The sequence below is a fragment of the Methylomonas sp. BW4-1 genome (assembly GCF_052474385.1).
In genome coordinates, this window is record NZ_CP184125.1 from 4311388 (window position 1) to 4369058 (window position 57671).

Consider the following 57671-nt stretch of genomic DNA (forward strand, 5'->3'; position numbering starts at 1 on the left):
ATGTCTTCCACCGATTCGCGTTTGCGCGCGATTAAATTCAACCAAAACAACACAGCCCACAAGCCGTCTTTTTCACGGACATGATTGGAGCCGGAGCCGAAGCTTTCTTCGCCGCAGATAGTAATTTTGTCGGCATCGAGCAGGTTGCCGAAAAATTTCCAGCCGGTTGGGGTTTCGTAGCAAGGCAGGCTTAGCTTATCGGCGACGCGGTCTACCGCCTGACTGGTCGGCATCGAACGCGCCACGCCGCTGATGCCTTTGGCATAGGCCGGGATCAGCTTGGCGTTGGCGGCCATAATCGCCAAGCTGTCACTGGGAGTAACAAATATGTTCGCGCCCATCACCATATTGCGGTCGCCATCGCCGTCTGACGCAGCACCGAAAGTAGGCGCATCGGCGCCGAACATGATTTCGCAGAGTTCGTGGGCATGGGCCATATTTGGATCGGGGTGGCCACCACCGAAGTCTTCCAGCGGTACCGCGTTAAATACCGAGCCGGGCGCCGCGCCCAGGGTGTCTTCCAGAATATGCTTGGCGTATGGCCCGGTGATGGCGTGCATCGCATCGAAACGCAAGGTGATAAAGCCGTTATGGATGCTTTGTTTGAGCAGGTCGAAATCGAATATCTTGGCCATTAATTCAGCGTAATCGGCTACCGAATCGATAATTCGAATTTTCACGCCACCTTTCTCGACTTCACCGATAAGGTCTAAATCTATATCGCCGAAACGGGCTTTTTTGTAACCGGTGATGGTTTTGGTATTCTCGTACAGTTTGTCGGTAAACTTTTCCGGAGCCGGGCCGCCGTTGCCGACGTTGTACTTGATCCCAAAATCTTCTTCAGGGCCGCCGGGATTGTGACTAGCTGATAGAACAATACCTCCGAAAGCATTGTATTTCCTAATAATATTTGATGCGGCAGGAGTGGACAACAAGCCGCCTTGGCCTATAATGAGCTCACCGAAACCGTTGGCTGCCGCCATTTTTATAATGATCTGGATAGCCTTACGGTTAAAGTAGCGGCCATCGCCGCCAATCACCAAGGTTTTGCCCTGAAAATCCTCCAGACTGTCGAAGATGGATTGGACGAAATTCTCTAGATATTTGGGTTGTTGGAAGACTTTGACTTTTTTGCGTAAGCCCGATGTACCGGGTTTTTGATCATCGTAGGGAGTCGTTTTGGTGATTGTTGTTGTCATATGCTACCCTTTGTAATACCTCGTTTCGAAAGGGTTAAATTACACCAAAACTTTGATTATTTACAGATTGCCATGATAAAGAAAAAATTATTAGGTGTTTTGATTGTGGTGGGCTGCACCGTATCGGCGCGCAGTTTCGCTGACCAGGATGTTTGGTTGCTGGTGGATACACAGACACAAAGCATGGAAGTCAGGAAGGGCGACAAGACAGTTGCCGTGCTGGAAAATATCGCTATTGGCCGCAATGGCGCCGGCGAAAAGAATCATCGCGGCGATGACATCACGCCGCTCGGTAACTATCGGATCGGCTGGATCAACGAAAGAAGCGCTTTCCGTAAATTCTTCGGTCTAACCTACCCCAATGTAGACAATGCCGATAATGCCTTGAAAAAAGGCAAAATCGATCTCGACACTTACGAAGCTATTGCCAGAGCGCATTCTGCCGGACAAATTCCGCCGCAAAATACCGATCTCGGTGGGCAAATCGGTATTCATGGTTTGGGCAGCGGTAGTCTGTCCATCCACAGATCCATGAATTGGACACACGGATGTATCGCGTTGACTAATGATCAAATTGATCAGTTAAGTCAATGGGTAGAAAAAGGGACACTCGTAACGGTGAAATAATGTTGGTAAAATCCAAAAAAATGTTGGACAATTACCACCGTTTTTCATTTATTATTTTTTGAAACCACAATCAAGGGGAAAACCATGATGAGAGCTATTACATTATCAGCAGTTGTTGCAATTGCAGCTTTGGCAACCGGTTGCGCAAGCACATCAGACCTGGAAGCTTTGGACGCAAGAGTTGGCACTTTGGAAGGCAAAGTTGCTACTGCATCTGCTGACGCTGCTTCTGCTAAAGCCGCTGCTGCTGAAGCTGCTGCAAAAGCTGCTGCTGCTGAAGCTGCTGCTAACCGTGCTGCTCAATATGCTCAAGACACCAACAGCAAATTGGACCGTATGTTCAAAAAATCACAACACAAATAAGCATTATTGCTGTTGTTGATTTTAAAAAGCCCGTGAGCCGCAAGGCCACGGGCTTTTTTGTTGCCTCTATTTTGCTGCCGGAGCAGCTTGGCCTTGCACGACAGGAGGCGTCTGGGTAGGACGCTCATAAATAGCCACCGGAATACCCGTCGCTTTTTCTACTGCCGCTTTTAAAACAGAACCTTTGATTACCGGCATTTGCCCACCGTTGGCTTGCTCTATCAAATTCAATGCCGTATGCAAGCGCTGTTCATAAGTAGCCGGCGTTTCTTCCATTTCCGGATAGACCTCCATATACAACGTGTCGTGATACCAGCCCACCTTAATGGATTGATTAACAATATTGACCTGAGTACCAACCTTGACCATCGGAAAAAACTGCTCGATGTCGGCCGGATACATTCGAATGCAGCCGTGACTTACCCGCATGCCGACACCGTTGGTTTTGTTGGTGCTGTGAATCAGATAGCCTGGTATGCCAAGTTTAAACGCAAACAGACCCAGCGGGTTATCGGGGCCGGGTGGATAATAAGGCTCCAACACATCGCCATCAGCCAAATGCTCGGCAATGATCGATTTTGGCGGAGTCCAAGAAGGATTTTCGGTTTTACCGGCTATATGGGTTTTACCTAGCGGTGTTTTCCAGTTGTCTTCCCGGCCGATGCCGATCGCATAGGTTACGACCCTGCTAGAATCCGGAAAATAATAAATACGCATTTCCGGCAGATTGATCACGATCCCTTGGCGCGGCGCATTGGGCAGTATAAAGCTACTGGGAATCCGCACCTGCGTGCCTTCGCGCGGCAACCAACGGTCAACATGGGGATTGGCCAGCACGATTTCGTCCTGACCCAGTCGGAAGTTGACGGCGATGTCAATCAGCGTGTCTTCCTGCTTGGCCGCGACATATTTGACCTCATGCGGCGGATTGCCTATCAAACTGTCACCCGGCCTATCCGGTGCCGGCAGCGTCAGTGCCGACGCCGCCGTACTGGCTGTCAGCAGCAAACTGAATAACAAACGGGTTTTCATTAGGCGTTACCTTCAGCAGTAAATAAGTCAAGCAGACGCGGCAAAAACTGAGCAAGTTCCGCCGTCATAATAGAAAAATCGGCATCAAACTGCTCGACTTCGTCGAATGCCTCAATATCCGCGGCTTGCTCCTGGATAAGATCAAGAAACTTTAGCCGCTTGACCGCCAAGTTCTCATCCAACACAAACGAAATGCGTTCGGCCCAGCTTATTGCCAGCTTAATCACTTGCTTGCCGCTATCCAGATGATTCTTGATTTCCGGCAAGGCCAAGTCGTGACGCTTGCAACGAATAATCGAGCCTTCTTCTTCCGGCGAACGCAGCTCGCATTCGTCTTCGATCAAAATATCTTTAGGCGAGATGTTGTCGATCAACCATTGCGTCATCACGCTAGCCGGCTTGGCGGTAGCGGTGAGCGGTACGATAGGCAAGGAACCCAGACATTTACGCAATTGGCTGAGCATATCTTCGGCTTTTTTAGCCGATGCCGCATCCACGACCAGCCAGCCACCTTGACTATCAATATAAGCATAGGTTTTGCGGGAAAACGAAAACGCCCGCGGCAACAATTCGAATATCAATTCGTCCTTAATACGGCTGCGTTCTTTCGCCGGCAATTTGCGGGCTTCGCGCTCTTCGATTTCGTTGATTCGCTCTTGCAGCATTTCGTTGATCACCGATGCCGGCACGACCTTTTCTTCCTTCTTGCCGCATAGCATCAAGAAACCGTTATTGGCATGCACCAGCGCGTCTGAGGCCCTGCCGAGCGGCGCAGTCCAACCAAAACTGAACTCATCGTGGCTACCGCAAGATCGAAACGGCTGTTGCTGCAACTTTTGCTCCAAAGCAACAGCATCCAAAGTAAATGGCTCGGTAAAACGGTAGACTGCAAGATTTTTAAACCACATGAAATGACTCTTTTTTAAAAACCGGTCATTATCGCAAATTTACGCACACCATATAAGCCAGCCCATTTAAAGACTCGCCAAAAAACACATTTTGGCCGCAAATTTGCTTGGCGTGTAAACAAGTTATGCACATTTAATTGCTTACGACGAGATCATAAAACGCTTGACAAAATAACTCGTTGAAATACAAAGCATCATTTGTAAATCATTGATTATTATTAACTAATGATAGTGACCTAATACTGTACAATTTGACCGCAGCCCAGAGCTACCGGGGACCAGCAAAGGCTTTCGACATTTAATACACAGAGTTATCCACAGCTTCTGTGAATAACTGAATTTCCCCAACTGCAATAATCGCTTAGCGACAAATCCAGACAAACGACTTTTAATGTGTCGCAGCAAGCAATGTCTTATTGCGTGGCAAGGTTTGCTAGAATGCCGCATAGCAAAGTCCCTCACTCACAACAACGCGGTCACATCATGCTGTCAACCTGGGAAAACCTGATACTCGGCGCCCTGGCGCTGCTGCTTTTGTTCTGGATGCAGCCTGGCATCAAAGCCGCAATGGCGCGCAGCAAACAAACACCGTCCAATTGGCCCAGCGTTATTGTGCCTCTGCTGATGGTGGTGATGTTCGTGCTTTTCTTAATAGCAATGGTTTGACATGAACGACGAAGATTACCAAGAAGAATTCGAAGAAGATTATTACGACGAACGCCATGACGAGGACGACGGCGAAAGCGACGAAGAAGAACAAGAGGTCGAATATTACGCGATACGCCCCAACAAGACTCGCATCAAAAAAGAAATAGCCGAAGTGTTTGCGATGGCTGAGGAAATTTGCGCACTATCCCCTGCACATATTGCCGAATTCGAATTACCCGAGAGCATAGAACAAGCCCTGCGCGACGCCGGCAAAATGGGGCAAAACTCCGCCAGAAAGCGCTTGCTGAAATACATCACCGCGCAGCTCAGAAAGCTGGATACCGCCACGATTCATGAAAAATTGGCGCGGATGAAAAATCGCAGCGCCCATGCGGTCAGAGAACATCATCAGGCCGAACGCTGGCGCGATTTGTTGCTGGCAGCCAATGGCAATCAGCAACTGACCCAATTTATGGAAGAATTTCCGGGCGCGGATAGCCAACATTTGCGCCAATTGCAGCGTAACGCGCAAAAAGAAGCCAAGGAAGCCAAACCGCCTAAGTCGGCGCGCTTGTTATACAAATACCTGAAAGAACTGATTGCCGATGCATCCGGCCTGCCGCTCTCTGACGAGGAAGCGCAGGATAATCAGGATGCCGAGGATTAACACGCGATCAATTCCCCAATACCCGCATCTGGCCCAAGATCCAGCTTTGGCGTTTATGTACATAAGCGCTGGGCTGATCGGCTTTTAGCAATATTGGGTTCGGCAATGTCGCCGCCAACAGCGCAGCCTGATTGGCAGATAACTGCTGGGCGGAAATACCGAAATAACGGCGACTGGCCGCTTCTATGCCAAATAAATGATCGCCGAACTCGGCAATATTCAAATACATTTCCAGAATCCGCTGTTTGTCCCAAATAGCCTCTATTAATAACGTAAACCAGATCTCCAGCGCCTTACGCCCGAAGTTTTTAGCCGGGCTTAAAAACAAATTCTTCGCGACTTGCTGACTGATCGTACTGGCCCCACGCAGTTTACCGCCGCGCAAATATTGGTTAAAAGCCTTGGTGATGGCGTCAACATCAAAGCCGTTATGCTGATAAAACAATTGATCTTCGGACGCGACCACCGCAGCAAAGGCGTGCGGCGAAATATGCCGGCGACTGACCCAGCGCTGATCAATGCCTCTATAGTGTCGGCCTTCGACCAGGTCCTCAACATGCTGATGTAGCATGAATGCCGACGTCGGCGCGGGCAGGTACCGCAATACGCCTACCAGCAGCAGCGAACTGATTACAAAAAACAACGCCGCATAAACCAGTCCGCGCTTGCAACGTTGCGGTAGAGAAAGCGCCGTTTTGGGTTGACGCCAAAATTGGCGATAGCGGGCCGGATGACGGAAATGCTTCACGGGCGATTCGAGCGTTGTGACTGGGATGTTTATTATCCATGATTGAACGCGGAATTGACTAACTGCGGCTTTTGCGGGAAATGCCGCAAAGCAAAGCCTTTATTGCGGCAAATAACATAGAAATTAACAGAATGGCCGTCGATTTTAGCGAAAAATCCTGGATCACGTAGCCTCTAGGGTTTGGCATGGATATTGTTATATAAAGACCGGTGTCAAGGATGTTTAAGTTCTCTCCCCCGTGAACATGGAAAACAAGACGCCAAGGATACCTGGATAAAAGCGCGGAAAACCGCTTTTATCCGGGCAGGGATGACGCCAAGCCCTCTATACCTCCTGCCTGCTCCAAATAATCAGTAAAAATTCAAATCGAGTTGGCGATGAGCCGCAAGGCTGAGTTGTCCATATGCCCACCCTCTATCCCTAATAAAGCTTTCGCACGAGGATATTCAAAAGGGGCTAATGGCACCGCTCTATCAGCAATACCATCAACCCGGATTGAATTAATATTCCAATTTCAATGATCCCATGGCGGAAATAGGGGCACCAACGTTGGCGGTAGGCAACCAAGAAGTTGAACCAGTGTAGTATTCCTTATCCAGCAGATTATAGACATTGACTTGCGCGGTCAGACGGGTTTTACCTATAGGTTGCACATACGCCATCATCGCGTCCAGCCGGGTATAGCCTGGCAATTGATAGGTATTGGTATTGTCGCCTTCGCGTTTGCCGACGACTACACCGCCGAGACCGGCCTTGAAGTGCTCAGTGAATTGATAAGTACCCCACAGACTGGCTTGATGCTCAGGCACATTCAACAACCGATTGCCCTGCAAGCCGCTGTAATCCTTGGTATACCTTGCATCGGTGTAAGCGTAGGTTGTCACCAGGCTGAATTCATCGGTAATCTGGCCTTTAATATCCACTTCAATGCCCTGACTACGCGCCTCGCCGATAGTTTTTTGATCGGTGGGGTCCGGCGTGCTCAAGTCGAAAGTCATCAGATTGTTTTTAGTTAAATGATAATACGCCACTGTTGACGATAGGCGTTTATCGAAAAACTCGGTCTTGAAACCGATTTCATACTGCTCGGCCGCTTGCGGTGCAAAATTGCCGCCGGTAGCGGAACGGCCGTTATTCGTACCGAATGATTCAACGTAATTGCCATATACAGACAACCAATCCCAAGGCTGGTAAACGATACCTACCCGCGGACTGAATTTATCTTCGTGTTGCATGCTGAATCCAGCCTTGGTTTCATCCCAGGAGGTACCGCCGTAGCCGCCGTAACCTGCCATATCGTAACGCCCGCCGCCCATGATGTGCAGCTTATCCCACAAGGTAATTTGGTCTTGAAAATACACCCCGTACCAATCGTCGCGCGAGCGCCAAAACCAATTGGCGGGCTCGGCGCGCAGAGCCGCCATGTCGAAATTGCCGTATTGGGGATTGTTGATATCGAATGTGGGTATGGTGCCGTAACTAAAGTTATTGTCCGGCGCATCCTGATTAAAAAAGAACCAATCGCCCCCCACTAAAACATTATGTTTTAGGCCGAAAGTTTGAAACTTTCCGGTGAGATCCAGGCTGGTTGAGTAAGAGCGGCGGTTACTGGTGCCGAGGATGCCAAATCGATCCAGAGTATGCCCATCCGCGTTAATTTTACTGTTAGGCGCAACGCCGCCGAATACGATGTCGGTCTCGTCCCACTGAAATTTATGCCTTAGCCCCCAGTCATCATTAAATTTGAAGCTCCAATCCGCATAAATCAGCGTAGTGTCTTGGCTGGGTTTGATGGCCGGATCACCGGTAAATAAGGATCTGCGGTTTGTAATAGGCCGATTGCCCGATACCGGCACACCATAATCTTCCGTGTAATTTTCATGGCGTTTCTCTATTTCGACATTGGCTTCGAAGCGGTCGTTGGGCCGCCAAGTCAATTTCGGCGCAATAAATACCCGCTCGTGATCAACAAAATCTCTGAAAGAATTACCTTCATCGTAAGCGGCATTAAACCGGTACAACAGGGTTTTATCCTTATCCAGCGGCCCGGTTGCATCCACCGTGGTACGAAATTCACTGAAGGAGCCAAATTGCTGCTGCAAGGAATAGTAAGGCACATCCAACGCCTTTTTGGTCACGTAATTAACCATACCACCGGGTTGCAACCTTCCATAAAGCACGGATGCCGGGCCTTTCAACACCTCGAGCTGTTCGATATTCGCCGGATCGAACTTGCCCATCGAGCGCCTGAAACCATTGCGGTACATTTGATCGTCGGAAGCAAAGCCGCGAATAATGAAGCTTTCGTACATATCCGCCGTACCGTAAGCCCGTTGCACCCCACTGACGTTTTGCGTCAAGGCGTCTTCGATGCGGATCGCTTGCTGATCGTTCATGATCGATTTGGGCACAACCTGGATAGATACCGGGGTGTCCATAATCGCAATATCGGTTTTGGTCGCTGTTGATGCATTCGGCACCGCATAGAACTGGCTGAATGGGTCGTTAGGGTCATATACCTTTTTACCCACCACATTCACCGCCGGCAAGGCCGTAGGGTCCTGTTTGTAATTCAGAGACTGCCTTTCGATCACTATATTGCCGTTCTCAGCCATGCGGTAACTCAATCCGCTGTCTGCCAGCAAACGTTGCAACGCGGCTTCCGGGGTGTAATGGCCGCTAAGGCCCTTGCTTTGCAGACCCTCGGTGATTGCCGTGTCGTAGACCAGTTGCAAGCCGCCGGATTCCGCCAAGCGATTCAGCGCGGTAGACAGAGAGCCCGCGGGGATACTGAAAGCCCGACTGACACTATCTGCCGCCGCGGTACCGGAAACCGCCAACACAGCCCCCAATACCAGTGCCGAAGCATGTCCAAACAGGCCGCCGCTAAATGTTTGTTTCAACGCCATGAATTTCCCTCGCTGTTGTTAAATAATGACTATCGTTGTTTTGACGCACGACAGGCATAAAACAGGAGGTGAGGCACAAAAATTCATGGCATCTAAGGGGCTGCTGCTGACATTGCAGGCCCCGACACATCGAACGCTTTTCTCGGCATTTCGCTAAGCCGCTAATCAGTCCCCCTATTTTGCTTTCCGGTATCGTACCGGCCACCATCAAAAAATAGGTTATATGCCGCGCCAGATGCGCCATATAACCTATTCAACACCGGTTAAATGTGTGCGGGTAGCGCGAATGCGAACCGCCGATTTTGGCTCCAAGCCAGCAATATCAGGATATTCGGCGCCTTGGCCGGCATTTGAATCATTACTGGCACGAATCAGGCATGGGACGGAGCTCCTGAAACCACTGAAACCCAGCCCCACCTCATGACCCCGGACATCAGCTCGCTGTATCGACTGCATTGCAAGGAGCTGCTGCACCACTTGCTGCGAATAGTCAAATGCCCGGAAACCGCGGAAGATTTGCTGCAAGAAAGCTATCTGATCTTGGCCCGCACCGCCAACGATACCTCCATAGACCACCCGCGCGGATTTTTATACCGCACCGCCAGCAATCTGGCGATGGATCACCTGCGCCACCATAAAGTCGTCGAGCGTCATCAGGAAGCGGCGCGGCATCTGGACGAGCCGCAACTGGCCGGAGTAGAAGCCGAATTAGCCGATCAGCAATGGCGCACCCTGTTGCACCAAACTATCTACGAATTGCCGCCGCGCTGCCGAGATGCGTTTATCCTGCATAAAATTCATGGCTTGAGTTATCGGGAAGTGGCTAATTTTCTGGATATTTCCGAGAGCGCCGTGGAGAAACACATTATCAAAGGCTTGATGTATTGCCGCAAACAGCTAGGCAGTCATTTCGGCCGCCCCTATCGGACCGACTGAGGTTTTTGCCGCCTTAACCGTCGTACCGATATTACCCAGGCATACGCCTAGCCCAGCGCCTTATAATGCAGCCATGACCGAAAACCAACCGCCCGCAGACTCTGATAAGCTCGATGCCATTAGCGAGCAGGCGATAATGTGGTTTGTGCGGCTGCGTGCCGAGTCGGTAACGGTAGACGAACGCCGGCTATTTCAAATCTGGCACCAAGCCAACCCCGCTCACCGCGAGGCCTATGCCGAAATCGCTGCATTTTGGGAGGATGCCGATTTCCACGCCACGCTGGACGCCGCCACGCTGTCGCCACAGATTTCGCTGAATAGTAAACCAGCCAACAGCCCAAGGCGGCGTTTAGGCATCGCCCCCGGCGCCAAACCGTTGTTAGCCGCAGCCGCCTGTCTAGTCATCGCCGCGCTTATTTATCAGCCGGCATTAAGCTGCTGGCAGGCCGACTACTGCACCGCCGTCGGCGAAATAAAAACCGTACAGCTCAGCGACGGCAGCCAAGTCACTTTAAACTCCGGTACCGCGCTTAACGTTAACATGCGCAATGGCCGGCGCCATGTCCAGCTAGCCCGGGGCGAGGCATTTTTTGAGGTGCAACACGACGCTCAACATCCTTTTCAAGTGGATGGCCGCTACAGCAACACACGGGTACTGGGTACACGTTTCGTGGTTAAGGAAGACGCCGACAGCGACACGGTCAGCGTGGTGAATGGGGTAGTGGAAGTCAGCCGGGATCGGCAAAATCCGGCCACCTTGAACGCCAATAACAGCGTGGAGGTCGGCGCTCGCCACCAAGGCGAAATCCGCCACCAGACCGCCGACAACGCCACGGCATGGTTAAAAGGCAGCGTCTCATTCGATAATGTGCCGCTCAAGAAGGTGATTGCGGAAATTGGCCGCTATCGGCGCGGTAGCCTGATAATCCGCAATCAGGTATTGCAAGACATGAAAGTCAGCGGCCGCTTTGATATTCGCGACACCGATAAAACCCTGGAGTCGTTACAACAAACCCTGCCAATCCGGATTTACCGATTTACACCGTGGCTGGTGGTGATCGCTTGAGCATCACAAAGCTTATTACCTAGCCAAATCGCCCGACAAAGCTCGCCGCCATTCAGCCATATCTTCTTAGCTTCAAAAAATAGTTTTACCGTCAAGCTGAGGGAAAACGCATTTCGCCCGTCTCCATTGCAACCCCAATCTTTCGGGGGATCAATTCATTCGCTAAGGGAGAATCTAATGGCATCTTATCCGTTCCGCAAAGCCCACCGCAAAAGCAAGCCGACCCAATATAATCGTTGGCCTTTGTCGCTGACAATCGCCGCTGTGCTCAGCACACCTGCCGTCATTGCCGCCGAACAAAACATCGCTTTCGACATCCCCGCACAAAGCTTAAGCGGCGCATTAAATGCCTTTGCCGACGCCGCCAACGTACAGCTTAGTTATCCGGCGGAAATGACGTCAGGCTTGAAATCGCCCGGTGTCAGCGGCCAATTGACGGCCCGGCAAGCCTTACAAAAACTGCTGGCCGGCACCAGCGTAGTAGCCGGTGCCACCAGTAACGGCACCATTACCCTGCAAAAAGCGCCGGACTCGCACAACGATGTTTCAACCTTGTCGGCGGTCACGGTGTCCGGCAATCGCACTCGCAACACCGCCGCCGATCCTTACAGCAAGGACTATGCGGTGACAAAATCCTTTGCGTCCACTAAAACGGACACGCCATTGATGGAGAACCCCACATCCGTGCAAGTGGTGTCGCGAGCGGTGATGGACGACCAAAAAACCACCAAGGTGAAGGACGCTTTGGAAAACGTTAGCGGCGTGCGCGCCAATCCGTCCCTGGGTGGCGGTACCGGTTTCATTATTCGCGGCTTTCGTAACGGCAACGTTTACCGTAATGGCTTGATGGCCAGCGAGGCCTTCTTTGGCGACTTCGACGCCGCCAACCTGGAAAATATCGAAGTGATCAAAGGTCCGGCACAACTTTACGGCCGCACCGAACCCGGCGGCATGATCAATCTCACCACCAAACGCGGCCTGGATACGGCCTATTACTCGCTGGAACAGCAGTTTGGCAGCTACGACCACTACCGGACCCAATGGGACGCCGGCGGGCCGCTGACCAGCGACAAATCGCTGGTATATCGTTTTTCCGGCGCCTACCAAAGCAACGGCTCGTTCCGGGATTTCGTGTCGGTGGATCGGATGGTGTTCAACCCCAGTATCACCTGGCGGCCCAGCGATTACACCGACGTAACGCTGGATATCGAGGGCACCGAAAAGACGGCACCGGCCGATTTCGGCATTCCATTTATCGGCAATCGCCCGGCGCCGATTCCGATCAGCCGCAACCTGGGCGATCCGAATACACCGAACGGCGAGCAATCCGGCGTCAAAGTCGGCAGCGAAATTAACCATCGTTTTAACGACGACTGGGCGATACACAACCGCTTCCTGGCCAGCTTGGCGGAAGGCAATACCACCTTCGTCAATCCGGGCCCGGCCTTTAATGCCGCGGCGGCATTGAACCAAACCACCGGCTTGATGCAGCGCAACATCTTTCAACAGTTTACCGATCAGGAGCATTACGCCACCAATCTGGATTTGACCGGTAAATTCAAGACGGGTGACATTTTGCATGAGGTTCTGGTGGGATTTGACTACTACCGGACTTATAACAATTACAATGTCAACGGCCGCTGGCAAGTAGCGAACCCGGCGCTGGCTATCAATATCTACAATCCGCAGCCCAGCTACGGCATTCCGCAATCCACCTTTGATACCGCATTTTTGACATCCAACACCTTCGGTAGCGCGACCAATAGCGGGGTTGGCAACCACGCCAGAATCTACAACAACTGGTATGGCACTTACTTTCAGGACCAAATCACGCTGTGGGACAAACTGCACATCATGGGCGGCGGCCGTTACGACTGGACCGAAACCGGCCGCGGCAACGGCTTTGATTTTGCTACCGCCGAAAGCCGTATCAACCAGTTCAAACGCGAGGACCAAGGTTTCAGCCCTAAAGTCGGCATCCTTTATGAGGCCATGGACGAACTCAGTCTTTACGGCAACTGGACCACTTCGTTCGGCGCGAACAACGCGCCGGCCGCTGATGGCCGCAGTTTTGATCCGCAGATCGGCGAACAATTCGAAGTGGGCTTGAAAACTCAATTGTTCGACCAACGGCTATTGGCAACCTTGGCGTATTTCCATCTGGAAAAAGACAATATTCTGGTTGCCAATAATGCAACTCCCGATCCTTTCGACCGTATCGCCAACCTGCAACGCAGCCAAGGCATTGAGTTGGACGCCACCGGGTATTTGACCGACAAATTCAGTTTGATCGGCAGCTATGCGTTTACTGATGCGAGGATCATCAAGGACTACAGCGGCGGCACTCAGGGCAATCGCATGAGCAACGTGCCGGAGCATTCCGGTAGCCTGTGGCTGCGTTACGATATGAACGGCTACGCCGCCAAGGACGGTTTGAGCGCAGGTTTTGGCGGTGTTGCTGCCGGCCAACGCGAGGGAGACAATACCAACACTTTCCAGATGCCGGGCTATGTACGGCTGGACGCTTTTTTGGCGTATAAGCAAAAAGTCGGCGGTTCCCGCATCACCGCCCAGTTCAACATCCGCAATTTGCTGGACAAGGAATATTACGAGTCCACCGATCCCGATTCCAACGTCGCGCCGGCCCTCGGCGTGTATCCCGGTGCGCCGCTGACGGCTATCGGCTCGATTCGGGTGGAATATTGAGGTAAATTGCCCACCTGTCCGCCACCGTCGAGAACCATCATGCGCCACGCCAAATTGATTACAAACACCCTTGCCGGCCTGTTGCTGTTTGCCGGCATCAGCCAATCGCTCTTGGCCAAACCGCTGCCGTTCCGCGAATTGGACCTGCCGGTGGCCGGATTCAGCCAGCAGCACCATTTGGCCAAGACCGCCGATGAGCATTTGATTGTCAGCTGGGTGGAAACCGACGCCGAAACCAGTACCGCCAAGTTCGCGATCCTGGAAGACGGGGGCTGGAGCATCCCGCTCGCCGTCGTCCAAGTGAAAGGCAAGCTGGCCGATCCGCCGGTGGTGATCGGCTTGAGCGACGGTAGCCTGGCGGCGGCCTGGATGCCTTATCGGCAAGGTGCTACTGATCGCTATGCGGCGGACATCTTACTGGCACGTTCTATCGACGGTGGCTTGAGTTGGAGTCCGGCGTTAAAACCATACGGTGACGCGGCACGAATTTATGACGCACAAATGTCTTTGGCCGCCCTACCCGATGCACGGCTGGCGTTGGTCTGGACCGACATGCGCCATGCCAGCCACGACCCGGCGGCGGATAAGAAAACCAACCGCTATCAACTGATGGCAAGCGTCATCGACAAAAACTGGCAAGCCAGCCCGGAGATCGTGCTGGATGACGATGTCTGCTCCTGCTGCCGCAGCTATACCGACGCACAAGGCGAGCAACTGGTCACGGTCTACCGCGATCATGCCGCCGGGGAAATCCGCGACATTAGCGCCGTGCGCTGGCAGGCCGGCGGACATCCGCAAATCGCTAATGTGCATGCGGACGGCTGGGTGATCGGCGGTTGCCCCAGCAATGGGCCATCCATTGATCTGACTCCCTCAACCAGCGTGGCGGCTTGGTTCACTGCCGCCGACGGCAAAGGCCGGGTGAAATTGGCCTTCTCCACTGACCAAGGCGCGCATTTTAATTCGCCTATCGAACTGGATGCCGACGCCAGCGGCTATACCAACGCCTTGCTGCTGGACGACGGCTCGGCCTTGGTCAGCTGGCGCGGCCGCAATGGTCCCGACGATGAGCTAAGGGTTGCCAAAGTGACCAGCAGCGGCAAAGTCAGCCGGCAAACTACCGTATATCGCGGCAGCTTCCCGAAATGGCCCAGCAAATACCTGGCGCTGGCCCGCGTCGGCAAGCAAGCTTTTGTGGCCTGGACCGATCCGCTTCAGAAGAAAGTACGTCTGGTCAGTTTATCCCTCGACTAAACAAGCCCCTAAAAGAGCAGATTGGTCTTGAGATATTCTCGTCCCGAGCCCTTCGCCAGCATTCCTAAACGCGGCATATGACACAGTTTATGCCGTTGTATCGCCGGGTATTGCTCGCCAACTTTTCCCAATTGCCCTCAGCGGTTTGCGCCTTCCTCAAGCCCGGCGGGCTTTCAGGACAATCTCACGTTAAAAAACCTCTCTTTTCTAAGTTTGGGTGCAAATATTGCTTGCTTATTAAGCCAGCCCTTAATGTCGCTCGCCTTAGCGCTCTTAAGGTACTGAGCCAGCCCGAACGGCATACCCGCGACAAATAGGGCCGGTTTAATCAACACCCTATTTGGCCGCCTACATAAACTATCCCATGCTTGAATTGACTGCCGCCGACATTGCCGATCTGATGCACAAGCATCGCCACGAGTTATTGCGGTTTTTATCGCAACGCATCAGTTGTGCAGATACGGCGCAGGATATTTTTCAAGAAACCTTCATTCGCTATGCCGGTTACGGCGGCAAAGATAGCGTGGAAAATCCCCGCGCCTTCATTTTCCGCATCGCGGCCAATCTGGCTACCGATTATCTGCGCAGCCACAGCCGCCATGCCGGCCCAGATCTGGAAGCCGCCGAAAATGACGAGGCTGAAGTAGGCGTACAATCTTCGTTATCCGCCGAACGGACTGTCATGTCGCAACAACAACTAGAGCAACTGGTCACTGCGTTGGATGATTTATCGCCCAAATGCCGGGAAGTGTTTATCTTGCTCAAACTCAAGCATTGCAGTTACGCAGAAGTGGAACAAAGACTGGGCATATCACAAACCATGATCTTTAAATATTTGACCCAGGCCATGCGCCATTGCCGGGCGAAGGTTGGCGATCTGGATTGACCGGGTTTGTTTATCAAACCGTCGATAACAACTTCCGGAACGCCTTTGACCCTGAATCCTTCAACACCCGCAGGGCCAAAGGCATTTTGGGCCGGATTAATAGTTTTTGCCCATCGGGCCTGAGTTTACCAACAAGCGTTTTATAATCAGGACACCGAGTTGACAGCACAGCCACTTTCGATATGAACCCTTCCTTCCCGCCTTTTCCCGACGCCAGCGCCGAAGAGCAAGCCGAATACTGGCTGGCCCTGCGCGAATCGCCGTTCTACGACAGTGAGCAGGAAAAATTGTGGCTGGCCTGGCTGGCGGCCAGCCGAGAGAACCTGGAAGCCTGGCAACAAACACAGCTTTTTTTTCAGCGGGTGGAGACCTTGCATCCGGCCCAAGTTCGCCGAATCGAACGATCAGTACAAAAAGCCCGCAGAGCAGCTGCGGCCGGGGCGGGTCTATGGCGCTGGCCCATTGCCGCCTGCCTGATGCTGGCAGTATGTTTGGGCTGGGCGTTTAACGCCGGCTATTTTGCTGACTTCCGCACCGGCACCGGCGAGCAGCGCCGAATTCAGCTCAGCGACGGCTCGACGGTGATTCTGAATACCGCTTCGTCGCTGTCGGTGGATTTTTCCGAACAGCAGCGGGTGATTCGATTGCACGGCGGCGAAGCCTATTTCAAAGTGGCCGCCGATGCCGCAAGACCGTTTGAGGTCGTTGCCGGCGGCGGTAGGGTTCGAGCTTTGGGCACGGCATTTGACGTTAAACAGTGGCAAGGCGATCTGGCAGTCACCGTTTACGAGCACAGTGTGCGCGTTGCGTTCGCCGACGGCGCGACCATCGAGCGCCTGCCGGAGGGCCAGCGCGTCGCGTCGCTCGACGGTAAAAGCGGCGCGCCGGAACAGGCCAATCTCAGGCAAGCCGCCGCTTGGCAGGAGCGGCGCCTGGTGTTCAAGGAAAAGCCGCTGCAACAAGTCATCGACGATCTAAACCGCTACCGTCCTGGAAAAATCGTCATCGCCGATCCCGACGTGGCCGCGCATTTGGTGACCGGCGTATTCGACGCCAACGACCCGGAAGCGGCGTTGACGGTTATCGAGACCACCTTGGCGGTTAGCGAAACCCGCCTGACCGACGCATTGATCGTCCTGCACCGCCATTATTGACCCGGCCCTATTTATCGGTGAAATGCCGTTCGCACCCTCATGGGCATAAAGGTGAACGGTATTTTTGGGCCGGGTCAATAATTTTTAGCCCCTGCCAATAAGCCCTGGATAAATTCGCCAGTACTGCCTACACGGGATTATTGACCGGGTGAATTTCATAGCTTTTACGGAGTGGCGTGGCGCCGAGCCTAGGCCCCATCCGGTCGCTGAAGGCATTGCGCTGCGTACTCGGCCAAAAATATTTTCTCACCCAGGTTATAAAACCCATCTCTCCCTTCGTCTTTGCTTTGGAACCCCTGCGGATACGCCGACGGAACACCTTCCCTCGCCAACCGCCGTCACCACAATCACAAGCCAGGATGCCCAATGAGTCAGCGCACACTATCGCCCTTTAACCCGTTCTGTTTAACCGTTTTTGCCGTCGCGATCAGCGCCAGCCCTTGGTGCGCGGCGGAAACTGCCATCGAGTTTGCCATCCCGGCCGCGCCGTTGGCGGATGCCTTGCTGCAATTTTCCGAAACCAGCGGCATCAAGGTGTTCTTCAGCTCTCAATTGGCCGGCAACCTGCGCGGCAACGCCGTACAAGGCCGCTTTACAGCGCAACAGGCGCTGGACAAACTGTTGAGCGGCACCGGTCTGACACCACAAACCGCGACCGATGGCACCGTGACGCTGGAAAAGTCGGCAAAGCCAATCGAACCGCAATCGGCGGCCGGTACGACAACTTTGCCGAGCGTGACGGTGCTCGGCAAAACCCTGTCGGACCCTAACGATCCCTATAACTCGGACTATCACCTACCCAACGCCAGTGCCGCCACGAAAACCGATACGCCGATCATGGAGTTACCGATGTCGGTACAGGTTATTCCCAAACAAATATTGAAAGACCAACAGGCAATTCGAATCAAGGATGCGCTGAAAAATGTCAGCGGCATAAACTGGGCGACCGACCCGATGTACGAAGGCTTTCAGTTACGCGGTTTTCAGACCGATGGCACCACCACGGTTTATCGGAACGGACTGCGCATCCGGCGTGCCGTGCAAGAGGTGGCCGATCTGGAACGCTTGGAAGTCCTGAAAGGTCCGGCCGCGGCGGCGTATGGTCGGATCGAGCCGGGCGGCTTGATCAACATTGTCACCAAAAAACCGCTGGATACCCCTTATTACGCATTGGAACAGCAGTTTGGCTCCTACGATATGTTCCGTACCACGGCGGACGCGACCGGGCCGATCAATCAGGACCGTTCCTTGTTGTACAGAGTCAATTTGGCTTATCAAAACAATGAGTTTTTTATCGACAAAATGGATCAGGAACGGGTGTTTTTCGCGCCGTCCCTTACATGGAAGCCCAGCGACCGCACCGAAATCAATTTGAATTTGGAGTATCTCTACGATACCCGCACCAGTTATACCGGCTTACCCGTACAAGGCAACCGTCCGGCCAATGTACCGATCAGCCGTTACTACGGTTTTGGCTCGGATAATGAAAAATCGGTATTCGACAAGTTTTTGATCGGGTTTGATTGGTCGCACCAATTCAACGACGATTGGAAAATCCAGCATCGCTTTCACTACTACAAGCTGGATTACCAAATCAACAATTCTTCATTTTTCCCAGGACCGGTCAATCCCGCTAATAATCGCACCTCGGTAAGAAATGTGACCGATAGGCCGATCGACATTACCGATACCGTCGCGACCAGTATCGATCTCACCGGCAAATTCAAACTATTTGGAACCGAGCATCGGGTATTGGCGGGATTCGATTATTTTTGGGAAGACTTCGAAGGCCAGGGTTTCTTTGGTGCCCCCGCTCCCGCCAGCCATAGGCCGGTGGTCGATATTTTTAATCCGGTCTACGGACAGGTTCCATCCGCTGCCAGCCGGGGTTTCAATAATTTCAGCACGTTGGAGCAATATTGGTACGGCGCTTACTTTCAGGATCAAATCACCCTGTTTGACAAGCTGCATATCATGGGTGGCGGGCGCTACGATTGGGCAACGCGCAGCAGCGGCGCAGCCTCGACTTCCATCGCAGCTGCCAGAAACAGTGAGACTGAAGTTAAAAACGAGGCTTTCAGTCCGCGCGTGGGTGTGGTCTATCAACCCTGGTCCTGGCTGTCACTGTACGGAAATTATACGGAATCGCTGGGCGGGGCGAACAGCGCGTTGGCATCAACCGGCAAACCGCTGGATGCCGAAACCGCGCAGCAGCACGAGGTTGGATTCAAAACCGAATGGTTCGATAAGCGGTTGATGACCACGGTTGCCTTTTACGAATTGACCAAACAAAACATCGCGACGCCGGACCCGGTAAATACCCGGTTTTCCGTGCAAACCGGCGAGGCCCGCAGCCGTGGTATCGAAGTAGACATATCGGGTCAGATTACCGACGGCCTGAATTTGATTGCGACTTATGCCTATACCGACGCAGTCATCACACAGGATAACAGCGGTAATCAAGGCCGCAAGCTATGGAACGTGCCGGCAAATTCGGGCAGCTTCTGGGCCAAATACGCATTTCAAGATCCCGCTTTGCGTGGCCTAAATGTTGGCGCCGGCGCGTATCTGGTTGGCGAGCGCCAAGGTAATAATTTGAATAATTGGCAAATGCCGGGCTACGTCAGAGTCGATGCCTTGCTCGGCTATTCCTGGGAGATAGGCAAGTCTAAAGTGACCGCGCAGTTGAACGTCAATAATCTGTTGGATAAGACGATTTACGAAACATCGGCATTTAACAGCTATTTGACCCAGACCGGGCGCGCCGCGCAATTTCATGGGCTCGATCCGCGTGGAGTTCTGACGCCGGATGGCTCGGTCATGCTATCAAGCCGATCATGGTGAGCCAGTTCAAACCATGATCGGCTTGGTTTCAAGGTAAAGGTATTTGGCTTGGAGAAATTCCGATTAACGCCTTGCCGGTCTAACTCGCAGCGCGTGAGGAATTTTGGCCCGGAAACGTCTTATCCAAATGAAACACATAAAAACAAGGGTTAGCGAATTTGGATACAAAGCCCTGACTCTTCAAATTCTCAATTCAAATCTGTTACTGCGATGAATGTAACCAATCCTCAATCCGGCCTTATCGTTCGCAGCGAACCAGAGCACCATTCGCTTGCCCGCCTCAAAGCCCGCCGCCAACGCTGGCTAACCGTGCATCTTTGGTTGGGGCTGACGCTGGGTTTGTTGCTGTCTATTTACGGCATCACCGGCAGCGTTTTGGTGTTTTATCCCGAAATCGACGAATGGTTGCATCCCGAGATGTTGACGGTGCAACCGCCGGAGCATGCCGAGTATCGGCCCTTGGCTGAAATTTTCGCGGCCGGCAAAGCTGCCATGCCACCACAAGCCAAACACAACTTCGCCACGTATCCGCGTAACGAGTTTGCGAGCTTCAAGCTGCGCTTCGCGGTGGCGGATGCCAACGGTGCTGTGGAACGCTGGGAAGTAGGCGTTGATCCTTACACCGCGAAAGTCACCGGTAAACAGCTCCAGGAACGATCCGGCGATTGGTTGCCCAACACCTTCATCGGCCTAATGTTCAAGTTGCACTATGCCTTATTGTTGCCCAAAGACATCAGCACAGTAGTGGTCGGCCTGTCCGGCATATTATTGATCATCTCTACGCTGACCGGCCTGATCGTCTGGTGGCCGTTGACCGGACATTGGCGCAATGCCTTGGCCTTTAAAGCCAAGGCCGGCAAGGTGCGCTTCAATTACGACCTGCATAAAACCAGCGGCTTTTACACCGCGTTGGTGATGATTCCGGTGCTTTTTTCCGGGGTTTACATGGTGCTGCCGCATAACGTGGTGCCGGTGCTGGAATTGTTTTCGCCGGTGACTTACCGCTACTGGTTTCATTCCACGCCATCTACGCCGGATGCGCCGACCATCGGCATGGATCAAGCCGTGGCTATTGCATTGAAACAATACCCAACAGGCCGGCCGCACTGGATTTACGGCGCGCCGAATCCCAGCCAGACTTACACGGTATGCCAGGACGGCGTCGATGCACCCGACAGTATCTTGCAACGCCGCTGCACGGTAATCGACCGTTACAGCGGCAAGATTCTGGACCTGGACGACCCCAGCCTGCCGACCGCCACGGCCGGCGAAATCTTCACCCATTGGCAATGGCCGCTGCATTCCGGCCAGGCCTTCGGCATGACCGGGCGGATTTTGGTGTTTATCACCGGACTGGCCTGCCCGGTGCTATTCGTCACCGGCGTGATTCGCTGGCGGCAAAAATCCAGGACCAAGCAAGGACGGAAGGGCTGATTCCGATCCGTTATCAGGTGCCGAAACGAGTGGTCAATATTTTCGACCGACACGAGGTGCCTGAATTTGCCGCTCCGCAAGGCGTACTTAGAAGCCGGATGCGCAATTTAAAAGTGCGTGATATGCCGCACTTTGCTCGTCGCGCTTTCGAGGGTTTTGGCATCAATCCCGCCAACTGACGGATCAATCGCCGTATAACGCTGGCTTCCCAGGTTAGTGGCTTAAAAGTTGCTGCAGCGGAAGACGTTTCATTGCCGACTATGTGTTCATGGATGCAATTACCGATTCCGATTTACTGGCTAGCTTTCTGCTCTATCAGAAGGAGCTCCAGCAATTTTTGACGCATAAGGTCAATTGCGCGGAAACCGCTGCTGACTTGATCCAGGAAACCTATCTGCGCATCGCTCGCTATTCCGCCGACGGCGAGATCGTCAACCAGCGGGCGTTTGTGTTCCGCATCGCCGACAATCTGGCCCTGGACCATTTGCGCAGCCGGGCCAGACACGAGCAACGCGACGGCGGCTTGGTCGAGGAAGACCTCGTTTGCAGCCAACCGCAACCGGACAGCATGCTGGAGGGGCAGCAACAAATGGAATTGTTCGAAAAACTCATCTACGAACTGCCGCCGCAATGCCGCAAGGTGTTCTTGTCGTGCCGAGTGGAAGGCAAGCGTTATTCCGAAATCGCCGCCGAGCTGGGCATATCGGCGCGCACCGTGGAGGCCCATATGTACAAGGCCTTGAAGCATTTGAAAGACCGCATCGATTTCCTTTGATGCGCCGTGCGTTTGTATCATGCAACTTAACCCCGTTCTAAAATCGTGGCATCATGCCTGCTTCGGCTCAACGCTTCGCGCTCCCAACCATGTCCGATAAGCTCCAATCCGCGTCTCCCAGTTCGCTCTCGGACCAGGCACTTGCCTGGTTTGCCCGCTTGCAAGCGGATGACGTCAGCGACGAAGTGCGCCGCCAATTTGAAATTTGGTACCACGCCGATCCTCGGCACGCCGAAGCCTACGAGAAATCCCGCAAGCTATGGAGCCTACTGCAACAGCCGGCGGAACGGGTTCAGCAACGCCTGCAAGCGGATGCTGCCCAATTTAAAACCGAGACTTTTTCCACCAAAAGGGCGCTGGGTGAGGGTCGCTTGCAAGCGTCGGCGAGCGGCCGAAACCTGCGCCGGTTTGCTTCGGGCTGCCTGGGATTGTTATTGCTGGCGGCCGGCTGGCGCTTACCGGAGCACTGGCAAAACTGGCGTAGCGATTACCATACGGCAGCCGGCCAGCAACTCAGTATCGATCTGGAAGACGGCTCGCGGTTGACCTTGAATACCGATACGGCCTTGGTAGTCCGTTACAGCGACAGCTTGCGCCAGATCGAATTGCTGCGCGGCGAAGCCTATTTCGAAGTCGCGCCTAATAAGCAACGGCCGTTCATCGTCGACGGCGGTCAGGCGACCGCGCGCGCCGTCGGCACCGCCTACAGCGTTCGCAGACAAGCCGACGAGCTGCGTGTCGTTGTTAGCGAAGGCACCGTGGAGGTCGGCGCCGATAGCGCCAGCGCTTTGGTGCGTGCTGCCGAGCAAGGCGAATACCGGCAAGGCCGGCTGCAAGCCGTTGCCCGGCTCGACAACGACGATGCACTGGCCTGGCGGCGACGCCAAACCGTGTTTCACCGCCAGCCTTTGACGCAAGTGTTGGCGGAAATTAATCGTTATCGCAGTGGCCGGATCGTCGCGGTCAATCCGCGGTTGGCCGAACGAGTGGTCAACGGCGTCTTCAACAACGCCGACCCCGATGCTGTGCTGGCCGCGCTGACCACCACGCTGCAAGCCAAGGCCTTGCGGATGCCGGGCGATTGGGTGTTGTTGTATTGACGTAATAGATGGGCGCACCGCGAGCCATCGATTATAAAAATATTTTTCTCGGCACTAAGGGTAAGCCTGATCCTGCGTCGTCTTTGTCGGTAACACCATCCATCGACGAAGGAGATAGACGCATGAAATATCCCGCACCCGCTTGCCGTGCCCCACTCTACGTAGCACTTGCCTCCGGCCTGTTGGCTTCTGCTATGACCATGGCCGCTGAGCAAGCCGCGCAAAGCTTTGATATTCGCTCCCAAGCGCTGTCCTCGGCGTTGACCCGGTTTTCCGCACTCACCGGCTTGCAAGTGCTGTATGAAGGCGACATTGCCGAGCGCATCACCGCGCCGGAATTAATCGGCCGTTATACGCCGGAACAGGCTTTGCGGAACTTGCTGCGCGGTTCCGGGCTGCAGTACCGGTTCAGCAACGGCAATACCGTCACATTGGAAAAGGCGGCGACGGTGGAACCGCAGTCCGCCGCCGGTACGACAACCTTGCCGACTATGACGGTGACGGGTAAAGCCTTAGCAAGCGAAAGCCCAAGCCTGACTACGCCATCGATGCAAGAATCGCAAATCAAACTGAATCGCGTGGCGGGCGGCACCTCGGTGATCGACGGCAAGCGGATCGAAGAAGGCGCGCCCTTGTCGGTCAGCGATGCCTTGGCGACGGCGCCGGGCGTTTATGTGGGTGATATTAGCGCTGGCGCGACCGGTGGATCGCGCATCTCCATCCGCGGTTCGGACGGCAATTCGGATATTTCGCCGATTCGCGGTATAAAATTTCTGCGCAACGGCATGCCGTTTACTCACGCCAACGGGACGTTCGATGTCGAGGCGCTCAATCTTTATGCTATCGAGCATATCGAAGTCTATCGCGGCGCGAATGCCTTGGAATACGGCGGCAGCAATCTAGGCGGCGCTATCAATTACATCACGCCGACCGGGTACACCGCCAATGGGTTGAAAATCGGCATCGTCGGCGGCACCAACGATTATTACCGACCTTATTTCAGCGGCGGTAAAGCGTTTGAAAACGGATTGGATGTTTTCGGCACGTTTTCCTACGTCAATACCGATACGACCCGGGAAAACAATCATCAAGAGCAGTTTCTGGGACATGGCAATATCGGCTACCGCTGGAACGAAAATCACGAAACCCGTTTGTATTTCGATGCGCAAAACCATAATTTCTTGTGGCCGGCAACGCTGAGCAAGCGGCAAATCGACCAAAATCCCCAGCAAAACCCCAACGATTGGTCCTTACCTAACGGCTTTTCATCTTACCGCTTCGATCTAAAGCATTCGGTAAAATTGCATGGCGGCGACCACTTTGAGGTGGGCAGTTATTACTCGATCAATAACTATCGTTACGACTATACCGATAGCGGCAATCACGACCAGTGGCAGGATGTCGGCTTTAACTGGCGGCATGAGATCAACGGCCAGTTATTGGGTTTAAATAACCGGGTAGTTTGGGGCGGTCTGACCCAGTGGCAATTTATCAACGATAAAAACTACGGCATCGTCGGCAGGCAGCTTGGGCCGTTGTTGACGGCGGAGCGCGACCGCTGGCTGAATGTCGAAGCGTTTATGGAAGATCAGTTGAGCCTGACCGATGCGTTTACCTTGATCGCCGGCGTTCAATTGAATTATCGCGATGTGAACTACGAACGCTACGAAGGTTATGTGGCCAGTGCCGCCAGACCCAGCAACCAAGCCAATCAAGATTTCTTCACGGCTAACCCCAAGCTGGGCTTTACCTGGCAAGCCACCGACGAAGCGCAGATTTACGGCAATGTCAGCCGCAGCGCCGAACCGCCAAAAATGGCCGATCTTGCCAACATTTATCTCCAACCCAAACGAAATCTGCAAACCGCCAGCACCGTGGAAATCGGCACCCGCGGGCAAGCCCAGCGCTTGAAATGGGATTTGGCTTTTTATCAGTCCTGGGTTAACAACGAGTACTTGATTGTTTCCAATCCCAGAAATCCAACGGCGTTTTCTTCCACCAACGCTGATAGCACGACCTTGCATCGTGGTGTCGAACTCGGCTTGGAAACCACTTTGCCGCTAAATCTGGCGGCATCCGGCGATAACTTACGGCTCAGCGGCAACTACACCTGGAATGACTTTACGTTTGACAGCGACCCCGCGCTTCGCAATAACCGCTTGCCCGGCATTCCGGAACACAATGCTTTCGTCGAAGCGCTGTACCAACATCCCAGCGGCTTTTATATCGGTCCCAATGCCCGCATCGTCAGTTCCAATTATGCGGACTTCGCCAATACCCTGGCCGCCAAACCTTATGCGCTGTTGGGCGCGCGCATGGGTTGGGATGACGGCAAACATTGGAAGTTGTTCGTCGATGGCCGAAATTTAACCGACGAACATTATGCATCGTCGGTGTGGGTTCTAGGCAATGCGAATGGTGCCGATTTGGACCAGTTCAATCCCGGCGCGACCCGCTCGGTATTCGGTGGTGTGGAATACCGGTTTTAAGCGCTGGGGGGTGTCAATTTTAAGGCCTAAGCGGGGCGGGGTATGCCGCTCCGGCCCGAAATGGCGGCGGAAATAGCACACAGTTTCCGCCTAACCCGGTCGATACGATGCGGATTTCCTACGCCTAAACGTCTTATGCAAAAAAGGCGGCCAGCGCTTGATCCGGACAAGAGCAGTATCTGGTTCCCTGGCTTCTCTTTCGAATATTGACGATAACCGTACCCCCATCATGAACAGTAATCTCTATCAACCTAACGCACTTATCCAATCCAAGCCGCAAAACCGAGAGCTGTCTCGCCTGAAAGCCCGCCGCCAACGCTGGCTGACCGTTCATTTATGGTTGGGTCTGACGCTGGGCTTGCTTTTGTCTATTTACGGCATCACCGGCAGCGTTCTGGTGTTTCATGCCGAAATCGACGAATGGTTGCATCCCGAGATGTTGACGGTGCAGCCACCGGAGCATGCCGAATATCGGTCCTTGGCGGAAATTTTCGAGGCCGGCCGACAAGCGATGCCGCCAGCCGCGAAGCATACCTTCGCCACCTATCCGCGCAACGAATTCGCGGCCTTCAAACTGCGGTACGCAGTTGCTGGTGCTGACGGCTCGCTGGAAAATTGGGAAGTTGCCGTTGACCCGTATACGACGAATGTCACGGGTAAGCAACTCAAGAGGCGCTCCAGCGACTGGCTGCCCAGCACTTTTATCGGCTTGATGTTTGAATTGCATTTCGCCTTGTTGATTCCGGGAGACATCAGTGAGCCGATAGTCGGCGGGTCCGCCGCCTTATTGATTATTTCGACCTTGACCGGCCTGATCGTCTGGTGGCCGTTGACCGGACATTGGCGCAATGCATTGACCTTTAAAGCCAAGGCCGGCAAGGTGCGCTTCAATTACGACCTGCATAAAACCAGCGGTTTTTATACCTTACTGGTGATGTTGCCGGTCTTGTTCTCCGGCATCTACATGGTGCTGCCGCACAACGTGGTGCCGGTGTTGGAGCTGTTTTCGCCGGTGACTTACCGCTACTGGTTTCAATCCAAACCGCGGTATCCAAATGCACCGGCTATCGGTATGGATCAGGCGGTGGCGATTGCTTTCAATCAATACCCGCAAGGCCGACCGCACTGGATTTACGGAGCGACGGAACCCACCAAAACCTACACGGTATGCCAGGACGGCGTTGATGCACCCGGCAGTATCTTGCAACGCCGCTGCACGGTGATCGACCGCTACAGCGGCAAGATTTTGGACTTGGACGATCCCAGCCTGCCGACTGCCACGGCCGGCGAAGTCTTCACCCATTGGCAATGGCCGCTGCATTCCGGCCAGGCCTTTGGCATGACCGGGCGGATTTTGGTGTTTATCACCGGACTGGCCTGCCCGGTGCTATTCGTAACCGGCGTGATTCGCTGGCGGCAAAAGCGTAGAGCAGGCCAAAATAGCCGCAAAGATTTTGCCGTGTGATATGCCGCGACTTTTTCAAAAACTGCGGCATATCACACGGCACTCAATCAATTGGTAAAGCCAAGCACCGACGCAAAGTAGCATAGCGGTCGGCGCAAACCGCTACCTCAGGTCGTTTTCAGCGTCATGGCCTGAACATTGCTGGTTTCGCGCCAGCCGTCCCTCCGCAAACAATCGCCAATGCCCAAAGACCTTTCCGGATTTCTGCACACGCTGTTTCTGCAACACGCGCACGAAATCGGCAGCTTTTTACGCGGCCGTTGGCCGAGAGAGCCCGATGTAAGCGACATTGTGCAAGAAACTTTTCTGCGCTTATCGCAATATCCCGATCCGCAAACCATTCAAAACCCCAGGGCGTTTTTATTTCAGACCGCCGCCAATCTGACGGTTGACCGGCATCGCCGCCGCGAAACGCGCGCACGGTTCGATGAAGCCGACGCCGACATCGAGCATGTTGCCGACCAAAGTCTTTCGCCCGAGCATTATTGGCAAACTCATCAGCAATTGGAGAAATTCTCCAGCTGGTTGGACGAATTGCCGGAATTGCGCCGCCACGCCTTTGTTTTATACCGGATCGAAGGCTGTTCACATGCCGAAATTGCTCAGCGCCTGGGGATTTCGGTACGTTGCTCCGAGCGTTACGTGATGCTGGCAATGCAACATATCAGCGCCAAGCTCAGTGCAGAACCGGAGCACGCTTGGCGGTAATTGCCGTCTAGCCCGTCTATGCCTATGTCCGGTAAACTGCTGCCCCACTCAATTGAACAGAAGACCAGCGTGACCAGCATTCAATCTTGCAGCCAAGCGACCCGCGAGCAAGCGATAAGCTGGTTGCTGCGTCTGCGCGATGCGCCCGGCAACCCGCAAATCCGCCAGGAATTTGCTGATTGGCTGGCAGCCGATCCACTGCATGGGCAGGCTTACCAACAGGTTGAAGCGCAATGGGCCTGGATGGAACCGTTCAAACAACAGGCCTTCCTGGCGCGCAACGAGGCCTTGCGTTACCGGCCGCCTACTCGCAGGCCGGTTTGGCTGCGTTGGGCAAGCTATAGCGCTGCCGCGATTGTCTTGCTGGGCGTCGGCCTGGCGTTATTCTCGCCGCAAGGTTGGTACGGATTCCCCCATAGCTATGGCACCGGCAAAGGCCAAAGACAGACCGTGACGCTAGCAGACGGTTCCAGCCTGGAACTCAACACCGACACCGAGGTGCGAGTGCATTTCAACCGTCGTCAGCGCCATGTCGATCTGGTGCGCGGCGAGGCTTTTTTTAACGTGACTCACGATGCCGAAAGGCCATTCACCGTGCATGTTGGCAATCTCAGCGTGCGCGACATCGGCACGGCATTCGATGTCTACAAACAATCCGACCGGGTCAGCGTCGCTGTGCAGGACGGTTTGGTGGAAATGACCGGCCAAGGCAGCCGCCGCGAATTGCACGCCGGTCAGCAGTTGGCGTATAGCCATGACCAGCGCTTCGTCGAAGCCTTGCAATCCGACATCGCCACCGTCACTGCCTGGCGGCAGGGCCAGCTGATTTTTCGCGGCCGACCTCTTGGCGAAGCGCTGGCGGAAATCGGCCGTTATCACGACGTACAAATCCGCCTGCCCGATCCTAAACTGGCCGAACTGCGCGTCAACGGCAGCTTCCGCACCGAGCAACTGGACAATATGCTGAACGCGGTTGCCATGTTATTGCCGGTCAAAGTTAAACATGTCGGCGAGCGCGAAATCGTGCTGGAAGCGGCATCATCGCGCAGGGCGAATGATTGACTCGGGGTTTGAAAACTGTTCGCCTTTATGCGGCTTAGCTACATACCCGTTTAAGACGTGACCCAAAGGGCGTTGACAACACCAGCCCCGAGCACAGCCAAAGCGCCCAGCCCAAACGGGAATAGCTGCCATACCTAAGGCCGACTCAATCATTCGCCCCTAACGCCGGTCGTCGCAAAATAAACTATCGTTTTGCTGGCGGCTTTTTTGATCGACTGCGTCTATGCCCATGACCCCTTAACCAATGGAGACATGGAACATGACATTGACGATCAAACGCCTGGCGACCGCAATCGCGCTGATCTCGGCGCAAGCCTACGCCGAGGACGACAAACGCCATTTCGATATTCCCGCCCAAAGTTTGGCCTCCGCGCTTCAACAACTGGCAAATCAATCCGGCAGAGCAATGCTGTATGCCGAACAATCCACCGTCGGCAAGACCAGCCCGGCGCTGCAAGGCGAATTTAGCGTCGATGAAGCCGTCCGTCAGTTAATAAACGGCAGCGGCTTGACTTATAGTATTGGCGCAGATGGTACTGTGACGTTGAAACCAGCATCCTCCGGCAGCGATGCGACAACTTTAGGCGCGGTGTTAGTCAAAGGCACGAGTGACCCGAGCGATCCTTACAACAAGGATTACTCAGTCTCCAACGCCGTGACCGGGACCAAAACCGATACGCCGCTGTTCGATACTCCGATTTCCGTACAAGTGCTACCCAAAGCCGTCATCGACGACCAGCAAGCCATCGGCCTGGAAAACGCCCTGAAAAACGTCAGCGGCGTTGCGAAAGGCTGGGGCTTCGGCAACGACAAAGACGAAAATCTCTATATTCGCGGCTTCACCAACACCAATAATATTTATCGTGACGGCGTTTTAACTCCCAACACGCCTATTTCACTGGCTAACGCCGAACGCATTGAGGTGCTTAAAGGGCCTTCGGCCATGTTATACGGTCGCGCCCAACCGGGCGGTCTGGTCAATATCGTCACCAAACGGCCCCGTACCGATGCTTATTATTCGCTTCAACAGCAATTTGGTTCCTTCGATACTTACCGCACCCTGCTGGATGCCACCAATAAAATCACCGCAGACGGTGCATTGGCCTATCGTCTGAATTACGAGCATTTGGACAGCGCGACGTTTAGGGATAACCATCCGGTCACCCGCGACTTTGTAGCGCCCAGCCTAAGCTGGAACATTACCGATCATACCCGGCTAGATCTGGATTTTATGTATCAGAACATTAAAGACGTCGCCGATTCCGGAATCCCATACAGCTTGCAGCAGTCGGGAGCGATTCCCGGCAAAATTCCATTTCACTTTTCCGGCAACGAACCAACGGATTTTGCCGACAAAGAAGCCTATACCGGCGGCTTAACCCTGACCCACGAGTTTAATCAAGACTGGAAAGTACGGGCAAAATATTCAACCCATAACCAAACATTTTTAACCGCACAGACTTCTTCGAATGAAAACGCCGATCTTTTGGGAAATTTGGCTAGAGGGTTTATCAAGACCAGCGACGATTTTCAAAATCACTATGGCACCGTGGACATAACCGGTCACTTCGAGACGGGAGCGCTGAAACATGCTGTTTTGCTGGGTGCGGACTACTATCATTCCAAGAACAGAAATCTGTTTAGCGCTTATGCGACCGCTACCAATATCAATATCTTCAACCCACGGTATGGCTTTACCGAGTTGCTGGATCTGCCACTAGGAGGACAGAACGATACCGTCAATGAGTGGTACGGCATTTACATTCAGGACCAAATCTCGTTGTGGAATCAATGGCATTTATTGCTGGGCGGACGCTTCGATAATGCCATGCACAGCAATTACGATGCGCAAGGCGTTTCAACTAATCACACCGACGACGACAACTTTAGTCCGCGTATAGGTTTGTTGTACCAACCCGTGCCGTGGCTGGGTGCTTACGTCAATTACGTTAATGGCTTCAACGCCTTTAATGCCGGACGGCCTATCGACGGTTCCGCCTTCGCCCCGGAAAAATCCAAGGAAATGGAGTTTGGCTTGAAAGGCGAATGGTTGGATGGACAATTGCGCGCCAATCTGGCGTTCTTCGAATTGACCAAAAGCAATATCAAATCGCAACTGCCGGCCCCTAACAACAGCTTTTACGCCACAATCGGCGCGGCACGCAGTCGAGGCATCGAGTTGGATTTGCAAGGGCGGCTGACCGATTACTGGAACATCATTGGCACTTATACCTACATCGGCGCAGTTGTCACCAGCGGCAACGAGTCGCCGTTCAGCGGCGTGGGCAAAGCCGGCAATCGCCTGGAGAACATCCCCAGAAATACCGCCAGTTTATGGTCCACCTATGATTTTTCAGGTCTGGGAGCACAGGGCTTCAGCGCCGGGGCAGGTGTTTACGTGGTTGACAAGCGCTCGGGGGATGTCGATAACAGCTTCGAAATACCCGGCTATACCCGCGTCGATACGATGTTGAAATACCAGCACAAAGCCGGACCTTCCCGTATAACCTGGCAATTCAACATAGAAAATCTTTTGAATAAGGAATACATCGCATCCAGCAACGGTTACGGTAATTTTATTTACCAAACCATGCCCGGTGCCCCACGGACTTTCTTGGGCTCGGTAAAGGTGGAGTTTTAGTCACGTAGGTCGGGTTAGCTCGATAAAGCGTAACCCGGCCTACGTTTCATCGTTTTGACGCCGACGACGGATCAAAGCTTATCTTGCCTGAATTCATTCATATCGCGGTTATCAACCCGGTCGTAAATGTCTTCCACGTTTAAGGTCAAACCGATGGATTCGAAAGTGACCGCATCGCCCAAAAAATAATATTCCGACAGCCAGTGCTTGTTCCGGCGCAACACCTGCACCGAAACGATGTCCTGTTCTATCAACACATACTCCTGCAAGGACGGCAAATTGATGTAGCGCAGCAGTTTGGTGGTGGTGTCGGTTTTGCGGGTCGAGCGCGACAGTACTTCCACGATGATGACCGGCGAAGTGGAAAAAACATCGTCGCCGGCCATTTTGCTGCAATCCACCAGTACATCGGGATAAACGTAATCCTTACCCATCCGCACTTTAATGTCGGCCATGAACGTTGCACAGGGCGTGCCTTTCAAATGGTTTCGGAACTCGCCCAAAATATTGGCCGAGATACAGTTGTGGTTATAGCCGGCCCCGGCCATCGCATAAATCCGGCCGTCGATATATTCGCGCTTAACGTCGGAATGGATCTCCGTGGCCAGATACTCCTCTTCGCTCAGATAAAAACTGTCTTGCTCTTGCTGTAACGCCATGACTCGCTCCCAACTATGCTTGCGTTGCTTGAAGATATTGTTAGGGACCTAGCCTGGGAATACAAGGGGGAATTCTCGACTAACGGCAGCAGGATTGCTCAGGTTTGAGCATGCCGCGCTCGGCAATTGCCCCTGAAATTGATAATGCGGAAAAAACCTGTGTGATTTGGCGTATCTAAAAGCCATTTTGCGTGATCTAACGCACCCGGTTCCACAAAAACTCCCGCCGCCCAAACACAAGCAACCACCGTTACGGGTAACTCAAGCAACTGTTTGCAAACGGTTTAATTGCAGCCAAAACCTGTCTATCGATTTGAATTCGGCCGGATGGAATGTTTTTTGCGAGGTATTCCGTTAGATCAACCCCTCCAAACCGGAATTGGTCCGGCTGCCATGCCGTTAAGTCCAGCCCTGCTTGGTAGTTTGCCTAACCGTTATCTTTTTCGTCACCGAGTCTTGTTAGTGCCAAAATCCAAACCATCGCTGTTTGATCGGCTATTTCAGCGGCATAGCCAGGAACTCCGGGTGTTTGCCGGCCTGCGTAGCGGCAATGAGTTTGCCGAGGATTTGGTACAGGAAGCTTATTTGCGGCTGATGCAGCACCCCGAACCGGAATCAATCGATAATGCCAGGGCCTTTCTATATCGAACGATCGCCAATCTCAGCGTCGATCAACATCGCCGGCAAAACGTCCGCGACCGTTTTCATGCCGAAAACAACGGTGACGACCAGGTACTGCATGAAATACCGACTCCCGAGCCATTACCGGAAGATAAATTAGCCTCGCAACAGGAGTTGCATGCCTTAAACAGCATTTTGCAGGAATTGCCGGAGGCAACCCGCAACGTTTTCGTGCTTTACCGGCTGGAAGGATTGTCACACAAGGAAATTAGCCGGCGACTGGGCGTTTCCGAACGTAATTCCGTGCGCTTGCTCGGCATCGCCGCGCAACACGTTCTGCTGCGCTTTGCTTCGTTGGATGACTGAGCGCATGGGCGGCGCAACGGCTTTTCTCACCGCTTCATTTGCCGGATTTTAAATGTTGGGCGGCTACGTGATAATGCTCGCCAAGCGCAACCTAATGTCCTCTGTTTAACATGCCCAACATCGAGACCTCAACCGTTTTGCAGCAACAAGCCATAGAGTGGATTCTGCGGCTGGATTCGGCTGCCTGCACACCCGCAGATCGCCAGGCCTTCGCAGATTGGCTGGCGCTAGGCGAAGACCGGCGACGCATTTATCAGCAGTTGGCCAGCCGTTGGAACAGACTGGATCGCTATAAGGGCCGGGACTTTCCGGTGCGTCGGCAAGCGCTGAGCTACCGGGCTCCCCACAAGCGAACGCGCCGCCTTAGCAAGCTGGCGTTAGCCGCTTCGCTGCTATTGGGCTTGGGCATAGCGACTTTTTCCGAGTACGGCTGGTACGGCTACCCTCGCCACTATGCGGCCGAGCGCGGCAGCCGCCAAACCGTACATCTGGCCGACGGCTCGCGTTTGGAACTGAGCGGCGATACCGAGCTGAATGTGCGGGTCAACCGTTGGCGGCGCTCGGTTGAACTGATTAAGGGCGAGGCGTTTTTCAGCGTGGCGCATAACCCGCAACAGCCGTTTGAGGTGCAGGCCGGCCATGGCAGTATCGTTGATATTGGCACCGAGTTCGACGTGCGCTTGCAAAATCGGCAGGTCGCTGTCGCAGTACTGGAAGGCGCGGTAAAGATTGTGACGAGCGGCAGCCGGGAAATCAGCGCCAATCAAGTACTCGCTTACGATCAGCGCGGCGACTTTCTGGAAAGCCAAGACAAACCGGCCACCATCACAGCGTGGCTGCGCGGTCAACTGGTGTTCGAAAACCGGCGGCTGGATGAGGTATTAAGCGAGCTGGAGCGCTTTCATGACACCCGCCTGAGTTTGGCCGACCCAAACCTGGCCAAACTAAAAGTCAGCGGCACCTTCCATATCGGTAACCTTGATGGCGCGCTAAATGTGATCGCTATGACGCTGCCGGTCAATATTCAGCGGCCTTCGCCGGGACAGGTAATATTGGCCGGACGCTGAGGCCGCCAAGACCGCACAGCGCGTCTTCCCCTCCAATAATTTTTGGCGTCTTTTTCGGCTTGGTGCGTTTCATTCTGGAAACCCAAGCAAAAGGAGAAGATGGATGAAGTTTTTAATACAACCGGCGTTGCTCGGCGCCTTATTGGCCACTGCCTGCGAAGTGCGGGCAACCGAAACCACCTACAGCTTTGATATTCCGGCCCAGGAATTGGCGGCGGCATTGCCGAAACTGGCGGCGCAATCCGGCGTACAAATTTTTTACGCGCACGATAGTGTGGCTGGCCGCAATGGACCGGCGTTACGAGGCACGATGACGCTAAACGAGGCACTCAGTAAACTGCTGTCGGCCAGCGGCCTGAGTTTTGCGATTGCCGGCGACGGTTCGGTATCGATCAAGGCGGCGGGCAAGGACGCGACGATGTTACAACCGGTGAATGTTATCGGTCAGACGGTTTACAACGCCACCGATCCCTACAATACCGATTACAACCGCCCCAATGCCATGACGGCCACCAAGACCGATACACCAATCATGCAGACGCCGGTTTCGATTCAGGTAGTGCCTAAAGCCGTGCTGGCGGACAAACAGTCCATGACCTTGCCCGACGCAGTAAACGGCCATGTCAGCGGCGTATTGGGCCGCACGGGCGGCGGCTTTTTGTACGACAACTTCATCATTCGCGGCCTTGCCGGTTCCGGTTTTGGCGATGCCTACCGCAATGGCTTGTTCAATCGCCAAGACATTTACGATATTGCCAATATCGAGCAGGTGGAGATATTAAAAGGCCCGGCCGCAGTGCTTTACGGCCGTATTGAGCCCGGCGGCTTGGTGAATTATGTGACCAAGAAACCGCTGGATACTGCTTACTATTCTCTGCAACAACAGTTCGGCTCTTACGATCAATATCGCACCTTGGTCGATGCCACCGGACCAATTAATGACGACAAGACGCTGCTTTATCGATTCAATGGCTCTTACACGGACAATCAGTCGTTCCGGGATTTTGTCGGCAACGAGCGCGTGTTTGTGGCACCGGTCGTTACCTGGCGGCCGAATGAAAAGTTCGAAACTAATCTCGAGCTTGAATACAAGCATGACAACTTTAACGCGGATTTCGGCATTCCCGCGATTGGCAACCGCCCGGCAGCCATTCCCTTCGACCGCAGCCTAAAAGATGGCTTTCAGCGCCAAACCGTGGAAAGTACACTGGTGGGCTACGACTGGACTTACCACTTTAACGACGATTGGAAAATTACCCAGCGTTATCTGTTTAAGGATTGGTCGCTAAGCGGTCCGGCCATTTTCAACGGTGGCTTACAGGCTAACAACCGCATTCTGAATCGTTCCGCCTCCGTGGGCGTACAAGATGTAAGGACCCATTCCGGCAACATCGATTTAAACGGTAAATTCGACCTCCTGGGCAGCAAGCATAACCTTTTGGTTGGTGTCGACGGCTTTCACGCCACGACCGAGGCGCCATCGGCAAATGGCTCGGCTGCTTCTATCGACATATACAATCCGGTTTATGGGCAAGTAAACTTTGCCGCCTTGTCCACCTATAACAGATTCTTTTATCGCGAGGAATCGTGGGTGGGCGCATACGCCCAGGACCAGATAACGCTATTTGATAAGCTGCACATTTTGTTGGGAGGCCGCTACGACAACGTCACCACCGGCGCTATCGCCTCGACTACGTCCCTGGATGCGGCCAAAGCCGGACGGATAGAGCGGGAAGACAACGCTTTTAGCCCGAGAGCCGGTATTCTTTACCAAGTCCAGGATTGGCTGTCGATTTATGGCAGTTACACTAAATCTTTCAGCGGCAACAATGGCGTGAGCGTCGGCGGCACCAGTTTTGAGCCGCAGATTGGTAAGCAATATGAAATCGGCCTTAAAACGGAGTCACAGGACAAGCGCTTTTCATCGACCCTGGCGTTTTTTCATTTAACCAAGAGCAATCTGCTAACCGACGATCCTAACGAAGCCAATCCCGACTACCAGATTCTGGCCGGCAAAATCCGCAGTAAAGGTATTGAGTTGGATCTGGCCGGACAAATTACCGAGCAACTGCATTTGTTGGGGACGTATGCCTATACCCAGGTTAATTATGTGCAAAGCTTCAGCGGACTAAAAGGCAATCGCTTGGAGAATGTACCCGAGCACCAGGGCAGCCTGTGGGGTACCTGGCAGTTTACCGATACTTTTAAAGCGGGCTTAGGTGCCGTTGCCGTCGGTAGCCGGCCATGCGACACCGCCAATACCTGCTCGTTGCCCGGCTACGCTCGCGTGGATGCGATGGCGGCGTATAGCCCTCGCATTGGTCAACACAAGCTTACTTTGCAGCTGAACATCAATAATGTTTTGGATAAGGATTACTACGCAAATACGTCGGGTGGACGCCACACCAGCATTCCAGGTTCACCCATCAGCGTATTGGGTTCGTTGAAATATGAGTTCTAAAAGCCGCTAAGGATAAGGATGGACGGAAAACTCCGCGCATCCACTGCCCCAAATCGTTTGGGCTGAGGGCGGGGTTAGTAATGGGCGACAAATGGGGCTATTTGTTAAGCAGGACCGGCTGCACTTCCTTGATGATCACCGGCGACATGGAAAAAAACATCGTCGCCAGCCGGTTTTCTGCAACCCAGGGATAAACATCATTACCCATCCGCACGTTGCCCCCGACCACAAAAGCGGGCCATTTTTGCGCAATGCGGCACTGTTATTCAAAAAACCAAGCGCATCGGCAACATTTGAGAAACGCTGAAACCTTGTCGCTGGTAAAAGCACTGAGCATGCAGATTATCGGCGTCGGTCAACAAGCTGAGCCGGCGACAGCCATTTTGGCGGGCAAACGCGACCGCGTGTTCCAACAACCGGCTACCCAGGCCTAGGCCGCGAACCTCGCTTGACACGACCATATCTTCCAGCCAGGCCACCCTTTCGCCCAGCGCGGTGGAGACGGTGTAAAGCAGATTCACCATACCAACAATTTGGCATTCATGCCGCGCCACCAGAATATGACCGATGTTTGGGTCGGCGATGATGCGCGCCAAGCCCCGATGTTGAGCCGCATAATCGGGCTGGAACTCGGCTTCTTGACTGAATAATTCGCCTAGTAGCTGACAAAGCGCCGGGATGTCGGCCGCATTGGCTAAGCTTATTTCCATCCCCGTCTCCGGCTAAGCATTAAAAGCATTGTGTAACACCCGATTTCGGCGCAAGGTAAAGATTGGTTCGGCATTGAGCAAAACGCTGGGCAACTTAATCCTTAACAGCTTCAACCTGGATGAGCACCTTGACCTCATCGCCCACTGCCGGCACATATTTGTCGATACCAAACTCCGAGCGTTTTATCGTGCCGACCGCATCGGCGCCACAGGTGTACTTTAATCTGATGACATTCATCCCGCAGTAAAAGTGCTCAACGTCCAAATGCACCGGCTTGCTGATGCCGTGCAAGGTCAAAATGCCATCTGCACCGACCAATTTTTCGCCTTGAAAACTGAGCTTGTCAGATTTAAAGGCCATCAGCGGATATTGCCCGCTATCGAAAAACTCCTTGCCACGCAAATGTTCTTCCAACTCCTTCAAACCGGTACTGATAGACGCGGTGTTGACGCTGATGTCTATGCTGCCTTTACCCGCTGCGGTATCCAGCGTCACTTTGCCGCTGGTTTCGTTAAAACGGCCGCGTTGCGTGGAAAAACCCAAATGGCTGATTTCAAAGCTGGGGAAGGTGTGATGGCTATCGATGGTATAGCTATCGGCGGCCAGCACGCTAAAACTCAGCAAGCCGGCAGCGGTTATGGAGCAAAGTTTTCGAATCATGACTATGTCCTTTGTGGGTTAAAAAACGAGCGACACTGCATTATTGCAGAGACTTTGTGATAATAGATCAGCTTAACTCTATCACTCTGGCCATTTGCCGCTCTCATGCAACGAATCTATTACTATTACGCGGCCTTGCTGGGCTTCTTCGGCCTGTTTTTGTTAATGATGGCTTGGCATACGCTATTGTCACCATCGAACAAGTTGCCCACTGCATTGCTGTTGTTAATCTCGGCCGGACCGCTATTGCTGCCGTTTAAAGGCTTATTAAACCGCAATCTGAAAAGCTGCACCTGGATGTGTTATTTGAGCCTACCGTATTTCGCGCATGGCGCCGCTGAAGCCTATGTCAATCAAATAGAACGGCCTTATGCGCTGCTGGAAGTGTTGTTCAGCCTGCTGCTGTGCTTCGGCGCCGGCCTGTATGTCTACAAAGCGGAAAAAGCCTGAGCACCAGCGGCATGCAAGTCCCGTTACAATTCGAGTTTCAGAACGATCAGACCTTTGCCAGTTTTTTTTCCGGCAATAACGCTGAAATCGTCACGCAGTTGCAGGCCCTGGCAGAGAACGGCCAGGAACAGCAAATTTTTATCTGGGGCGATGCCGGCAGCGGGAAAAGCCACTTGTTGCAGGCCTGTTGCCAGCAAGCCAAACTGGCGGGTAAAGACCCGTTCTATCTGGCTTTTGACATCGACCATTTGCCGGCACCGACCTTGTTGGACGGCCTGGAAGATCTGGAATTGGTATGTTTCGACAATATGCAAGCGCTGGCCGGCCACCTCGACTGGGAACACGCGCTGTTTGCTTTTTATAATACGCATCGACAGAACAATCATAAATTGCTGCTGGCTGCCGATTGCCCGCCAAAGTTTTTGGGCTTTGACTTACCTGACCTGAAAACCCGGATGGCTTGGGGGCTGACCTTAAAAATCCAGCCTTTGCGCGACGATCAGCTAATCGAAGCGCTGACTTATAAAGCCCATTTTTTGGGCTTCGACATTCCGCCGGCAGTAGGGCGATTTTTGTTGAATCATTATGTTCACGATTTAGCGGCGCTATGGCTGCTCCTGGAAAAAATCGACCGCGCCACCTTGGCCGCGCAACGCAAATTAACCATTCCGTTTTTAAAGCAGATTCTGGCTGAGGAAACATGAGCACCAAGGTATTGATCGTGGGTGCCGGCGCTATCGGCGGCTTTTACGGTGGCCTGTTGGCTAAGGCTGGCGCGGAAGTCTCAGTGGTGTGCCGCTCCGATTATGATGTCATCAGACAGCATGGGTATCGTATCGAAAGCCATGCTCTGGGCACTTGGCAATTCATGCCTAGCCAGGTATTGCGCGATGCCGCGAACTACGATGGTCAAGCCGATTACCTGATTTTATGCAGCAAGGTAACCCCGGACATTGATCGAGTTGCGTTGATTCGCGATGCAGTCGCTCGGCAAACTACCATTGTGCTGATCCAAAACGGTGTCGAGATTGAACAGGAGCTGCAACAAGCTTTCCCGGACAATCTGTTAATCAGCGGCTTGGCATTTATTTGCTGTAACCGGCTGGCTCCCGGCGAGATTAGCCACTTGGCTTACGGCAAGTTGATTTTGGGTAATCTGTCAGATAGCCACGAACCTAAAACATCGCATTTGCGCGATTTGTTCCTACAAGCCGGCATCGAATGCCTGATTAGCGACGATATTGTCGCTAGTCGTTGGCAGAAGTGCGTCTGGAATGCGCCTTTCAATCCGCTGTCAGTACTGTCCGGCGGATTGGCAACTCAGGCGATCTTGCAGAATCAGGAAAATTTTGTGCGCCGCGTTATGCAGGAAGTCTGCAGTATTGCCGCGGCTTGCGACCATCCGCTCCCAGCCGATATTATCGAAAATCACATTGCTCTGACCCGTGATATGCCACCCTATAAAACCAGCATGCTACTGGATTTCGAGCGAGGACAGACCATGGAAACCGAAGCCATTCTCGGCAACGCGGTGCGCGCCGCCCAGCGGCAAGGTTTAGACTGTCCTTGCCTGCAATCGCTTTATGTATTGATGCAGCTCCGGGAGCTGCAAATCCGTTCTAATAGCCTTCTTAGCTAATTCACGCAATTGACATTCTGCTTTTTGTTATTTTTCGGTTAGAATGTGAAGATTTTCATTGACCCTGTCTTTGAAGAAGCCGTGTGAATTTCGCCTCAGACCTTGCAAAGCGAAGACCGGCCGCATACTTCGCTAGACTAGCAGCTATGTGATCCACAACCAACCGTGGCAATGGTGCTGGGGTTTAAAAGTTTTTATGTCCATTTTTAGAGTATAACCATGACTGATCTATCGCTTTACAGAAACATCGGCATCTTCGCTCACGTCGATGCCGGTAAAACCACGACCACCGAGCGGATTTTGAAGCTGACCGGAAAAATCCACAAAATCGGTGAAGTTCACGAAGGCGAATCAACCATGGACTTCATGGCTCAGGAAGCCGAGCGCGGTATCACCATTCAGTCAGCGGCCACTACCTGTTCTTGGGCGGGCAGCACCAAGCAATTTGAACCACACCGCTTCAACATCATCGACACCCCGGGCCACGTTGACTTTACTATCGAAGTTTATCGTTCCTTGAAAGTATTGGACGGCGGTATCGGCGTATTCTGCGGTTCCGGCGGCGTTGAACCGCAATCCGAAACCAACTGGCGCTATGCGAACGACTCCAAAGTTTCTCGTATCATTTACGTCAACAAGCTGGACAGATTAGGCGCGGATTTCTATCGCGTCATCAAGCAAGTCGAAGACGTACTGGGTGCAAAACCGGTCGTCATGACCTTGCCTATCGGCGAAGAAGACAATTTCGTCGGCGTGGTCGACCTGTTGACCCGCAAAGCCTGGGTCTGGGATAACTCCGGCGATCCAATGAAATACGAAATCCAAGATGTTCCCGCCAACATGGTGGAACAAGTCGAAGAATGGCGCGCGAAACTGATCGATTCAGTCGCGGACCAAGACGACGAGATCATGGAAAAATATCTGGAAGGCGAAGAACCTACCATCGAAGAAATCAAACGCTGCATCCGCAAAGGCACCATCGCGATGGATTTCTTCCCGACCTATTGCGGCTCTTCGTTCAAAAACAAAGGCGTGCAATTGGTGTTGGACGGCGTTATCGAATACCTGCCAAATCCTACCGAAGTTAACCCACAGCCTGAAACCGATATCGAAGGCGTGCCAACCGGCGAACACGCGATCGTCGATCCAGAGCGTCCGTTCCGCGCGCTGGTTTTCAAAATCATGGACGACCGTTTCGGCGCCTTGAACTTCGTCCGTGTTTATTCCGGCAAGCTGAAAAAAGGCGACTCCGTATTGAACACCTACACCGGCAAAACCGAACGTGTGGGCCGGATGGTGGAAATGCACGCCAACGACCGTAACGAGATCGAAACTGCACAAGCCGGCGACATCGTCGCGTTGATTGGTTTGAAAAACGTGCAAACCGGCCACACCCTGTGCGATCCCGACAAACCGGCCACATTGGAGCCGATGGTATTCCCGGATCCCGTTATCTCCATTGCCATTGCACCGAAAGACAAAGGCAGTAACGAAAAAATGGGTATTGCGCTGGGCAAAATGGTGCAAGAAGATCCCTCTTTCCGCGTTGAAACCGACCAAGAATCCGGCGAAACCATCATCAAAGGTATGGGTGAGCTGCATCTTGACATTAAAGTCGACATCTTGCGCCGTACCCACGGTGTAGACGTCAACGTGGGTAAACCACAGGTGGCTTACCGCGAAACCATTACCCAACGCATCGAAGACAGCTACACCCACAAAAAACAATCGGGCGGTTCCGGTCAATACGCGAAAATCGATTACGTCATCGAGCCAGGCGAAGCAGGCAGCGGTTTCGTATTCGAATCACAAGTGACCGGTGGCAACGTACCTCGCGAATACTGGCCTGCTGTCGAAAAAGGCTTTAAAGCCAGTATCGACAAAGGTGTGTTGGCAGGTTTCCCTTGCTTGGACTTCAAAGTCATTCTGACCGACGGTGCTTTCCACGCGGTTGACTCCTCATCCATCGCTTTCGAAATCGCTGCCCGTGCCGCGTACCGTCAATCGATCCCAAAAGGTAGTCCGCAATTGCTGGAGCCGATCATGAAAGTGGACGTATTCACTCCCGATGCCCACGTCGGTGACGTGATCGGCGACTTGAACCGCCGTCGCGGCATGATCAAATCGCAAGATGCCGGTGTTACCGGTGTGCGTATTAAAGCCGACGTGCCGCTGAGCGACATGTTCGGTTACATTGGCGATTTGCGCACCATGACTTCCGGTCGCGGCCAGTTCTCCATGGAGTTCTCGCATTATACCGCTTGCCCACGCAATGTCGCGGAAGAGGTGATCAAGGAAGTTAAGGAACGTAACAAAGACAAATAAGCATTATACGGGCTGATCTTGTAGGCCCTTATTCTGCTTAATATTGCCGATCAGCCACCTGCCGCGTTAAGCGGCAGGTGCATTTTTAACCATAAAGCTTCCGCCATGCACGGCAGCTTGTTCATTTACCTAACCTTGGAAGAACAATATGGCTTTTGTAATCACCGAAAACTGCATCAAATGCAAATTTACCGACTGCGTTGACGTATGCCCCGTCGATTGCTTTCATGAAGGTCCTAATTTTCTGGTTATAGACCCCGACGAATGTATCGATTGCACTCTGTGCGAACCTGAATGCCCAGCCAACGCCATCCACGCCGAAGACGAACTGCCCGAGGGCCAAGAACACTTCGCAGCGCTAAACGCGGAACTGGCCAAACAATGGCCTATCATTACGGAAGTGAAAGACTCTCTACCAGACGCCGACGAATGGAACGGCAAACCCGGTAAATTTGCGTTGTTGGAAAAGTAAGAACCGCCATTGATTAATGAAATACCGAGCCCATGCCCTTCCGGCATGGGCTCAACCCAGCGTTAAAGCACTCGCTAGTCACTAGCACTTAATCCCGCAAGTTAGCGATAGTATTTCGTGGTTACGCACTACGACCCTCGCGTTTTCGCCATTGAAAAGATGTAGTCATTGGATTGCACTTTGCTCGAGTTAGGCTGTTCGCTGCAACCTCTCTGACTTGCTCTCCCGCCAGACCGCCCAGAACCACCCGTGCTTCTGCCGGCTCGCTGCGCGTCACTCTAACTCCACCCGCATTTCCGCGGAACACTCTATTTTTAGGGCTGCTCGTGACACCCCGCCAAGATTACATTATTAGCAGTTAATCATTCACCTCGACACTAGCTACGGCGTCACTTACAGCGGCGGTACTTTTACCACCATTTATGCCCCCTTCCGATCCCATTCTCCATCTGACTGCTTGGTACTTCTCCCGTTAGTTTTATTGGTTTAATGTTGTTTCCCGTCATTCAGGTGCCATGTTCACCGCCATTAACCTCGCTAAATGCGGACCCGAATAACTGCGGGGGTGGTGTCGATTGTCAGAGCATTTTCATCCGACCCAAAACCCATCATGGCGAGAAATCAAGCAAAGCATCCGCAAAACCCCTAAGATCAAAGCATCCCCGCTAACTGTTCTAATTCCGTCATGAAAAACCACCACCGATTACTGCTGAGTTTAGTGCTGGGCGCGTGCGCCGGACTGGTCTGCCACGGCTTTGCCAACAGCGAGGCATTGCAAATCTTTAACCGCTACTTGATGGAACCCATCGGCCAAATCTTCCTGCGCTTGATTTTCATGATCGTGGTACCGATGGTGATGAGCGGTTTGATGTTGGGGGTGTACCAGCTCAGTAATCATCACGGTTTGGCGCGGGTCGCCCAGCGCACTTTGTTTTTTACCCTATTGGCCAGTTCGGCATCGGTGGCGGTGGGGATTTCGCTGGTCAATCTGGCGCAACCGGGCGTTGGTTTGGATATTTCGCAGATGTTGGGCGATAGCAGCGGCGTGAATAAAATCCAGCAAAACGTCGCCCAAGCCAAGCCGGTGGTTCAATCTTTGTTGGAGATCATTCCCAAAAATCCGTTCGCCAGTGCCACTCAAGCACTGGAAGGCGAGATGTTGTCGTTGATGTTCTTTTCCTTGGCCTTCGGCGCGGCGCTGGCGGCGACCAATGGTGACAAGCCGTCGCGTTGGGTTGGCTTATTGGAAGAAACCTATGCCGCCTGCTTGTTGGTCGTCGATACCGCGATGAAACTGGCGCCGATTGCGGTGTTTGCGCTGGTGTTTCAATCGACGTTCAAGTTTGGGCATCACATTTTATTTTCCTTGGGGTTTTACGTGCTGGTAGTGGTGACGGGGCTGCTGCTACAGCAAGTGGTGGTCTACAGCATGCTGCTGCGCTTTTTTACCCGGATCAAACCGCTGAGTTTTTTCCGCCAGTGTCGGGATGTCTATCTCTACGCCTTCGCCACTGCGTCGTCGAATGCCACTTTGCCGCGCTCGCTGGAACTGGCGGAACACGATTTAAAACTTAGGCCGGAAGTTGCGCGCTTTGTATTGACAATAGGTTCCACCGCCAACCAGAACGGCACGGCCTTGTTCGAAGGCATCACCGTGTTATTTCTGGCGCAAGTATATGGCGTGGATTTGTCGCTGGCGCAGCAGGTACAAGTGGTGTTGATGTCGATATTGGCCGGCATTGGCACCGCAGGTGTGCCAGGCGGTTCGTTACCGCTGATCATGATTTTGACCCAACAGGTCGGGATTCCTGCTGAAGGCATGGGTTTGATTTTGGGGGTGGACCGCTTCCTGGACATGTGCCGCACCACTTTAAATGTTAGCGGCGATTTGGTGATTGCAGCCTTGGTCGACCAACCCGAACCGCAGCGAAACTAACAAACCAACTGTGTCATATCGCCCAAAGGATTGGCCATATGCCTTAGTTTTTAGCCCCAATTTAACGACCCCGGCTACCCGAGCACCCCATATTGCCGGCATTCCGCCTCTATGGCATGTGGCTTGCTGAAAAAAGGGTTCTTGCATGAATTCGATTTGGCATGACACAACCACACAACACCGCCACCAGTCAGGAATTGGCCGATTTTTTCAACGCCAGTCACCCGCAACTGCAAAAATATCTGTATTGGCAGGTCCGCTCGCGGGAAGTGGCTGAGGAGCTGGCGCAGGAAACCTATCTGCGGTTTTTGAAACAAGAGCCCCGGCAAATTCTGGATTTGAATGCGTTCATGTTTACCATCGCCGCCAATCTGGCGCGAGACCATCTGCGCGGTATCAAACGCCAGCAACATCGCGAGATGGTGCCGCTGGATACCGACATAGCCGACTCGAAACCGCACACGGAAGACATCGTTGCCAGGCAATATCTTGGAGAACAATTGCAACAAGCCATCGCCAGCTTGCCGGACAGAACCAGGGAAATTTTTCTGTTATACCGCGCCGACGAACTGAGCTACAAACAGATCGCCGCGCGACTGGATATTTCCGAGCGCACCGTCGAATATCATCTGCGCCAAGCGCTACTGCTGTGCCGAAGTTTTTTGACCAATACTTAGCGCTGTTTAAATAGCACTCGACGCAGCCGCCCCACATTCAAGTATCCCATGCTGAAAATCTACCCGGTCGAACCGGCTCGGGCTTTGCTTTACAATCGCGTTCAACCGAGCTTTTAGCCGCTGACTACCCGGAGTCCCGCCATTAACCCGATCGCATCATCCTCCGCCTCCGACCGCATCTTTACCGAAGCCAATGCCTGGTTTTTTCGGCTGCGCGCGGACGATGTCGATGCTGCTGAGCGAGAACGGTTTGCCGCATGGCTGGCCGCCAGCCCCTTGCATGCCGAGGCCTGGGATACGGTGCAAGCGTTGTTCGCGGATTTGGAAGCCCCCGCCAAGGCCGTTCGCCGGCAAACCGCGGCCCCCTTGACCGCCAAGCGTCCTCGACGCTGGCGAACCGCTAGCATGGCAGCGGCCTTGGCCGCTTGCGCGGTCTTGATCACCACGCTCCCGCAATCGACACTTCTGCAAAACCTGCAAATATCACACCGCCACCGGCGAACAGCGCCTAGTCACGTTGACCGACGGTTCCCGGCTGCTGTTGAATACCGACAGCGCGGTCGGCATCGAAATGACCGCCACTGAACGCCGGGTTACGCTGCTGCGCGGCGAAGCGTTTTTCGAAGTAACGCGCGCGCCGCAACGGCCGTTTTGGGTGGTGGCCGGCGACACCCGCGCCCGAGTCACCGGCACCGCGTTCAGCGTCGGCCGCCGTTCAGAAAACGTTGCCGTCACCGTCGCCGAGGGCCGGGTGGAAACCAGCACCGAAAGCCATCCCGAACAGATCACACCCTTGACGCCCGGCGAATCGGCGCATTTTCGAGGCGCCCGGCTCTCCGCCAAGCACACGGCCGACATAGCGCGCGAATTGGCCTGGCGCCAAGGGCAAATGGTCTTCGTGCAAGCGCCGCTGGCCGAGGTGGTGGCGCAAATCAATCGTTATCGCCCCGGCCGTTTGATCGTCACAGACCGGCAGCTGGAGAATCGGCCGATCACGGCGGTGTTTAATATCGACAAATTGGACGATGCGGTATCCGCGTTGGAGCAAACTTTCGGCATTCGGGCCCGGCGTATTGCCGATTATTGGGTGTTGCTAGGGTAAAGTTAGAGTGTGTCCGGCCAAAGTCTGGCCGTATGAATAATGGCAAGCACATGAATGTCCTTATCCTGGACACGGTAAACAACAATGAACGGAAAATGCGTAATGATCAGTTCTCGGGTGCCGTCGATACGGCCCGGACGGCCCATGAAAGGATTTGCGAGTAAGCTATTCAGCGTATCGTGAATTTTGGTAATAATTCGTGTTGCAGCATTGCGGTTGTCTTGAGCCACAAAGTCGTATATCTCGCTCAAACCGGTCTTGGCTCGCCGGGTATAGCGGAGTCTCATTTCATTGATGGCAACGAATGTTGTTCAAAAAACGCGGCCATTTCCGCGTCGTCAACGAATTCTCCACGGTCCGCTTGAGCAAGCCCTTCCTTGATTTTATCCAGCATGCCATTTTCCCACGCAATGAAATTGCCGATGGCTTGATTCGCTAGCTCCGTTTCATCTCGATGAGTTTGCTTGGCAAGCGCGCTCAATTGGGCTTTTAGTTCGGGACTTACTTGTAAGGTAACAGGCATGGCGGCTTCTTCCGTTGTTCGAAAAACATCGTGAATACCAGTTTAATGACTCGCGTTTCTTAACACAATAAACACAGCATGGCGTAGAGGTGAAATATTTTTAATTTGCCTAGGGATATGCGCTAAGCCATCGTCCTTGATGGTTAATGGGCCGAATTGCCCAGCAACCCTGACGACGATTTATCTTGCGGAGATGCAAATGCCTGATCAACGACCTATCGCCACCCGCTTGCCACGGCGCAAATTCAAGACACCTGCGCGACTGCCCGGCGGCCTGTTGCTGCTTTCGCTGGCGGCATCCTCTGCCGCGCAAGCTGCGGAACCGGCCTTGACAGCCCTGGCCGAGCAAGCGGCCGACTACCGGATTCGCTCGCAGACTCTGGACAAGGCCTTGGTAGAGTTTTCGCTAAAATCCGGTATTCAAGTGGTGGCCGACGGCAAATTGACCGCCGGCGCTATTTCTCCTGGCGTATCCGGCCAATATGCGCCGGAGCAGGCTTTACGAAAACTGCTGGCGGGCACCGGCGTAACGGTGCAATCCAGCCGCAACGGCACGGTGACTTTGGAAAAAGCCGCGGCACCCGAGCCGCAATCCGGCGCCAATACCTTGCCGACGGTGACGGTGGCCGGTAAAGCTGCGTATGACCTCACGGACCCTTATAGCCGCGACTACAATCGGCCCATCGCCAGTACCGCGACCAAAACCGATACCCCCATCATGGAAACGCCGATGTCGATCCAAGTGATTCCGCGCGCGGTGCTGGACGATCAACAAGCGATTTCGGTCGGCGATGCCTTAAAAAACGTCAGCGGCGTGCAATCGGGGGGCTATAGTTTTTACGACAACGCCACGATCCGAGGCTTCGATGCCGGGCAAAGCACCTATCGTAACGGGCTGCGCCAACCTTATATCACCAACCTGGAAACCGCCAATCTGGATCGGGTGGAGGTCCTGAAAGGGCCAGCATCGATCTTATTCGGCCGCATCGAACCCGGCGGTTTGGTCAACCTGGCGACCAAGCGTCCGCTCGACACCCCTTATTATTCCGTACAACAACAATTCGGCTCATACGACCTCTACCGCACCACGGTCGATGCGACGGGACCGCTATTGGCGGATAAATCGCTGTTGTACCGGATGAATATCGCATACAAAGACAACGATACCTTTCGGGATTTCGCGCATCAGGAGCATGTGTTTGTCGCGCCTTCGCTAACCTGGCGTCCTAACGACCGTTTCGAAACCAATCTGGACATCGAATATCAGCACGATACCTGGGTGGAAGACGGTAGCGATAGCGGCATTCCGGCTATCGGCAACCGTCCGGCCAATCTCCCGATTAATCGCTATCTGGGCGACGCGGTGTTCAATCGCCAAAACCCGAATACTCAGGATAAGGTGCTGTTGGGTTTCGATTGGTCGTATCAGTTCAACCAAGACTGGAAGTTGAAAAACCGCTTCCAATACATCGACGCGCAATATCATCAATCGATACTCTGGGCGGATAGCTTGGCTGATGACAATCAAACGCTTTCTCGCGGCCTGTGGCATACACCCATCCACCGGATGACCTACAGCACCAATCTGGATTTGACCGGCAAGTTCGACACCGGATTTGCCCACCATGACGTACTGGTCGGCTTCGATTTAAATCGTTTTAACAGTCAGGACGGCGGCGGATTTTCGGGCTATGCCGATACTTATTCGGACCTGGATATCAATATCAACAACCCGGCGTACGGCGTCGATCTATCGGCGTTGGCCGGCGCGAAAAACTTTTACTATAAATCCCAAGATAACTGGTACGGCGTCTATTTTCAGGATCAGATCACCTTGTGGGACAAACTGCATATTCTGGGCGGCGGCCGCCACGACTGGGCGGAAAATGGTAGCGGCGAATCGTCGAATTCGCATGCCGCAATCTCGATGAAAAATACCCGTAGCGAATTTTTCAGCCCTCGGGTCGGCATTCTCTACCAGCCTTGGCAATGGCTGGCGCTATACGGTAATTACGTGGAGTCCATAGGCAGTAATAATGGCGGGCGCTCCGCCTCCGGCCAACCGTTCGGACCGCAGACCGCGACCCAATTCGAGGGCGGTATTAAAACCGAATTTTTCGATGGCCGACTGAGTTCGACGTTGGCGTATTACCATATAACCAAGCAAAATACGCTGGCAACCGACCCGAATAATCCCCTATACAGTGTCGCGATCGGCGAAGCCCGTAGCCGTGGCGTGGAGCTCGACATAACCGGCCGGGTTACCGAGAACCTGAGTTTGATCGGCACTTATGCCTATACCGATACCAAAATCACCAAGGATTCGGCGGCGATCTATGATGCTGACGGCAACGCCATTGCCACGAACTCGGGCAACACCGGCCACCAACTGCCCACGGCACCGCGCCATTCTGGCAGTCTGTGGGCCAAATATGACATAGACAACGGCCTTTTGCGGGGCTTGAACTTCGGTACCGGCGTTTATGTCCGCGGCCAACGGCAGGGCGACAACGCCAACAGCTTTCAATTGCCCGGTTATGCGCGTTGGGATGCCAGCATTAGTTACAGTTTCAAACACGGTGGCACCAAAATCACCCCGCAACTCAATGTCTACAACTTACTCGACAAAACCTATTACGACCATTCCAGCAATCGGCTGAATATTCGCCCCGGCGAACCGTTGACGTTTCTGGGTTCGGTGCGGGTAGAGTTTTGATGCCTCACGCCATAGCGGCTCCGGGCTTCCAACCCCGATCCAAAAATTTTTAGGCTAGCCCGGTGGGAATTTCACTGTCTGATACGTCTTATCCGCTGATGGCCGGCACTTTGCCGGCTTGAAATGGAAATCCTGGAGCTGCTATGAAAATCCGCCCCTTTTGGGTAGTTGTGCACCGTTATGCCGGTTTGGCGATGACGGTGTTTTTGATCATCGTCGGTTTGACCGGCAGTCTATTGGCGTTTTACAGCGAATTGGAACAGCTGATCAGTCCGCAGTTATTCGCTCCGGCATCCGCTTCGCCGCGCTTGAGTCCGCCGTTGCTGAAAGCCAAGGCCGAACAGTTGGTGCCGCAAGCTAGCGTCGTGGCAATATGGCTGGAGCACGATGCCGCGAATGTTGACCTGGAGCCCCTTAGCAATCCTGCTAACGGTAAACCTTATGAACTCGGCTTCACCCAGTTGATCCTCAATCCCTATACCGGCGAAGAACTGGGCCGCCGCACTTGGGGAGCGATTTCCGAAGGCTGGATCAACCTGATGCCCTTTGTTTACAAGCTGCATTATGCTCTGGCGTTGGATGAAATCGGCGGCTGGATTTTGGGCATTACCGCGCTGGTGTGGACCTTGGATTGCTTCGTGGGATTTTATCTGACACTGCCCGTTGCAAAACGACACACCTCGCCGGCTGCCCACGGAAAGCCGCGTTCGTTTTGGCAACGCTGGGCGCCGGCCTGGAAAATCAAAGCGCGCGGTTCCCGCTTCCGCATAAACTTTGATTTGCATCGTGCCGGTGGTTTGTGGGTGTGGGCCATGCTGTTGGTGTTCGCCTGGTCCAGCGTTTATATGAATCTGGCGGATACTGTTTACGCGCCGGTCACCCGGGCGGTATTCACCGATTATCACGAACCCTGGATCGATTTTCCTGATCTGGACAAACCCTTGGAGCAGCCAGCAATTGCGTGGTCTGACGCTTACCGGATAGCCGTCGAGCAGATGGAGCAAGCGGCGCGTGAGCAAGGATTTGTGATTCAGTCTCCGTCAGGCTTTCGCTACAACCCGGCCAAAGGGTTTTATGTTTATCAGGTGCGCACTAGCCTGGATATACAGGACAAGCACGGCACTACCCGTTTGGTAATCGACGCAACCACCGGAGCTGACAAATTGCTGTTACTTCCCCGCGGCCAGTATGCCGGCAACACAGTGACTAACTGGTTGGGGGCCTTGCACATGGCTAACGTGTTCGGCATGCCTTACCGTATTTTTGTGTGCCTGCTGGGGCTGGCGATCGTGATGCTATCAGTAACCGGCGTAGTGATCTGGCTGAAAAAGCGCCGGGCCAGACTGCAAAAAACGGTGTTGCAGGATTAAGTTTAAGAGACCGATGCCAGCGAGTAAATTATGGTTCTCGCTGGCGCCCGCCATCGCATAAGCCTCACCATCGATTAACTGATGCTTGATGTCGGACTCAAGTTCGCCCTGAAGATATTCTTCCGGGCTAATTCTGCGTTGGGTTTGCGGTAATGCCATGGCTGAACTCACGAAGAAAGCGGTTTTCAAACGGTGTGATGCAACATCGTCGATAGCCGGCCTGGCAGTCAAGCATCCCGGCGCCAACTGGTAATAACGCACTTGCAGCCATCAGCGTGGCCCTGTATCGTTGCGGGAACCCTAATTCTTGCTTGTTGACTTTACATGTCCGATTCCGCTCCCAACAAATTGATCCTGGTCGACGGCTCGTCGTTTCTGTTTCGCGCCTTTCATGCCGTACCACCGTTGACCAATGCCCAGGGCGAGCCGACTAACGCTGTTTACGGCGTGTCCAATATGCTGCGCAAGCTGATCAACGATTACAACACGCCCTATATCACCGTGGTATTCGATGCGCCGGGCAAGACTTTCCGCCACGAGTTGTACGATCAATACAAAGCGCATCGGCCACCGATGCCCGACGACTTGCGCGTGCAGATTGCGCCCTTGCACGATTTGATTCGTTCCTTGGGTTTACCACTGATTATCGAACATGGTGTCGAAGCGGATGACGTGCTGGGCAGTCTGGCGCAAAACGCGGCGCGGCAAGGTTTTGAGGTTATTATTTCCACCGGCGACAAGGACATGGCGCAGCTGGTCAACGAGCAAATCACGCTGGAAAACACCATGACCAACACCCGCATGGATATTCAGGGTGTGCAGGACAAATTCGGCGTAAAGCCGGAGCAAATCATCGATTATCTGGCGCTGATGGGCGATGCGGTGGATAACATTCCCGGCGTGCCGAAAGTTGGGCCAAAAACCGCCGCAAAATGGTTGCAGGAATACGGCACGCTGGACAATCTGATCGCCCGCGCCGACGAAATCAAGGGCAAGATCGGCGACAATTTGCGCGAGGCCTTGGGCCAGTTGCCCTTGTCGCGCGAACTGACCACCATCAAATGCGACGTGGCTTTGCATTACAGCCTGGACGATTTGAAACGCAAGGAACCAGACATCGCCGCGCTGAAAAATCAGTTGGGGCATTTGGGTTTCAGCAGTTGGCTAAAAACCTTGAACGGCGACGGCTCGACCCCCTCTCCAGCGGGAGAGGGAGGGGTGAGGGGAAATCAAAGTAGCCCCCCCTCATTTCAGCCTTTACCCGCGGAGAAGAATGAGCCGAAGGCCGCGCTTACCAGAAACTACCAAACCATCCTCACCCAAACCGATTTCGATACCTGGCTGGAAAAACTCCGGCAAGCCGAGCTGTTTGCCTTCGACACCGAAACCACCAGCCTGAATTACAGCGACGCGCAAATTGTCGGCGTATCGTTTGCGGTGGAAGCCGGGCAGGCCGCTTATCTGCCGGTGGCGCACGATTATCCCGGCGTACCGGCCCAACTTGACCGGCAAAGCGTCTTGGATGCCTTGAAGCCCTTACTGGAAGACCCAAACAAAGCCAAACTAGGCCAAAACCTGAAATACGACGCCCATGTGCTGGTCAATCACGGCATCGCGTTGCGCGGCATCCAACACGACACCATGCTGGAATCGTATGTGCTAAACAGCACCGCCACCAAGCACAATATGGACGATCTGGCCAAGCATTACTTGGGTGTGGATACCATTCATTTCGAAGACGTGGCCGGCAAGGGCGCCAAGCAGATCGGCTTCGCCGAAGTAGCTATCGAACAAGCCAGCGACTACGCCGCCGAAGATGCCGACATCACCCTGCGTCTGCATCAAACCCTGTCTGCGCAATTGCAGCAGCACCCTAGTTTGTGGGTCTTGTATAACGAGATCGAAGTGCCACTGATTAGCGTGTTGGCGCGCATCGAAGAAAACGGCGTGCTGATCGACAGCGCAATGCTGGCCCAGCAAAGCTTGGAGTTGGCGAACCGGATGATAGGCATCGAACAGCAGGCCCACGATCTGGCCGGCTCGGCGTTTAACCTGGGCTCGCCCAAGCAGATTCAGGAAATTTTGTACGACCGTTTGAACCTGCCGGTGCTGAAGAAAACCCCGAAAGGCCAGCCGTCTACCGATGAATCGGTGTTGCAGGAACTGGCCGTGGATTACGCTTTGCCCAAGCTGATTCTGGATTTTCGCAGCATGAGCAAGCTCAAATCCACGTATACCGACAAACTGCCGCAACAGGTTAACGAGCGCACCGGCCGAGTACATACTTCGTATCATCAAGCTGTGGCCGCGACCGGGCGCTTGTCTTCGTCCGACCCCAATCTGCAAAACATCCCGATTCGCAGTGAAGAAGGCCGTAAGATCCGCCAGGCCTTCATTGCCCCACTCGGCTATAAAATTGTTGCCGCCGACTATTCACAAATCGAATTGCGCATCATGGCGCATCTTTCCGGCGATGCCGGCTTGCTGGCGGCGTTTTCGCAAGGCGTGGACGTGCATAGTGCCACGGCTGCGGAAGTGTTCGAAGTAGAGCTGGACCAAGTCACCCATGATTTGCGCCGTTCCGCCAAAGCCATCAATTTTGGTTTGATCTATGGCATGTCGGCGTTCGGTTTGGCGCAGCAATTGGGCTTGCCGCGCAACCAGGCTCAAGCGTATATCGATCTGTACTTCAGCCGTTATCCCGGCGTGAAGCAATATATGGACAACACCCGGGAACTGGCCAAACAGCAAGGTTACGTGGAAACTATCTTCGGCCGCCGCCTGTATTTGCCGGAGATCAACTCCCGCAACGCCGCGATGCGCCAATACGCCGAACGCACCGCGATCAACGCGCCGATGCAAGGTACAGCCGCCGACATCATCAAACGGGCGATGCTGGCTTGCGACGCCTGGATAGGCACGGACAATCCGGACGTAAAAATGATCATGCAAGTGCATGACGAATTGGTATTCGAAGTGGCGGAAACACGTCTAACGGAGTACATGGAAACCATACGCGGCATCATGTCCGGCGCGGCCGAGTTGCATGTACCCTTGCTGGTGGAAGTGGGTAACGGCGAGAATTGGGACGAAGCGCATTGATGATTGCTGAGGCTGTTGGGCCATGAAATTCAAGTTCTGGGGAGTGCGCGGCTCGATTGCCACGCCGGGACCGAGCACGGTTAAATACGGCGGTAACACCACCTGTATCGAAGTCACCAGCAGTGCCGGCGACTTGATCATTCTGGATGCCGGCACCGGCATCCACGCACTGGCGCAAAGCTTGCCCCAACAAGCGTTGACAGCGCATATCCTGATTACCCATACCCATTGGGACCATATCCAGGGTTTGCCGTTTTTCCTGCCGATGTTCAAATCCGGCAATATCATTAATATCTACGGTGGGCTGGAACCTTTGACGCATCAAGGCATCGAGCGAGCGATGCATGTGCAGTTGCAGCACAGCTATTTCCCGATCAGCGAAGCGCAGTTAAAGGCCGAGGTGCGTTATTTCACGCTGAAAGCCGGCGCATCTATTACCGTGGGCAGCGTGCGGGTGACACCGACAGTGCTGAATCACCCTGTTTATAATTTTGGGTACCGCCTCGACGACGCTGACGGCAGCTCCTTGTTTTTTACCGGCGATTACGAGCCGCAGCTCAATCCTTATGAATCCAGTCATCCAGGCTACCCGGCCATGCAGGAATTAATAGAACAAAAGCACGAAGAAGTGATCGCGGCCATGACCGGGGTCGATGCGTTAATCATGGACAGTTCCTACACCGACGCCGAATACGCCAACCGGCATGGCTGGGGCCACGGCACGTATCGTTCGGCGATGAATTTCGCGGCCCAGGCAGGCGCTAAACGCTTATTTTTGACGCACCACGAGCCGACGCGGAGTGATGCTGATTTGGAGGCGATTTTTGCATCGCTGTTGCAGGCTGGTGAGGTTTCGGTTTGTTTGGCTCGGGAGGGGGAGGAGTTTGAGTTGTTGTTTGACTCCGGTCAGTCCGAATAAGTTAGGTCTGATTTTGCGGGAGTTTGGTTTTTTTGTGTCGCTGGCGCGACAGTTTTTCTAATGTCGGTTCGCGGACCGACAACCGCGATACTTTCTTTTGCGTGGCCAAAAGAAAGTATCCAAAGAAAAAGCCACCCGAACGCCGCTTTTATCCTGCGCGCCGAAGCGTTTATCGAGGGTCGGCAGAAGGGGCTTCCCAGCCCCTCCGCCGACGCGCCGCATCCTTGCGGCGCCCCTTCGTGCTGATCTCGATAAACGATCCGGTGCTCGGCGCGGCATACGGGAAAAAACCGTCCCGGAATTGAAAGTCGGTTGATTCCCTCGTTCCCACGCGCCGCGTGGGAATGCAGACTAACCGCGCCAGCGGTAACATTAGACCAAGCTATCAAACGAGGTCAAACCCATGGGCCGCAGTCGTTACCGCATTCTCCAATCCCAACACCCACATTTTATAACCTGCACCGTCCTGAACTGGATGCCCTTATTCACGCGCCCGGCTACCGTGCAAATCGTGCTGGACGCCTTGCTTTACCGTCAACAACAACACAATTGGCGAATATACGGCTACGTCATTCTGGAAAACCATTTGCACCTATTGGTACAAGCTAACGATTTATCCCATCAATTGGCCCACTTCAAATCTTACACCGCGCGCCAGTTGATCGATTATTTGCAAACCATTCAAGCCGAGCGCTTATTGAAGCAATTGAACTGGTTTCGCAAGGCTCATAAAACCGACCGGGATTATCAGTTGTGGGAAGAAGGTAGTCATCCGCAGTTGATCGACAACCCCGACGTCTTGCGGCAGAAATTGGACTATATCCACCTGAATCCGGTCAAACGCGGTTATGTTGACTTACCGGAGCATTGGCGCTATTCGAGTGCTCGGAATTATGCGGGGCAAGATGGATTGCTGCCGGTTTATCGGGATTGGTTTTAGCTGACCGCAGCGCGGCAGGTTTGCATTCCCACGCGGCGCGTGGTAACGAGATTAACGCGGCTATGTTGATTTACCAGAGCATTGGCGTTATTCGAGTGCCCGGAATTATGCGGGGCAGAATGGATTGCTACCGGTTTATCGGGATTGGTTTTAGCTGACCTCAGCGCGGCAGGTTTGCATTCCCGCGCGGCGCGTGGTAACGAGATTAACGCGGCTATGTTGATTTACCAGAGCATTGGCGTTATTCGAGTGCCCGGAATTATGCGGGGCAGGAAGGATTATTGCCGGTTTATCGGGATTGGTTTTAGCTGACCGCAGCGCGGCAGGTTTGCATTCCCACGCGGCGCGTGGGAATGAGATGATCCGCATGAAAAATAATAATGCGTTAATGCAAGACCTGGCCCCTATTGCGCGTGATAACGGTAATTGATGGAGTTTTATATGATTTTGAATAGTTTGAAAATACAGCGCAATGCCTGTTGGTTATTGCGCCTTGCAGCCTTCTGTTTCACCTTATTGTCATGCCAAAACAGCTTGGCAGAAACTAATCCCGAGCCTGTTTTCGAGTTGACGCATACATGGGGCGGCGTTCCTACTTCCGTTATCAAAATATATCCCGATGGCAAAGTCCATTTTCACCGCAACAAAACTGATTTTGGTAGTGAATCCGAAGACCGCTATGCACAGATGACAGCAGAGCAGTTGAATGAACTGGTGGATGTATTTTTATCGCTTCCATTTGATGCCTCAAAAAAGCTTGAGCGCGTAAAGGAAAGTGCAAATGTACCTTGGCGTGTTTTTATCGCCTATAAAGATAAATTCATTAATATTACTATTCAAGACTCTATTTTTTTTCAATTTTTTGAAAAAAAAATGAGTAAATATAGCAATCTAAAACAATTGCTTTGCGGTGAAAACAATCAAGATGAATGTGGCACCAATGTATCCAATATACCCGATGATTTACAGGGCCTTAGAAAATACATGGAACCATGAAGCTTACTTTAAATTTTAACTTACATACAAACAGCGGAAAACTATGACAACGGTAACCGATGACCAAAAAGGTCAACTCATTAAATCCAGCTGGTTTTACCCGATGGAGACTAAAGGATTGACACTTATCTATAGCATCGTAGCCCCGATTAGCGAAGCGTAATCGGGGGGATGTGAGTCTTGCGTACGATTACGCTCCGCTAATCGTACCTACGGGGTATCGTGAAATCGGGATGGTTTTGTTCCCGTATGCCGCGCCGAGCACCGGAGCTTTTGAGCGGAATAGCCCGCAGGGGCGATGCAGGGATGCATCGCGTTGCCGAAGGGGCAGGAAGCCC

47 protein-coding genes and 1 pseudogene (1 of these 48 running past the window's edge) are annotated in these 57671 nt (G+C 53.4%); 38 read left to right on the forward strand and 10 right to left on the reverse strand.

What is annotated here, in order from left to right; genetic code table 11:
- Positions 1 to 1199, reverse strand: partial view of an alpha-D-glucose phosphate-specific phosphoglucomutase gene (locus tag ACH5Y9_RS19980; RefSeq protein WP_205451733.1) — the 5' portion only. The gene continues 436 nt to the left of window position 1, outside the view; the window shows 1199 of its 1635 coding nt (coding positions 1–1199); the start codon lies at positions 1197 to 1199; the stop codon falls past the left edge of the window.
- 72 nt (positions 1200 to 1271) lie between these two features.
- Between ACH5Y9_RS19980 and ACH5Y9_RS19985 the strand changes: the two genes are divergently transcribed.
- Together ACH5Y9_RS19985 and ACH5Y9_RS19990 are read left to right on the forward strand one after the other, a co-directional pair.
- Positions 1272 to 1826 carry a L,D-transpeptidase family protein gene (locus ACH5Y9_RS19985; protein ID WP_240348124.1) on the forward strand — a complete coding sequence of 185 codons (555 nt, stop codon included), beginning with the start codon at positions 1272 to 1274 and terminating at the stop codon, positions 1824 to 1826.
- A gap of 84 nt (positions 1827 to 1910) precedes the next feature.
- A complete protein-coding gene (locus tag ACH5Y9_RS19990) occupies positions 1911 to 2189 on the forward strand; it encodes an Lpp/OprI family alanine-zipper lipoprotein (RefSeq protein ID WP_165385904.1) in 279 nt (92 codons plus the stop codon).
- Between the two features lie 66 nt (positions 2190 to 2255).
- On the opposite strand, the gene ACH5Y9_RS19995 is transcribed toward ACH5Y9_RS19990, so the two are convergent.
- Complete coding sequence (locus ACH5Y9_RS19995) at positions 2256 to 3221, reverse strand: L,D-transpeptidase family protein (RefSeq protein ID WP_205451741.1); 966 nt, start codon at positions 3219 to 3221, stop codon at positions 2256 to 2258.
- Positions 3221 to 4129 carry a recombination-associated protein RdgC gene (gene rdgC, locus ACH5Y9_RS20000; RefSeq protein ID WP_445367318.1) on the reverse strand — a complete coding sequence of 303 codons (909 nt, stop codon included), beginning with the start codon at positions 4127 to 4129 and terminating at the stop codon, positions 3221 to 3223. The genes ACH5Y9_RS19995 and rdgC overlap by 1 nt, the downstream gene beginning before the upstream one ends.
- A 438-nt stretch (positions 4130 to 4567) precedes the next feature.
- On the opposite strand from rdgC, the gene ACH5Y9_RS20005 reads away from it, so the two are divergent.
- Together ACH5Y9_RS20005 and yjgA are read left to right on the forward strand one after the other, a co-directional pair.
- Positions 4568 to 4795, forward strand: a complete 228-nt coding sequence (locus ACH5Y9_RS20005) for a hypothetical protein (protein ID WP_445367319.1) — start codon at positions 4568 to 4570, stop codon at positions 4793 to 4795.
- Position 4796: 1 nt separating this feature from the next.
- On the forward strand, positions 4797 to 5444 hold the full coding sequence (gene yjgA / locus ACH5Y9_RS20010) for a ribosome biogenesis factor YjgA (protein WP_445367320.1): 648 nt from the start codon (positions 4797 to 4799) through the stop codon (positions 5442 to 5444).
- Between the two features lie 7 nt (positions 5445 to 5451).
- Here the strand turns inward: yjgA and mtgA are convergent, their stop codons facing one another.
- Complete coding sequence (gene mtgA / locus ACH5Y9_RS20015) at positions 5452 to 6192, reverse strand: monofunctional biosynthetic peptidoglycan transglycosylase (protein ID WP_445367321.1); 741 nt, start codon at positions 6190 to 6192, stop codon at positions 5452 to 5454.
- 500 nt (positions 6193 to 6692) lie between these two features.
- Entirely contained in the window at positions 6693 to 9101 is a 2409-nt protein-coding gene (locus ACH5Y9_RS20020; protein ID WP_205451752.1) for a TonB-dependent siderophore receptor, read from the reverse strand.
- A 420-nt stretch (positions 9102 to 9521) separates the two neighbouring features.
- Here ACH5Y9_RS20020 and ACH5Y9_RS20025 point away from each other — a divergent pair, with 420 nt between their 5' ends.
- The 15 genes from ACH5Y9_RS20025 to ACH5Y9_RS20095 all read left to right on the forward strand — a co-directional run bounded on the left by ACH5Y9_RS20025 (position 9522) and on the right by ACH5Y9_RS20095 (position 31621).
- Entirely contained in the window at positions 9522 to 10037 is a 516-nt protein-coding gene (locus tag ACH5Y9_RS20025) for an RNA polymerase sigma factor (RefSeq protein ID WP_445367322.1), read from the forward strand.
- A 73-nt stretch (positions 10038 to 10110) separates the two neighbouring features.
- Positions 10111 to 11103 (forward strand): FecR family protein, encoded by a 993-nt coding sequence (locus ACH5Y9_RS20030; protein ID WP_445367323.1) that lies wholly within the window; start codon positions 10111 to 10113, stop codon positions 11101 to 11103.
- A 177-nt stretch (positions 11104 to 11280) separates the two neighbouring features.
- Positions 11281 to 13809, forward strand: a complete 2529-nt coding sequence (locus ACH5Y9_RS20035) for a TonB-dependent siderophore receptor (RefSeq protein ID WP_445367324.1) — start codon at positions 11281 to 11283, stop codon at positions 13807 to 13809.
- Positions 13810 to 13848: 39 nt separating this feature from the next.
- Positions 13849 to 15063: a sialidase family protein gene (locus ACH5Y9_RS20040; protein ID WP_445367325.1), complete on the forward strand. Its 1215-nt coding sequence runs from the start codon at positions 13849 to 13851 to the stop codon at positions 15061 to 15063.
- A gap of 364 nt (positions 15064 to 15427) precedes the next feature.
- A complete protein-coding gene (locus ACH5Y9_RS20045; RefSeq protein WP_445367326.1) occupies positions 15428 to 15949 on the forward strand; it encodes an RNA polymerase sigma factor in 522 nt (173 codons plus the stop codon).
- Positions 15950 to 16131: 182 nt separating this feature from the next.
- Entirely contained in the window at positions 16132 to 17103 is a 972-nt protein-coding gene (locus ACH5Y9_RS20050; RefSeq protein WP_445367327.1) for a FecR family protein, read from the forward strand.
- A 366-nt stretch (positions 17104 to 17469) separates the two neighbouring features.
- Positions 17470 to 19947: a TonB-dependent siderophore receptor gene (locus ACH5Y9_RS20055; protein ID WP_445367328.1), complete on the forward strand. Its 2478-nt coding sequence runs from the start codon at positions 17470 to 17472 to the stop codon at positions 19945 to 19947.
- 210 nt (positions 19948 to 20157) lie between these two features.
- On the forward strand, positions 20158 to 21381 hold the full coding sequence (locus ACH5Y9_RS20060; RefSeq protein ID WP_445367329.1) for a PepSY-associated TM helix domain-containing protein: 1224 nt from the start codon (positions 20158 to 20160) through the stop codon (positions 21379 to 21381).
- 268 nt (positions 21382 to 21649) lie between these two features.
- Positions 21650 to 22156, forward strand: coding sequence for an RNA polymerase sigma factor (locus ACH5Y9_RS20065; RefSeq protein WP_445367330.1), 507 nt, complete (start codon positions 21650 to 21652; stop codon positions 22154 to 22156).
- An 89-nt stretch (positions 22157 to 22245) separates the two neighbouring features.
- A complete protein-coding gene (locus tag ACH5Y9_RS20070; protein ID WP_445367331.1) occupies positions 22246 to 23256 on the forward strand; it encodes a FecR family protein in 1011 nt (336 codons plus the stop codon).
- Positions 23257 to 23378: 122 nt separating this feature from the next.
- On the forward strand, positions 23379 to 25745 hold the full coding sequence (locus tag ACH5Y9_RS20075; protein WP_445367332.1) for a TonB-dependent receptor domain-containing protein: 2367 nt from the start codon (positions 23379 to 23381) through the stop codon (positions 25743 to 25745).
- Between the two features lie 229 nt (positions 25746 to 25974).
- Positions 25975 to 27210, forward strand: coding sequence for a PepSY-associated TM helix domain-containing protein (locus tag ACH5Y9_RS20080; RefSeq protein ID WP_445367333.1), 1236 nt, complete (start codon positions 25975 to 25977; stop codon positions 27208 to 27210).
- A 180-nt stretch (positions 27211 to 27390) separates the two neighbouring features.
- Positions 27391 to 27918 carry an RNA polymerase sigma factor gene (locus tag ACH5Y9_RS20085; RefSeq protein ID WP_445367334.1) on the forward strand — a complete coding sequence of 176 codons (528 nt, stop codon included), beginning with the start codon at positions 27391 to 27393 and terminating at the stop codon, positions 27916 to 27918.
- Positions 27919 to 27987: 69 nt separating this feature from the next.
- Positions 27988 to 28980 carry a FecR family protein gene (locus ACH5Y9_RS20090; protein WP_445367335.1) on the forward strand — a complete coding sequence of 331 codons (993 nt, stop codon included), beginning with the start codon at positions 27988 to 27990 and terminating at the stop codon, positions 28978 to 28980.
- 259 nt (positions 28981 to 29239) lie between these two features.
- Positions 29240 to 31621 (forward strand): TonB-dependent siderophore receptor, encoded by a 2382-nt coding sequence (locus ACH5Y9_RS20095; RefSeq protein ID WP_445367336.1) that lies wholly within the window; start codon positions 29240 to 29242, stop codon positions 31619 to 31621.
- A gap of 71 nt (positions 31622 to 31692) precedes the next feature.
- On the opposite strand, the gene ACH5Y9_RS20100 is transcribed toward ACH5Y9_RS20095, so the two are convergent.
- Positions 31693 to 32280 (reverse strand): Uma2 family endonuclease, encoded by a 588-nt coding sequence (locus tag ACH5Y9_RS20100; RefSeq protein ID WP_445367337.1) that lies wholly within the window; start codon positions 32278 to 32280, stop codon positions 31693 to 31695.
- 462 nt (positions 32281 to 32742) lie between these two features.
- On the opposite strand from ACH5Y9_RS20100, the gene ACH5Y9_RS20105 reads away from it, so the two are divergent.
- The 3 genes from ACH5Y9_RS20105 to ACH5Y9_RS20115 all read left to right on the forward strand — a co-directional run bounded on the left by ACH5Y9_RS20105 (position 32743) and on the right by ACH5Y9_RS20115 (position 36795).
- Positions 32743 to 33267, forward strand: coding sequence for an RNA polymerase sigma factor (locus ACH5Y9_RS20105; RefSeq protein ID WP_445367338.1), 525 nt, complete (start codon positions 32743 to 32745; stop codon positions 33265 to 33267).
- A gap of 110 nt (positions 33268 to 33377) precedes the next feature.
- Positions 33378 to 34334: a FecR family protein gene (locus tag ACH5Y9_RS20110; protein ID WP_445367339.1), complete on the forward strand. Its 957-nt coding sequence runs from the start codon at positions 33378 to 33380 to the stop codon at positions 34332 to 34334.
- A gap of 103 nt (positions 34335 to 34437) precedes the next feature.
- Complete coding sequence (locus ACH5Y9_RS20115; RefSeq protein ID WP_445367340.1) at positions 34438 to 36795, forward strand: TonB-dependent siderophore receptor; 2358 nt, start codon at positions 34438 to 34440, stop codon at positions 36793 to 36795.
- Between the two features lie 266 nt (positions 36796 to 37061).
- Here the strand turns inward: ACH5Y9_RS20115 and ACH5Y9_RS20120 are convergent, their stop codons facing one another.
- Positions 37062 to 37505, reverse strand: coding sequence for a GNAT family N-acetyltransferase (locus tag ACH5Y9_RS20120; protein WP_445367341.1), 444 nt, complete (start codon positions 37503 to 37505; stop codon positions 37062 to 37064).
- A gap of 94 nt (positions 37506 to 37599) precedes the next feature.
- Entirely contained in the window at positions 37600 to 38166 is a 567-nt protein-coding gene (locus tag ACH5Y9_RS20125; protein WP_445367342.1) for a YceI family protein, read from the reverse strand.
- A 105-nt stretch (positions 38167 to 38271) separates the two neighbouring features.
- On the opposite strand from ACH5Y9_RS20125, the gene ACH5Y9_RS20130 reads away from it, so the two are divergent.
- The 9 genes from ACH5Y9_RS20130 to ACH5Y9_RS20170 all read left to right on the forward strand — a co-directional run bounded on the left by ACH5Y9_RS20130 (position 38272) and on the right by ACH5Y9_RS20170 (position 46767).
- Positions 38272 to 38616, forward strand: a complete 345-nt coding sequence (locus ACH5Y9_RS20130) for a DUF2069 domain-containing protein (RefSeq protein WP_445367343.1) — start codon at positions 38272 to 38274, stop codon at positions 38614 to 38616.
- Between the two features lie 11 nt (positions 38617 to 38627).
- The gene (gene hda, locus ACH5Y9_RS20135; RefSeq protein ID WP_445367344.1) at positions 38628 to 39320 is read left to right on the forward strand and encodes a DnaA regulatory inactivator Hda; all 693 of its coding nucleotides are present in this window, start codon (positions 38628 to 38630) and stop codon (positions 39318 to 39320) included.
- Positions 39317 to 40255 (forward strand): ketopantoate reductase family protein, encoded by a 939-nt coding sequence (locus ACH5Y9_RS20140; RefSeq protein ID WP_445367345.1) that lies wholly within the window; start codon positions 39317 to 39319, stop codon positions 40253 to 40255. Before hda ends, ACH5Y9_RS20140 begins: the two co-directional genes overlap by 4 nt.
- Positions 40256 to 40474: 219 nt before the next feature.
- The gene (gene fusA, locus ACH5Y9_RS20145) at positions 40475 to 42580 is read left to right on the forward strand and encodes an elongation factor G (protein WP_319961060.1); all 2106 of its coding nucleotides are present in this window, start codon (positions 40475 to 40477) and stop codon (positions 42578 to 42580) included.
- A 148-nt stretch (positions 42581 to 42728) separates the two neighbouring features.
- Positions 42729 to 43052 carry a ferredoxin FdxA gene (gene fdxA / locus ACH5Y9_RS20150; RefSeq protein ID WP_033158287.1) on the forward strand — a complete coding sequence of 108 codons (324 nt, stop codon included), beginning with the start codon at positions 42729 to 42731 and terminating at the stop codon, positions 43050 to 43052.
- Positions 43053 to 43737: 685 nt separating this feature from the next.
- Positions 43738 to 44988, forward strand: a complete 1251-nt coding sequence (locus tag ACH5Y9_RS20155) for a dicarboxylate/amino acid:cation symporter (protein ID WP_445367346.1) — start codon at positions 43738 to 43740, stop codon at positions 44986 to 44988.
- A gap of 161 nt (positions 44989 to 45149) precedes the next feature.
- On the forward strand, positions 45150 to 45665 hold the full coding sequence (locus tag ACH5Y9_RS20160) for an RNA polymerase sigma factor (protein ID WP_445367347.1): 516 nt from the start codon (positions 45150 to 45152) through the stop codon (positions 45663 to 45665).
- 210 nt (positions 45666 to 45875) lie between these two features.
- Positions 45876 to 46250: a FecR/PupR family sigma factor regulator gene (locus ACH5Y9_RS20165; RefSeq protein ID WP_445369910.1), complete on the forward strand. Its 375-nt coding sequence runs from the start codon at positions 45876 to 45878 to the stop codon at positions 46248 to 46250.
- The gene (locus ACH5Y9_RS20170; protein ID WP_445367348.1) at positions 46183 to 46767 is read left to right on the forward strand and encodes a FecR family protein; all 585 of its coding nucleotides are present in this window, start codon (positions 46183 to 46185) and stop codon (positions 46765 to 46767) included. Before ACH5Y9_RS20165 ends, ACH5Y9_RS20170 begins: the two co-directional genes overlap by 68 nt.
- A 2-nt stretch (positions 46768 to 46769) precedes the next feature.
- Here ACH5Y9_RS20170 and ACH5Y9_RS20175 read toward each other — a convergent pair whose 3' ends face one another.
- Positions 46770 to 47054 carry a type II toxin-antitoxin system RelE/ParE family toxin gene (locus ACH5Y9_RS20175; RefSeq protein ID WP_205451794.1) on the reverse strand — a complete coding sequence of 95 codons (285 nt, stop codon included), beginning with the start codon at positions 47052 to 47054 and terminating at the stop codon, positions 46770 to 46772.
- Positions 47051 to 47290, reverse strand: a complete 240-nt coding sequence (locus tag ACH5Y9_RS20180; protein WP_205451796.1) for a CopG family ribbon-helix-helix protein — start codon at positions 47288 to 47290, stop codon at positions 47051 to 47053. The genes ACH5Y9_RS20175 and ACH5Y9_RS20180 overlap by 4 nt, the downstream gene beginning before the upstream one ends.
- Positions 47291 to 47489: 199 nt before the next feature.
- Here ACH5Y9_RS20180 and ACH5Y9_RS20185 point away from each other — a divergent pair, with 199 nt between their 5' ends.
- From ACH5Y9_RS20185 to ACH5Y9_RS20215, 7 genes and pseudogenes are all read left to right on the forward strand, one after another.
- On the forward strand, positions 47490 to 50006 hold the full coding sequence (locus tag ACH5Y9_RS20185) for a TonB-dependent siderophore receptor (protein WP_445367349.1): 2517 nt from the start codon (positions 47490 to 47492) through the stop codon (positions 50004 to 50006).
- 143 nt (positions 50007 to 50149) lie between these two features.
- Positions 50150 to 51376 carry a PepSY-associated TM helix domain-containing protein gene (locus ACH5Y9_RS20190; protein ID WP_445367350.1) on the forward strand — a complete coding sequence of 409 codons (1227 nt, stop codon included), beginning with the start codon at positions 50150 to 50152 and terminating at the stop codon, positions 51374 to 51376.
- Positions 51377 to 51700: 324 nt separating this feature from the next.
- The gene (polA, locus tag ACH5Y9_RS20195; RefSeq protein WP_445367351.1) at positions 51701 to 54478 is read left to right on the forward strand and encodes a DNA polymerase I; all 2778 of its coding nucleotides are present in this window, start codon (positions 51701 to 51703) and stop codon (positions 54476 to 54478) included.
- 22 nt (positions 54479 to 54500) lie between these two features.
- Positions 54501 to 55397, forward strand: a complete 897-nt coding sequence (locus ACH5Y9_RS20200; RefSeq protein WP_445367352.1) for an MBL fold metallo-hydrolase — start codon at positions 54501 to 54503, stop codon at positions 55395 to 55397.
- A gap of 403 nt (positions 55398 to 55800) precedes the next feature.
- Positions 55801 to 56337 (forward strand): REP-associated tyrosine transposase, encoded by a 537-nt coding sequence (locus ACH5Y9_RS20205; protein WP_445367353.1) that lies wholly within the window; start codon positions 55801 to 55803, stop codon positions 56335 to 56337.
- Between the two features lie 55 nt (positions 56338 to 56392).
- Positions 56393 to 56491 (forward strand): annotated as a pseudogene (locus ACH5Y9_RS20210) (REP-associated tyrosine transposase); the annotation flags it as partial.
- A 287-nt stretch (positions 56492 to 56778) separates the two neighbouring features.
- Complete coding sequence (locus ACH5Y9_RS20215; RefSeq protein ID WP_445367354.1) at positions 56779 to 57333, forward strand: hypothetical protein; 555 nt, start codon at positions 56779 to 56781, stop codon at positions 57331 to 57333.
- Positions 57334 to 57671 lie beyond the last annotated feature (338 nt).

Excerpts from the sequence above, each read along its gene's own strand:
- ACH5Y9_RS19985 (WP_240348124.1), top strand. The coding sequence starts at position 1,272 with ATGATAAAGAAAAAATTATTAGGTGTTTTGATTGTGGTGGGCTGCACC.
- ACH5Y9_RS19990 (WP_165385904.1), top strand. The coding sequence starts at position 1,911 with ATGATGAGAGCTATTACATTATCAGCAGTTGTTGCAATTGCAGCTTTG.
- ACH5Y9_RS19995 (WP_205451741.1), bottom strand. The coding sequence starts at position 3,221 with ATGAAAACCCGTTTGTTATTCAGTTTGCTGCTGACAGCCAGTACGGCG.
- rdgC (WP_445367318.1), bottom strand. The coding sequence starts at position 4,129 with ATGTGGTTTAAAAATCTTGCAGTCTACCGTTTTACCGAGCCATTTACT.
- ACH5Y9_RS20005 (WP_445367319.1), top strand. The coding sequence starts at position 4,568 with ATGCCGCATAGCAAAGTCCCTCACTCACAACAACGCGGTCACATCATG.
- yjgA (WP_445367320.1), top strand. The coding sequence starts at position 4,797 with ATGAACGACGAAGATTACCAAGAAGAATTCGAAGAAGATTATTACGAC.
- ACH5Y9_RS20020 (WP_205451752.1), bottom strand. The coding sequence starts at position 9,101 with ATGGCGTTGAAACAAACATTTAGCGGCGGCCTGTTTGGACATGCTTCG.
- ACH5Y9_RS20025 (WP_445367322.1), top strand. The coding sequence starts at position 9,522 with ATGACCCCGGACATCAGCTCGCTGTATCGACTGCATTGCAAGGAGCTG.
- ACH5Y9_RS20030 (WP_445367323.1), top strand. The coding sequence starts at position 10,111 with ATGACCGAAAACCAACCGCCCGCAGACTCTGATAAGCTCGATGCCATT.
- ACH5Y9_RS20035 (WP_445367324.1), top strand. The coding sequence starts at position 11,281 with ATGGCATCTTATCCGTTCCGCAAAGCCCACCGCAAAAGCAAGCCGACC.
- ACH5Y9_RS20040 (WP_445367325.1), top strand. The coding sequence starts at position 13,849 with ATGCGCCACGCCAAATTGATTACAAACACCCTTGCCGGCCTGTTGCTG.
- ACH5Y9_RS20045 (WP_445367326.1), top strand. The coding sequence starts at position 15,428 with ATGCTTGAATTGACTGCCGCCGACATTGCCGATCTGATGCACAAGCAT.
- ACH5Y9_RS20050 (WP_445367327.1), top strand. The coding sequence starts at position 16,132 with ATGAACCCTTCCTTCCCGCCTTTTCCCGACGCCAGCGCCGAAGAGCAA.
- ACH5Y9_RS20055 (WP_445367328.1), top strand. The coding sequence starts at position 17,470 with ATGAGTCAGCGCACACTATCGCCCTTTAACCCGTTCTGTTTAACCGTT.
- ACH5Y9_RS20060 (WP_445367329.1), top strand. The coding sequence starts at position 20,158 with ATGAATGTAACCAATCCTCAATCCGGCCTTATCGTTCGCAGCGAACCA.
- ACH5Y9_RS20065 (WP_445367330.1), top strand. The coding sequence starts at position 21,650 with ATGGATGCAATTACCGATTCCGATTTACTGGCTAGCTTTCTGCTCTAT.
- ACH5Y9_RS20070 (WP_445367331.1), top strand. The coding sequence starts at position 22,246 with ATGTCCGATAAGCTCCAATCCGCGTCTCCCAGTTCGCTCTCGGACCAG.
- ACH5Y9_RS20075 (WP_445367332.1), top strand. The coding sequence starts at position 23,379 with ATGAAATATCCCGCACCCGCTTGCCGTGCCCCACTCTACGTAGCACTT.
- ACH5Y9_RS20080 (WP_445367333.1), top strand. The coding sequence starts at position 25,975 with ATGAACAGTAATCTCTATCAACCTAACGCACTTATCCAATCCAAGCCG.
- ACH5Y9_RS20085 (WP_445367334.1), top strand. The coding sequence starts at position 27,391 with ATGCCCAAAGACCTTTCCGGATTTCTGCACACGCTGTTTCTGCAACAC.
- ACH5Y9_RS20095 (WP_445367336.1), top strand. The coding sequence starts at position 29,240 with ATGACATTGACGATCAAACGCCTGGCGACCGCAATCGCGCTGATCTCG.
- ACH5Y9_RS20100 (WP_445367337.1), bottom strand. The coding sequence starts at position 32,280 with ATGGCGTTACAGCAAGAGCAAGACAGTTTTTATCTGAGCGAAGAGGAG.
- ACH5Y9_RS20110 (WP_445367339.1), top strand. The coding sequence starts at position 33,378 with ATGCCCAACATCGAGACCTCAACCGTTTTGCAGCAACAAGCCATAGAG.
- ACH5Y9_RS20115 (WP_445367340.1), top strand. The coding sequence starts at position 34,438 with ATGAAGTTTTTAATACAACCGGCGTTGCTCGGCGCCTTATTGGCCACT.
- ACH5Y9_RS20120 (WP_445367341.1), bottom strand. The coding sequence starts at position 37,505 with ATGGAAATAAGCTTAGCCAATGCGGCCGACATCCCGGCGCTTTGTCAG.
- ACH5Y9_RS20125 (WP_445367342.1), bottom strand. The coding sequence starts at position 38,166 with ATGATTCGAAAACTTTGCTCCATAACCGCTGCCGGCTTGCTGAGTTTT.
- ACH5Y9_RS20130 (WP_445367343.1), top strand. The coding sequence starts at position 38,272 with ATGCAACGAATCTATTACTATTACGCGGCCTTGCTGGGCTTCTTCGGC.
- hda (WP_445367344.1), top strand. The coding sequence starts at position 38,628 with ATGCAAGTCCCGTTACAATTCGAGTTTCAGAACGATCAGACCTTTGCC.
- ACH5Y9_RS20140 (WP_445367345.1), top strand. The coding sequence starts at position 39,317 with ATGAGCACCAAGGTATTGATCGTGGGTGCCGGCGCTATCGGCGGCTTT.
- fusA (WP_319961060.1), top strand. The coding sequence starts at position 40,475 with ATGACTGATCTATCGCTTTACAGAAACATCGGCATCTTCGCTCACGTC.
- fdxA (WP_033158287.1), top strand. The coding sequence starts at position 42,729 with ATGGCTTTTGTAATCACCGAAAACTGCATCAAATGCAAATTTACCGAC.
- ACH5Y9_RS20155 (WP_445367346.1), top strand. The coding sequence starts at position 43,738 with ATGAAAAACCACCACCGATTACTGCTGAGTTTAGTGCTGGGCGCGTGC.
- ACH5Y9_RS20160 (WP_445367347.1), top strand. The coding sequence starts at position 45,150 with ATGACACAACCACACAACACCGCCACCAGTCAGGAATTGGCCGATTTT.
- ACH5Y9_RS20175 (WP_205451794.1), bottom strand. The coding sequence starts at position 47,054 with ATGAGACTCCGCTATACCCGGCGAGCCAAGACCGGTTTGAGCGAGATA.
- ACH5Y9_RS20180 (WP_205451796.1), bottom strand. The coding sequence starts at position 47,290 with ATGCCTGTTACCTTACAAGTAAGTCCCGAACTAAAAGCCCAATTGAGC.
- ACH5Y9_RS20185 (WP_445367349.1), top strand. The coding sequence starts at position 47,490 with ATGCCTGATCAACGACCTATCGCCACCCGCTTGCCACGGCGCAAATTC.
- ACH5Y9_RS20190 (WP_445367350.1), top strand. The coding sequence starts at position 50,150 with ATGAAAATCCGCCCCTTTTGGGTAGTTGTGCACCGTTATGCCGGTTTG.
- polA (WP_445367351.1), top strand. The coding sequence starts at position 51,701 with ATGTCCGATTCCGCTCCCAACAAATTGATCCTGGTCGACGGCTCGTCG.
- ACH5Y9_RS20200 (WP_445367352.1), top strand. The coding sequence starts at position 54,501 with ATGAAATTCAAGTTCTGGGGAGTGCGCGGCTCGATTGCCACGCCGGGA.
- ACH5Y9_RS20205 (WP_445367353.1), top strand. The coding sequence starts at position 55,801 with ATGGGCCGCAGTCGTTACCGCATTCTCCAATCCCAACACCCACATTTT.
- ACH5Y9_RS20215 (WP_445367354.1), top strand. The coding sequence starts at position 56,779 with ATGATTTTGAATAGTTTGAAAATACAGCGCAATGCCTGTTGGTTATTG.